A 57,671-nucleotide genomic window follows, 5' to 3' on the forward strand; every position below is an offset into this window, starting at 1 on the left:
ACCTGATGGTTACCTCTACATGGCGGTTGAATCTCCCGGTACGGTTTACAAATTGGTTCCATTAGTTAAATAACAATATGTCCAAATTATTTCTATTCCTTGCTGCTGCGTTCCTTTTTTGCAGCTGTTCAAACAGCAAGCCCACACAGCTGTCTCAGGACAGCGTAAATACCGACACGGCTGTATACTCGATTAAGTCGATTATTGAAAATGACGAAGACTGTGACAGCACATTAAGCAAAGACTGCAGGATTGTAGATATTACTTATCCGGAATTCGAGAACCAACCGGCCTTAAATGACTCCATTAACGAACGGATTCAAAAAATCTATACTACTGAAACGTCATACGGATCAGTGAGCGACATGGTGCAGGGGTTTATGGCCGACTATCGCAACTTTAAGACCGACCTCAATTTCAACAACAGGGTTTATAACTTAATGAGCAAGACCAGGGTCTTGTCAAACGATCAGTTAGTCAGCCTGAAAACAGAGAGCTATATCTATACAGGAGGGGCGCATGGCGGAAGCTTTGTGGCTTTTATCAACTGGGATCCTCAGGCAAGAAAACAGATTTCTATACAGGATGTGCTGAAGCCCGACACGTATGATTCCCTGCAGGTAATCGCCGAAAAAATATTCAGGAAGAACGAAGGAATTTCTTCAACGGACCCTTTGAAACAGTACTTTTTCGAGGACAATACGTTTGTTCTGAACGAGAACTACCTCTTTACTCCGGAAGGTATTAAATATCTCTACAACGAGTACGAGATTAAGCCTTACTCATCGGGAAGAACTGAACTACTCATTCCGTACGATTCGATCCGCAACTTACTAAAGCCAAAATCAGCAATCAGTCATCTGTTTACAGCGAATTAATTATTGGAGAATGATTCCATGGCGACGACACCATTGACTGATCTGGCTCTTCATTTTCGCCGTTATCGGCGTACCGATATTACAGACATTCTGTTCGTCAAAACCACCGGTATGGATGGCGACAAGCTGGTTCATTCCGGTGTAAACCGGTGATCCGCTTGAACCCTCGACCGTAAAGAAATCATAACGCAGAAGATCAGGCGTATAAAAAAAGTTGGTTGTTTTATCTGTCCAAAGCTTGATACCGGTTACAGGGTCCGGGTACCCGCTCAGGAAAAGAGCCTTTGGCGGGCGGGAAGGGATGTAAGGTGTCAGGACAAAGTGCCCGCCCGCGCTTTTATACAATGATGAGTCAGGCAAAATAATAATGCCAAAATCATCTTCATACGTGGGGTTTTCTCTGTAGGATGGCAGCACATAAATGTTCTTGTTCATTTCTGTATATACATCCCGCTGCTTCAAGTAGGAATTATTAGTAGTAAAACCTACAGTAATGCGAATTTTTGAGACGGGATCAAAACGATCTGTCAGGTTATGACCTGCGGTGATGAGTACCCGGGGATGAATAAAAGCAGCCGTCGCATTGTATTTCTCGTTCCAAAGCCAGACCTTCCGGCGGATATCCAGCTGTACAACCTTCAACAGGTCTCCCTTTAATTGGTTAGCATTTACACGGGTTCTGCGGTTTTTGCTGACTTCCTTGTTGCACTCCTGAGAAACAGCAGGCAGAGTCAACGAAACAAGCATGAGTATGGCAATAAATTTGATCTTCTTCATAGTACGGATATACCCTCCCCATAACACCATTTCGGGGAGGCAGTTTTTGAATTAAACTCAATACTTAACAATAGCGTGATGTAAAGGCTGTTAAATTGCGGTAATTTTGCTGGGTCTAAATGTAATTGATATGCTTACTCCCGGCTCCCTTATCCGAAACAAGCCCGTTTTTAAATTGAATCAACCTGACGATAGCGACAAATTCCATAGTCTTCCTGCGCCTTCCGGACCTTACCCCTACAGACTAAGCCTGAGCTCTGTTCTAAAGGAAAGCGCGAACGACAAACTGGTTATGCATATGGTTGGGGATACGGGTTCTGTTCGAAATACGGACTTCCAAAAAGTAGTTGTTGCGAAGATGACCGAGCAGTTTAAGGAGGCAGACAACGGGGAGGAGAAGCCGATGTTTCTTTATCATTTGGGAGACATTGTTTATAACTTTGGCGAGGCGGCCGAATATCCGAGGCAGTTTTTTGAAGCCTATTCTCAATATCCTGCTCCGATATTCGCGATTGCCGGCAATCATGACAGTGACGTTAATCCACTGACTGCAGATCCCTATTCAAGTCTGCAGGCGTTTTGCAGCGTCTTTTGCGATACAGAACCCAGGGAGATAGCTTTTTGCCGGGATCACAAAAGAGTCAGTTCCGTTCAGCCCAATGTATACTGGACGCTCGAATCACCGCTTGTGACCATCATTGGTTTACACAGTAATGTACCCAAATATGGGATTATCACCCAAGAGCAGAGAGAATGGTTCGTTAAGGAGTTGCGGCATGCAGCGGAGTTTCCTGACAAAGCTTTGTTTGTATGTCTGCATCACGCGCCTTACTCGGCAGACATTAATCATGGCTCCAGCTACCCCATGATTGAACTTCTGGAGGGTGCATTCAAGGAGGCGGATGTAATACCAGACATGGTGTTTAGTGGCCATGTTCATAACTACCAACGTTTTATCAAGAGTTATGAGGAAAAGAAGGTCACCTATATCGTGGCGGGTGCAGGAGGTTATGACGAACTTCATCCTATTGCCGACCCTGCTGATAAAGCATTCAGCGACCAAAGTCCCTTTTTCGAGAATATCCTGCTTCAAAATTACTGCTTTAAGCAGCATGGGTTTCTTAAGCTTTCCATAGAAAAAGTAGATATGAAACTACAGGTCCGTGGAAATTACTATACCATACCCCACCATACTTCAACAGAAAGCGACGGAAAGGCCTCTCTTTTTGAGACGTTTGACGTAACTATCGACCGGTAAATTCATATCTTACATTTATTGTCAAGCAGTACTCATGAAGTTTCTCCCTTTGTATTTTTTTGTCTTTATGCTTATACCTTTTGAGGGGGCAGCGCAATTGATGGTTGAAAAAGAAACGTTCAGTCGGGCGGATTCACTGCGGGGAGGATTAACGAAATGGAGATCATGTTATGATGTAACCTACTATCATCTGGACGTTAAGCTGGATATCGGGAAGCGTTATCTCCGTGGCTCCAATGAGTTTAGATTTACAGCAACAGAAGACTTCAGCAGACTGCAAATAGACCTGTTCGCTAACCTGACAATTGAAAAGATTGTATATCAGGACCAGTCACTACGTTTCAACAGGGAATTTAATGCCGTGTTTATTGACTTCCCTGAAGCCATAAAAAAAGGGGCTTCCGGTTCGTTCACCGTTTTTTATTCGGGCCATCCTATTGTTGCTAAAAAGGCTCCATGGGACGGGGGATTTATCTTTTCTACTGATCCGGCCGGCAAGCCCTGGGTAGCTACCGCTGTGCAGGGACTGGGTGCCAGTTCATGGTGGCCTAATAAGGACCACCTTGCTGACGAGCCAGACAGCATGCTGATCAGCATTCATGTACCCCGCGGTTTGAAAAACATTTCCAACGGGCGCCTGAGAAAAATTACGGAGGATCCTGATGGTTATACCCGGTTTGACTGGTTTGTCGGGAATCCGATCAACAACTACAGCGTAGCGATGAACGTGGGTGACTACGTACATTTCAGTGATGCGTATCGCGGTGAAAAGGGGCCGTTGACCCTGGATTATTGGGTGCTACCGGCCAACCTGGAAAAAGCAAAAGCCCACTTTCCTAAGAATGTAAACCCGATGATGAAGAGTTTTGAGTACTGGTTTGGCCCTTACCCTTTCTATGAGGATGGATACAAATTAATCGAAACACCGTATCTGGGGATGGAGCATCAAAGTGCTGTCGCTTACGGCAACGGATACCAGAACGGGTATCTCGGAAAAGATCTCTCAGGTAGTGGTTGGGGAAACAAATGGGATTTCATTATTATTCATGAAACAGGACATGAATGGTTTGGTAATAACATTACTTGTAAGGACATAGCGGATATGTGGATTCATGAAAGCTTTACAAGCTATTCGGAAGGGCTCTATGTGGAAAGCCTGTTCGGGAAAAAAGCGGGACAGGAGTATATCGCCGGCACGCGAACGATCATCGAGAATAAATCGCCTATAATCGGACAGTACGGGGTAAACAAAGAAGGCTCGGGAGACATGTATTCGAAGGGCAGCAATATCCTTCATACGATGCGAACGATTATCAATAACGATGGTAAATGGAGGGCGATTTTGCGTGGTCTGAACAAAGAATTCTATCATCAGACCGTTACGACTGAGCAGGTAGTCAAATACATGAGCGACATGGCGGGGATGGATCTTAGGCCGATATTCAGGCAATATCTTTATTTTGCCAATGTGCCGAAGCTGGAGGTAAAGGCGATTGGAAACAGTGTTGTAGCTCGCTGGAAGAGCGATGTTAAAGACTTCTCGATGCCTGTTAAAATCCGCAGAAAGGGAGGTGAATATCGTTTTGTTACACTCACCTCCCATGCTGATGTTCCGCTGAAAATCAGCGGCCTGACGCTACAGAATATCGAGGTCGACACTGCGAACTTCTATATAGAAGTGGGCGATTAGTCCATGTGAAATACCGGCGTTAATGGTATGCTGACAGGAGAGTTATCTGTGTTGGTATCCATGATATCAGCCATATACGCCCACCAGCGTTTTACCACTTCTGTAGTCCCCAGATCCTGAGAAGATTGCCCGGACTTTTGTTTTTGCACTGCAAAAAGAATGTCGGTCTCCTCGTCCAGAAAGATGGAATAATCATATACCCCGCTATTTCGGAGTAACGCTGTTAGTTCGGGCCATATTGCGTCATGACGTTTCCGGTATTCTTCCTTGAAGCCGGGCTTCAGTTTCATTTTAAATGCGATGGTATGCATATTTGGTTTATTTGGTTATTTATATGGTTTCATTCCTCAAAAGACCTGAACTTTCGTTCATCCGTTCGTAGATCTCTATTTCGACAATACTGATCCTTCCACGAGCATTCTTGTCGTCGCGAACAACCCCGTCATCCAGCTTCTTACCCGTAACTTCGACCATTCCAAAATAGTCCCTGGCCTCTGCTTTCGAATCAAGGAGCTCAATCTTGAGGCTTTTACCTGAAGTGGGCTTAAACTTTGCGGTAAAGTACCCGAGGCTTCTTTGGGTCGAGTCTTTGTATACTTCCTTATCGTCTATAGTGATGCGTATCGGATAGCTTCTTGTGCGGAAGTTGTTCATTTTCAGCGTTACTTCGCTTATTGGAGCCACGCGGTCAAGCTTGTAATTTATCCATGCGGTAGACAAATTCCCATCATTAAACCAGTCCGATAATTCATTGTCATCATAACTCATGGCCGCCTGAGCCTGATTGGAACCGGCCTCGACGCTTACAATTTTCAGTGCTTTTCGTGAAACGATGTACGATGGAGTGGAAGGAGTCGGCCCCCGGTCAAGGTATACAGGCAGGCCTGAGCCTGGCAGTTGTTCGGACAAGCCGTTTCTTTCTTTAACCGGCTTCGAAGAGAAGTGTATGTTGGCCGGTTTCAGGCCTTCCGCCCTTGCTTTTAATTTGATCTTTCCCGCCTGTGTTGTAGAACGGATGAGCACCCTGTTCACACCGCATTCCACGGGCAGCGTCTTTGAAAGAATATAGTTATCCGGTCCCTGAGCTATTCCACCACGCCATTCAGCAGGTCCTTCAAGATCAAAACTGATCATATTGAGAGCAGTAGGGCAGCGGTTACCTTTTTCATCGACGACTTCTACATCTACCCATGAAAGGTCAGCACCATCTGCTTTCAATCCGCCCGGACCCTGCCGGAGCGTCAATCGAACCGAATGAGGCTTTGAAGCGGTACCGATTTCTTGCCTGCATAGTTCCTTTCCCTCTTCATCATACCCAATCGCCATTACCGTGCCGGGAAGCCAGGTGATATCATCAAATGTATACAAGAACCGTTTGCTTTGTTTTCCAAAGCCTTTTGATGTGCCATTAACAAAAAGTTCCACCTTCTCTGCGCCCGATATAACCTGGACATCTTTTTTTGTACCAGGCGCATAGTTCCAGTGCCCGATAATGTGAATGCGTGGGTTTTCTATGTCGACCCAGCCGTCCCACATGACCTGATGTGCAAAGTAACCGTCTTTAGGTAAACGCATGGCGTCGACCTCGCCACTCCGGCGGTAATTTTCTGCGCCCCGGAAATGCGTATTGGAATCGGAGAAGATGATGTTTACCCCACCCGCACTCGAACGTTCTCCCGTTCCCGGACGCTCGAGCCAGTAGTCGAACCAACGGGCGACGTTCTCCATAGCGTGTGAATCCTGGTTGCGATTATAGATACTCGCGTCCTGCCCCTTATGAAGGGGCCCGTCTCCGTCCTTATGGTAGGGAGGAGAATATTCGTCCCAGTACTTGCGCAGGCCTTCATCTCTCGAATATTCCATTGCCCACATGGGAATACGGGCACTTTTATTGATGTATAGCATCTCGCCACCATATTCGGCGACCTTGCTGTCGAGCATTTCCCTGGATCCCGCTGCCCTTCCGCCGTAAGGATCATACTGGTCACGAATATCCTTCATTTCCTGCATATGTGCCTCGCTGATCGATTCATTACCCGATTCGTAGAACAGGATGCTCGGGCTGTTTCTATTGTAGATGACTGCGTCACGCATCAGCGCTGTCCGCTGCGTCCATCGGATACCTTCAACATCCTTTTCTGCATCCCCTGCCTGCATTGCCTGTATCAGGCCTACCCTGTCACAAGATTCAACATCCTGCTTCCAGGGTGTGATATGCATCCATCTCACTAGATTGGCATTGCTTTCCACCATTAGCCGGTTACTAAAATCAGACATCCATGCAGGCACAGACATCCCTATAGCAGGCCATTCATTACTGGTGCGCTGGGCATATCCCTTCATCTGAAGTACCCGGTCGTTCAAGCGAACCATCCCGCCGGAAAAGTCTGTCTTTCTGAACCCGGTGTTGGTACTAACAGCGTCAATAACCTTTCCGTCAGATTTCAGGCGGGTGGTCACGGTATAGAGGTAACCATAGCCCCAACTCCAGAATTCAAGTTGTTCTAACCTTGAAGATGCGCTGACCTTCCTGATGTCGCCAGGTTCAATCTGCGTGGTACCTCCTTGAAAAACTTTAACCGACTTCCCCTGCAGGTCGGTCACTTCAACTTCAAAGTTGAAGCTTTTCGGTATTGAATACTCATTGCGCACCTCTGATTCTGCAGTAACGGTGGCAGACTTGCCTGGTATGTCAAAGTCACGGGCGAAGATATAAACACCTTGTGTCTTCAGATTAGAATATAAGGGAAGCGTCTGATACAGCCTGTCTGTGATATGCAAAAAAACATTTTTGGGAATACCTCCGTAATTAGCATTGAAATTCTTGTCGATCCATTGAAATTTGGTCTGGGTGGCTACTTCTTTGTAGTCCCAGGAGTTATCAATGCGAACGGCCAGAATGTTCTCCCTTCCATTATCGTTTATGTGGTTGGTAATATCAAGGCCAAAAGCCATAGCGCCATTCTCATGTTTACCTATATAGTGACCGTTTAGATAGAAATCGCCTGCCTGGCGTATGCCCTCAAACTCCAGGAACACTTTACGGTCTTTTTGACCGGCAGGTAATCGAAATCGCTTTCTATACCATACGATGCCTGTGCTATGCTTGTCAATAGCCACTTTGAAGGCCTCATCCTCATTAAAAGCATGTGGTAAGGTTACTGCCTTCCATCGCGAGTCGTCGAAGGCAGCACTGGAAGCATCCTGAAGATCAGCGACCATATATTTCCAGCCGGAATTGAAGTTAAATTTACTCCGTTGCGCAAATACAGTTTCACCAAACATGAAAAGGCAAAAGACGAGAACGAGGAAAGGAGTTTTAGTTGTAGCAATCATAGTTTAAATCTGACTTGCAGTTAGGATTTTATTTCAGAAAAGTATGGAGGCCTATCTGTTTTTGTTTCTTTAAGCCCTTCATAACCGATTCAGCATTAATCAGCGCACCTTGTGCATTCGTATGGGTATGGTCGGTAGGAAACAACTGTTTCACCCTGTGCGGACCCATTTTCTCATAGCGGTCTGCCGTTATCTTGTTCAGATCTATGAAGTATGCGTTCTCTTGTTCTGCTACCTGTTTGGCCCATAGACCGAAGTCCTGATCGGCCCGTACAACCTTACCCGCTTTCCAGCTGTTTCTCGGGATCATAGACAAAACAATCGGAATGGCGCCCCTCGATTGAGCATCGCGGATGAACTGACGGATATACCAGCCATAAGTATGCACAGTTTCAGGAGTTCCATCTGGCCAGATAAGTTCTTTAGTTTCTTCGCCAATACCTCTCAAAACCCCTCTATAACCGCCTCTGGTTGTATCAGGATGACTTCCCTCGTTGTGCCCGAACTGCATCATCACATAATCTCCCGCCTTCAGTTGAGACGAGACAGCTGCCCATCTCCCTTCCTTAATGAAGGTTCTGGTGCTTCTTCCTGCCATTGCATGGTTGCGCACCTCGATTCGGGTCGTATCAAACAACGTTTGCATGGCGGTACCCCAACCCATAAATGAGGTGTTCGTATTTTTTACCGTCGAATCGCCTATGATATATAGCGCCGGCTTTTGCGAAAAGGTAAATGCCAGACTCATCAGGACTGCCAAAATAAACAGCCCCCGTCCGTGTAACAATAATCTGCTTCTGTTCAGCTTTCTCATCAATTCTTGAATATGGTTAAGTTTATTTACGAGGGGTTTTTACTGGCTCATGCCGCTTGGTAACTTTTATATCAGGCCGCTTCGGCGCCTTCATATTCGGTCCGACATAAAAACTCGTATGAGGCGGCTGATTGTATGCTACATTTTGCCAGGCTATGCTTTGACGGTATTGCGGGTCGTGCATAAAGGTAAACAGCCTGTTTTTGGCTTGAATAGTGGTAGTAAAGATTCTCAGTTCCTTTCCGTCGCGCGTCCTGAACATCACCTCTTCACGCCAGTCTCCAAACAGATCGGCACTCAATGCGGGTGTAGACTTCGTACCGTTATTACTGACACAATCATATTGCGCAGCATCAAACAAGAGGTTTGATTTTTCGGCAAGATAATCCCACTTGCTAATGGTAGTTGAATTCAGAAGTTCACTTAACAGATCGTCATCCCAGAAGATTCCGAAGTTGACAGAAGGATTCTTCTCCGAAATCTTATTCCCCTTGACGTCAAACATTCCGGTGATTCCTGCTCCCGCCACCCATGATTCGAAACCTTCATAGCGGGGATCCACATCCAGGGATAGACCACGACCGGGACCTTCGCCATCGTCACCTGCCTTAATGGAGGCCTTTTTCCAAATAACTTCGCCGGTTCGTGCATCTCTGAAGCTCGCACCTGCATCGCCAAATCGCTCCTGAATATCGAAGACCTCCAGCCCCGGTCTCGAGGGGTCAAGGTCAGAGACATGCAGGGCATCTCCATGACCGATGCCGGTACTATAAAGGCCCTGTCCGTCATCATCCAGGGTCATGGCTCCATACACGATCTCATCTTTTCCGTCGGCGTCTACATCTGTTATGGTCAGGTTATGGTTTCCCTGACCGCGATATTTTCGATTTTCGGCGGTGGCGTCACTGTCAAAGACCCAGCGGCTTGTAAGTTTTTTGTCTTTAAAATCCCAGGCGGCAATGACTGAGCGAGTATAATATCCTCTCGACATAATCAGACTGGCGTTCTTACCATCCAGATAAGCGATTCCCGCCAGGAATCGATCCATCCGGTTTCCGTTACCATCACCCCAGATCGCCGCCATCTCTTTTTGATCAGGGTCTTCTTTATCCGGATGCCTGCCAGGAAGATACTTCACCGTACTGATCTCAGCACCGGTCAGGCCATCAAACACCGTTAGATACTCAGGTCCTTTCAAGATGTAACCGCGGCTATTTCGCCAATCTTTTGTAGAGTCGCCAATACAATTCCCCAGTCCGTCGATTGTTCCATCTGCAGTCTTGCAGGCGATCTCCGCCCTGCCGTCGCCATCCAGATCATACACCATGAACTGCGTATAATGCGCTCCTTCCCTGATATTCTTACCCAGGTTAATTCTCCACAGGAAAGTCCCGTCCATCCTGTAAGCTTCAAGTATCGGAGCTGAGGTGAAGCCCGCATGCGAATTATCCTTAGCAACCCCTGCCTGATGTATAATTATTTCATATTCCCCATCGCCATCCAGGTCTCCTACTGATGCGTCATTAGGTGTGTAGCCCTCTGGAGTTTGCAGCGGAACAGAAAGATAAGGAATGGCGGGTGGATTTGCTGCAAGCGAGTATGGAGCACTGGTCTCTACCTCTTTTCCGTTGATAACCGTCTTTACGAAATAAGTATTTGGCCTGGAGATGTCGACCTTGGTATCCTGAAAATCAGTGGTCGTCGTTAAGGGTTTACCGTTTAGTTTTACCGCCCTGCTCCCTGCGGTTGAGCGGTAAAGGTTGAAAGCAACATGCTCAGAATCCGTTCCCAATAGGCGCCATCCCACATATACAACGCCGCTACCTTTGTTTATAGCAACCAATCCGCGACCGAGATTCTCCATCAAACGCTGCCCGTTGGAAACGAGGGAAGATGTAATGATTATGACGGTTAATAGTATAGGTTTTATTTTCATATATAGGCTTATAAGCTGATTACTTGTCGGCGGCTATAATTGGCTGATATCTGCCGGCATTTTGGTTTAGTTGGTTCTGATACTGATGGTAATACCGGCAAAGGCTTCAGACCTTCGCCGGTATTACCATCAGTTAACCTGCTCGTCTGTCAGGATATTTTCTTTTGGCATAACGAACTGTTTATTCTCGGTAGCCGGCTTTGGCAAACCAAAATAAAAATACAAAGTCCGTTTTGTAGTTCCATTGACCTTATTAGGCTCACTTTGCGGGCCTAGGGCCGAGGTATTGTAGTTGATATTCAAAGCCAGCTTACTTCCGACAGGCGGAATACCGTCAAGGAAAGAGATATTACCAGCAGGCAATGCAGGAGATGGCTTAGCTCCTGATACTGCGTAGAAGTCAAATAACCGTACAAACAGATCATTATCGCGACTTGCGACCGTAAATTTTCCTTGTACTGTATTCAGTTCCATCCAGGTGATATCGCCATAATATCCCTTGAATTCGGGGTAAATCCACGGTGCACTACCTGTATGGGTGTTATTATACCTGTTCTCCCAGACGTTATGCGTAACGCCTTGCATTCTGTTCTTCCAAACGCGGTAAGGTCCTTTGCCCAGCCATTTGGCGCCCAGCACAAAGTTCTCGGGATAATTGAAGGTTACCCCCATGAAAGGATAAGTTCCGTTCAAGGTATATTCATAAGTCATTTCGAGCCAGCCGCTACCATACATCTTCCAACGCACATATTTCATATCACCGGTATAAGCAGCTTCAACAACGTGACCGTCATCTTCCTTGAAATGTTTGATAGAGGCGAACACGGCATTGCCACTTACCAGTACCGGCCCGTTAGTAAACGATAGCTTAGCGCTATAGTCATTTGCCAGATCAGCCAGTCTGCCGTTGTTTTTGCTTATGGAAACCGATATACCGCTTGCCTTTAATGTTATCAGACTGTCGTTCTCGGATACAGTAACCGGTTCGGACCCTGTAGTAATCAACATACCATCGAGCAGTTGAGTACTTTTTTTCACTTTCCATACCCATTTATACAGTTCGTTTTTTGCTGGATCATAAGCAGACAACGTAAGCGCATCATAGCTCTTCCAGTCTGCCGGCAGCTTCAACTTAAGCGTCCCTTTTGCCACCGGAGCGATAGAAGGAGCTGTTGCCGATCCGTCTTTAACAACTATATAGCCGGCGGTCTGATCATCTCTCTTCTTAAAATTTACCAGTTCCCATTTAAAGCTACATTGATTTATATTGGTGAAGTGGAACCTGTTTTCAACCGGTATTTCACCCTTAAAGTCATCTGAGAGCTCTTTCAATGTAATTTTAACAGGCGAATAGATCTCCCTGATGGCGTTCACACTTCCTTCTTTTTCTCGGTAAGGCCCTACCAACCCGTCGGGTGCGTTTACTCCGTTTACATCGATGATTCCATTCTGATCGGTACGTACGATTCCCTCGTCGGCCAGATCCCATATAAATCCACCGGCGCCCTTCTTAGCATTCCAGTGAAGGTCCCAGAATTCGTTCAGAGCTACTGCTCCTCCACCATCATCCTGCGCATGCAGGAACTCAGTCGGCATATATATATTGGTGTCGGCCAGAATTTTTTGGGTACTATAGTAGTCTTCATAGTGGTTACAGTCAATACCGTTGAAAGCATTTCCCGGTTTGTGGTGACCGTGGATAACGGGCCGGTTGGAAAGATCATACTTCCCATATTCCTGATCCAGATCGAAGTTATGACCACCTTCATTGCCATTGCTCCAGAAGATAATAGAAGGGTGGTTTACATCCCTGATGACCATCTCCCTTACCAGCGGCTTGCCAGCCTTGGTACTATAGGCCTTCTGCCAGCCGGCGAGCTCATCCATGACATACAAGCCCAGGGAATCACAGTATTCAAGAAATGCCTTATCAGGAGGGTAGTGAGAACAACGCACGGCGTTCATATTCATCTCCTTTATCAGCTTAACATCATTAAGATCAATTTCTTTATTGATCGAGCGCCCTGTCTCCGGCCACCAGACATGCCGGTTTACACCCTTCATTTTGATCTTGGTACCATTGACGTAGATACCATCCCCTTTACGTATTTCTATGGTACGGAATCCAAACTTTTCAGACGTGTGGTATATTACTTTGGCTGCGTTGCGGATACTGACTTCCGCGCTGTAAAGATTGGGAGTCTCGGCCGTCCATTGCAGAGGTTTGCTGAGCTTTGTTTTAAGCATAATCACTGAATCGCGCCCCTGTGTTCTGGCGCTTGCAGTCGCTACGATCTTTCCTGTTGCATCTTTTATTTCAGCGACGATATTACGCCCTGCTTCTGCATTCTTCAGAAATACATTCATAGCAAAAGACCCATCCGCCTTTGCGTCGATAGCCGTATAATCGATATGCTCCTTGGGAAGTGCCTCCAGATAAACGGGACGGAAGATCCCGCCAAATATCCAGTAGTCGGCCAGGCGTTCCGCATTATTCACTGAGTTATCAGCAGACATCTTGCTAACCATAACTTCGATCTGATTAGGCTTGCCAAAGCTGAGCTTATCAGAAATATTGTATTTGAAGCGGTAGAAGGAGCCCTGGTGAACCGGCCCTGCCAGCTTCCCGTTGATCTTCACCTCAGTATCTGTCATAGATCCTTCGAAAACGATGAACACGTCTTTTCCCTGCCAGCTTGATGGAACCGTAAACTGGTGTTTATAGATCCCTTTCTCATCAGCGAACCGAAAATTCTTTCCATAGGTAACATAATCCCGTCCGTAATTATACGATCCGAAGCCCTGTTGCTCCCAATGGGACGGAACCTCAATTTTTGACCAGACACCACTTTTCCTACCACCCGTACACCAGAAGTCCCAGGTCACGGTGTTCTTGTTATCAGTACCGGAAATGTATTGTACCTCCTTCTTTTCGCCCATTTGGGCAAGGCCTTGCAGTGCAAGGGATGTGAATAAAAATGCTGTTAGAATGTTCTTTCTAAAACCCATTATCATGATGTTATCGTTTATTTTTTATTTAAGCCATGCTTCCGCTGCATGGATAGCGCAATCCGATGTACCCGCAACAGCCGCATTAATTACCATCAGGCTTAACAGCACTTACCTTTGGGCTTGGTGGCCATTTGAAAGACGAAGCCGGATCGGGAAAGGCACTATTGAACGCTGGCATGTCTACCAGATATTTAGCGATTGGCAAATTTTGTCCCCTGATCTCCTGAGCTACCATCTTTGCGATCTGATAGGCGCCGTACGGGTTGAAATGGGTGTTGTCATTCAGATTCTGCTCCGGATAAATCACAAAAGCACTTTTTGATCCTTCGGGCCCGAGGGCTTCATACATCCGCGTGGTGAGGGCAGTGAGGTCTATCAGCGGAACACCTTCTTCCGCAGCCACCTTTCGCGCAGCATCGGGGTATTCCCCATGTGAATTGACCATCATTCCGGTCGCATCGAAAGACCGGCGGGCAGTAGGTGTTAATATCACGAGATTACCTTTCATAGCTCGTATTTCCTTCGAAAACAACTTTAACCTTTCGGTATACGATTTATAGGGCCCGTCATCCGGTCCTTTCTCCTTCTCATCGTTATGCCCAAACTCGACAAATACATAATCGCCAGGTTTGATAACAGTCAATATCTTTTCCAGGCGCCTGCTGGCAATAAAACTACCTAAAGACAATCCAGATTCAGCGTGGTTAGCAATTGCCAGGCCGGGCTTAAAAAAACGGGGAATCATCTGTCCCCAGGAAGCCCAGGGCTCCTCTTCCTGGTTAACCACCGTGGAATTTCCTGCAAGGTAAACGGTAATCTGGTCATCTGCCTTCTCAATTTCAATTGCATTCAGCGCTGTCTTTGAATCGAATTCCAGGCTAAGCTTATTGTCCCAATCCAGTTTAGTTGTTTCCCTGGGTTTTAAGCCCACTTCCCGGTCAGGGGATATCTTTCTGTCTTTGATGTTAACAATGAAACTCTTCCTTATGTGCTGCCCCGCCTTTGCCTCTACGTTCTCCAGCATTAACCTCCTGGACTCGGCTTTGACGGTTGTTCTGGTAGGTAACTTGCTATCGCCAAGCGTTAGGGTGACTTTGTAGTTGCCCTCAGGAACCCTGACAGAGAAATAAAAGGGCCTATCTGATGTCACAAAATCACTTCTTAACGGGTCTTTCCCTTTTCTGGAAACCAAACGGGGCTTAGAGGAAAAGTCGAATCCATAACCTCTTTCGTCGGAGTAACTATCAGCAGTGCTGACGGCAAGATACCCCGGCGAAACATTTTCCGACCCAAGATCAAACTTCCAAAAGGTACGGCCATTAAGGGCATTTTGCTCCTGAGCGTAACCTTGAAAGAATGTCAAGGAAAGAATAATCAGAAATTTATTGCATTTGTTCATGTAGTGTTAGTTGACAGTTAATTCATAGACATTGCCCTTCCTTGTATCGAACGTTGTGATGTATTGCGGGCTATTCAGTTCATTGGTCAGGCGGGAGTTTGTCTTACCATCCTTCAAAGCCACCTTCTGGTTTGTTCGAAGTCTGCACTGACCGCCCGCTTTGGACGTAATGAAGGCCCTGGATAGTTTTCCGCCTTTCCAGATCATCTCCACCTCGAAAGCACCGCGCGCAACCAGACCTCTAACATGTCCATCTGCCCAGTTTGCGGGCAGAGCAGGTAGCAGCTGAATGTCATTCAGATGGCTTTGTAACAGCATTTCAGTAATACCTGCTGTAGCGCCGAAGTTACCGTCTATCTGAAACGGTGGATGTGTGTCAAAGAGATTATTTAGCGTTGAAACTTTCAGCAGCTCCTGATACATTTTGTAGGCATGATCGCCATCGAGCATTCTTGCCCAGAAATTGATCTTCCATGCCTTGCTCCACCCCGTTCCTTCATCACCTCTGACTTCAAGCGTTTTACGACTGGCCTCAGCAAATTCCCTGTCAATCAGGGGCGATATCTGCCTCCCCGGGTGCAGGCCGAACAAGTGTGATATGTGCCTGTGCTTAGGATCTTCGTCTTCCCAATCACCGAACCATTCGACCAGGTTGCCTTTTTTTCCGATCTTCAAAGGACTTAACCTATCTCTTTTATGCTTTAACATTTCAGCATATTCTTTATCGGTTCCCAGAATCTCGCTGGCTTCAATAACGTTGGTGAAAAGATCCCAGATAATCTCCATATCCATTGCTGAGGCAATGGTAACTGTCCCTTTGGTTCCGTTGGGCATGATATAGACGTTCTCCGGAGAGGTTGAAGGCGCTGTAACCAGAACCCCGTTTCTTTCTACAAGCCAGTCCAGACAGAAGTCCGCAGCACCTTTCATCAGGGGATAGGCGGTCTTTTTAAGGAAATTTTTATCTGCGGTAAACCGGTAATGCTCGAATAGATGCTGGCTAAGCCAGGGGCTGCCCAGGGACCAGTTGGCCCACTTCGGATCTCCTGAACCTTCCCCTACGGGGTTAGTCTGAGCCCAGATATCCGAGTTATGATGTACCGCCCAGCCGCGCATATTATAGTAATTTCTGGCCGTATGGTATCCATTCTTAGCCATCTTCTGTATATGCCCGATCAACGGTTCTGTCAGTTCCGAAAGATTGGTCATTTCTGCGGGCCAGTAGTTCATCTGCAGGTTAATGTTGGTTGTGTAGTTACTTCGCCAGGGAGGACTTATAGAATTATTCCAGATTCCCTGAAGGTTTGCGGCAATACCTCCGGGTCTGGAGCTCGATATCAACAGATATCTCCCGAATTGAAAATAAAGCTCCTCGAGTGCCGGATCGGGTTCTCCTCTCCTGTATCTAAGCAGCCGCTGGTCAATCGGCAGCTCTTTGGCTGGCTGCGATGTTAAAGTGAGTTTCACCCGATTAAAGTAACGTTGATAGTCTGCAATATGTGCTTGTAATAACTGGCTACAATTCTTCTTCAATGCGGCGTTCAAATAACCTAAGGCCAGCTTACGTTCATTTTTTCCTTCTTTGTCGGGATACTTTTCAAACCCATTGAAGCTCGTTGCTGCCGAAACGTATATAGTAACTTCAGATGCATGTGAAATGACCAGCGACGAACCGGTACTGTTGACCTTACCATCCGGAGAAACGGCTTTTACCCTGAATTGATAACGCATGCCGTTCTGCCGGAGACTGTCCTCATATAGGAATTTTCCCGACACCTTCTTGCCATAACTATCTACCCGGGCTTTTCCACTTAAGATCAGATGCTTATCAGCCGAAACAGATGTTTTGAATGGCAACTCATGCTGTGCTTCGATTGAGAAGTTAATTGATTCCTTTTTGTCGGCTTTGATGTGAATAACCAATATCTGGTCGGGAGCAGAGGCGAATATCTCGCGGGAGTAATTGACACCGTCTGCACTAAAACGGGTCGTGGCAGTAGCCGTCGTCATGTTCAGGTCCCTGTAATAATTAGAAGGAGCCGATTTGAAATGATGTTTTAGAAGTATATCGCCAAGTGGCTGATACATTTCTGTGTCGGGCCCCTGCATTTTCATTAACAGCGAAACAGCCTTGTCGATACTGTCACTAAACAGGGCGTTTCTTACCGGCTGCAGGAACTTTGATGCATCTGGATTTGGATTCAGATCAACGGGACCGCCTGTCCACAAAGTTTCTTCATTGAGTTGAATTAGCTCCTCTTCCGCCCGGCCGAAGACCATAGCACCCAGACGTCCATTTCCGACAGGAAGTGCTTCGTTCCAATCTTTCGCAGGTTTATTATACCAAAGAACTAATTCTTTGTCCTGTGCAGAGGCCTCCTGAATCACAATCATCAAGACCAGGAGCATAAAAAACCGCTTCATTGGCTGTTATTTAGTAAACTGGATAGAACTGTCGTTGATCTCGTAAGGATGGTTTTGCAGCAGACGAATTATTTCAGCACCTGCAAGCAAAGCGGGTCCATAACCATGAGCCGCATAATTATTAACAGGACGATAATAATAGAAGGCAGGATCGAAGCCCATACCTGTACCTACGCAGGTATCTTCAACCTGACCTTTGGCATTGACTTTAGAACTAACTGCATTCCATGCCAACAAGGCCATTGGCCCATATGCTTTTACATCTAACCAGCCTTTGTTTACTGCATGAGCGATGCAGTATGCATAGATAGCAGTGGCAGATGTTTCGAGATAGGAGTCATTCTTATCTAACAGTTGATGCCAGAAACCGGTTCCATGCTGTAGGGACGCAAGAGCTTTTATATGGGTTTTGAGCTGGGTCAATATTTCGTCTCTTCCGGGATGTCCTTCAGGAATGGCATCCAGCAATTCAATTTTTGTAAGGAGCGCCCAGCCATTCGCTCTCGCCCAATGAAACTGAGGATGTGGGTCCATATCCTGTACCCAACCATGCATGTAAAGTCCGTTCTGCTTGTTGTACATCCTTCCGGAAAACAATTGAAATTGTTTCAGGGCTTCATCAAAATACTTCGTTTCACTGGTCAGCTTCCCCATCTGTACTAAAGCCGGAAGGCTCATATAAAGATCATCTAACCACAGTGTATTGGGCTGCGGTCTGTTTCGTGCCAGGGTTCCGTCAGCCAGGCGAAACTCCTTGGTCATAATATAGTTGATATAGTTATTGATCAAGGGGCGCACCTCAGATTTTAAAGAGCCAGCCATAGATGTCTTAATAATCGCCGCACACATCGAACCGGCATCATCTAGGGCATGTGGATCAAGAACCGATCTCACCGGTATTTGAGCTTTGGGATTCTTGTTATAAAGTGGCCGATAGTTAGAAGCTACCTCGGAAATAAAGTCGATTCGCTTTGTCGTGTATTCGGTAAACTTTTTGTCGCCGGTGACCTGACCTGCCAGAAGCATTCCTGTATAGGTCACACCCCATTCATAGCTAATCAGACGAAAGTCGCCCTGTTTAAAAATGGAGCTCTCATCTGCTTTTTTGAGGTTTTGCAATACCTCACCTGACTGCTTATTTACTAATTGCATCGGTGTGGCAGCATTCAGATAAGCGTATAGTCTATCTAATACCACCTTGATGTCCTGAGGTTTAGTTTCACCATATTTTACAGGATAGTCGGGTTTTAACAAATGCAAAGGAGTGGTTACATCGTTGCCGGTATGTTGTACCTGGCCGAAAGTCACACTGCTGACTAATAGCAAGCTGCAAACAATAGAAATTAGCTTCATTGGTTTAGTTGGTTTATAACTGTGAAACTAAACTAAAAAGTTTTTAGTTGGTTTCTGTCCTGTAGCATCCTGTCATCGTGATAAAACACAGACCCTACAGCGATTGAAACACAGTTGTTACACTTTAAAAAAACGGGATTAAGCTGATTGCCTCAGACTATTGTCGTCACCTCCGTCGAATCCAGCAACCTTTCCAGCGGAGATTCTTCCAGAATCACACGTTTGTGCTGTCCATCGACCGATTTCCACTCAACGAGTCTGATCATGCCACTTTCCAGTTCTATCCCCGTTATATCACCATCATCAAAACATCCGCAGCCCGTATTGAAGTATGTGTTCTTCGAGTAGTCGAGCCTTGGCGATGCGTCTCCGCTGATTTTTCCAGCCGCAAACATAGCCTCTATCGCTTTTACCTCGACAATGTCCGCCTTTTTTCGCGCCTTTTTTAACCGAATGTACATGCGTTCAAGATGAGTAAGAGAATTAAATACGGGCTGATGGGTATGCCCTGTTATGAGAACAAGATCTTGCTGCATCGCCGTCCAGTCGTACATAATCTGATTATGTTCTGATTTTAGCTTATTGTCGTAGGCTGGCGTATTGGGATTTATTCTGAGGAAAGATTGCAGAGGCCCCCAAATTGTCGAAACAAACCATTTGCTGAACCAATTACCATCGCTTTGAAGATCACCCTGGTGCCCATGAGTAAGAAAGAAAGAGAGTGATCTCCCTTTTACTTCCATTTTAATAATGACACCCTCGTAGATTTTTACCTTTTGTCCGTATGCACGGTATAGGTTTAGAGATGCCAGAGGATCGTTGTCCCAATAAAGGTCATGATTTCCGAAGACCTTAATAAACGCATTCCGCCTGAGAAATTCGCTCTCGGCGCGGAATGTGTCTTTATTGTGCTTTAAAATGCTTTCGACGGTATTTTCCCAAAGTTCTTCACTATCACCAAGATTGCAATACAAGAACTCCTTTTCATTGTAGTATTGCAAGGCCGCAAGATAGTTTTTTTCCGCCAGCAGGAAATCATCTCGAAAATTCCGGCTTCCTTTGTGCTGATCTGAAAACACAATCATCTTTGATGATGCGTGAAAATCTATCACGAGTCCGCGTTTCCCCGGGTCTTCTAAAATCTTCTGGTAGAGAGATGTCAGGGCGGCATGCACCCGAACTTTGTCCGGCCTTGAAGAATATTTGTTGGCCAGTCTGATCACCGGTCCTGACAGAACCCGCTGTAAGAATTTGCGCATAACTCATGAACACGGCAGCACAGATAGTGTTTACGGGACCGGCCAACTTATCCATTTCTATTTTCCCCCTGTAAACACCGCATGGTCCCTGATCCGGAAAACAGAGCGTGAAGAGGCAGAAGATTCTTCTTTCAGCTCATCGGATTTGCCTTCTCTGGTTGACCTGTATGAGGACGACTTTCTACTGGTTTCAGACCAGCTTCGCGAGTCAAAAGAATAGGTGAGGCTTGCTCCCCCAAACAAACGACCTTTAATGGTATTTTGAAACAGCTTGTTGGCCCACTCTCCTCCACCCTCATTATATCCTTCTATTGTTTTAGTGTTATACAATCCTACAGTACCCTTTAAAAGAAATCCGTATTTTTGAATACCTAAATGAACGGCAGCGAAGTTACTTGCTGCATAGGAACCTTTAACATCCCCGTTCAAAATCATTTGCGTTGCAATTTCATGGTTGTACTCCCCGCCTGGATGAGCCCGTTCATAATCTCGTTTCCACTCGCCACTCCCGGTCTGTGCCGCACCGCTCTGCGTGTGCGTACGGTTGGGGGTACCTTCGTTATTGGTTTCACCTGCGAACTCCGCATCCACTATAAAACGTAGTCGCCCGGCCTGGCTTGTCTTACCGAAAGATCCGTTAAATACGTGCAGCAGCAAGCCATACCGGTAATAAGTCATCCCATTTGAGAGATCGAAAAATCGCTCATATGGATCTGTTCTTTCAGGCGTAGATAGGACAGTTGCATCTGCAGACAGAAGAAAGGGACCCACGTTCAGACCGATATGACCTCCCCAGTTCCAGTAATTCGAGCTGAACTGCGGCACCTTTCCATGAGGACCGATAATGGTATTATCATCGTATCCAACCTTTCTGGTACCGAATCCGGCAACAATCCCAAACTGGGGATAGACAAGGGGTTTCACTCCACTCTGAGTAATCTTCCGGAGGTTAGAGAAATAAATATCCGATTCCAGCCTCATTTCCACGCCGTTCAAGGTGATGCGCGAGCCTTCCTGGCCGATACCCTCACCATTGATCACTTCTGGAACGAAGTTAACCGGATCATAGGAGCTTCTGTGTTGAATATGACGACTACCTAACTTGATCCTTGGATTAAAGGACACCGCAAACTTGTTCTCATGAATCTCAATAACCGAATAGTAATTGATAATACTTTCCACTGCAGTCTGCAGACTTAAATATCCGGCCGCAGCAGGAGATGCAGGAGGCTGGGGAGCTGCTACTGCCAATAAGACAAGGTCTGAGCTGGTAATACCCGCCGACTTGTCTTCACCATACCCCAGCGACTTAAGCTTCTCTGTTCCATGGTCCCTTAGCTGTCCGAGACGTTTGGCTGAAAAATCGCCTGTCTGATCCGCCGGAACTGCCCCTTTACCTTCTATCAGGCGCTTGAACAGCTTCACAGCGTCGCGTTCTCCATAATGCAGCGATGTCAGCATCATCAGCTCCATGGCTTTAGATTCCGACTCGCCCTGCATCCTATCTGGATTTATCACTTCGGTTTCGGTCAGCAGAACCGGACCAAGGTTCCCCGGAACGTTACTATCAAAAAAGCTGCTGCCCTTCAGTGCCTGAACTACCCGACTACCGGCTCCTTTACTCAGGTCATTCCGCAACGCGACGAGCAATGCTTTGGATTCTGGATGACGGTTCATATCTGCCTCCTGCAATCGCATTAGCTCAAACAATGCCCGCTTATAATTTTCATTAGCGTTTTCTTTCGACATCCGTTTCCCTGGAAACGTTCTGGACCGGAACTCTGCAACAGCAGCTTTCTCGGCCTTCGCCGGGTCCTTTGTTTTTAGCTGTTCCCTTCTTAATAGTTCTGCCAGGGAAATTGATCCGCCATCGAAATCGATAAGTATCAATTCCGGAGTTTCGCGCATCTCCCTCGTCGCTGAAGTTATCGTTATGGTATTATGCAAACTGGTAGCATAATCCCGGGCCATATAAGCCTGATAAACATGCTCGCGCCATTGTTGGCCATTGCTCTGTTTATTAGCCGGGTTTGCAGCTATCAGCACCTTCAAATCCTTCAGAGAAAGCGGGTTTTCTGCTGATACTATACGTTGTGAATCGGTTCTAAACGCCAAAAATTTACCCTTCGGCAAATTTTTATTGGTAAGTTCAAATAAAGCTATCGTACCATTCATCCCTTGCTGCGCGACATATTCAAGGTCGCTCCCTGAAAATACCGACTCAACCGGCGCACCGTTTTTAACATCATACTTAAGCGTATCGGCGAGAATAGCTGCAGCCTTGACGGCAGCTCCGACAAGTCTGGAATCTGACGTTAGCGTTGCCGATTCCCGGTAAGCATTAAGAGATTCATCAGCGGCACGTCTTATCCTCACAGTGTCCTGCGGAGCGACATATTGGCTTTGAGCATTCAGTCCTTCAATCGCAATCAATACAAACCCACAAACCGCTGATATGGTAAAAATCGAATAATGTCTTAATGTCTTTAGCATCATATGTGAATAATTCATGTAATTTGAGCTGGTAAAACTACCAAAGATTGCACATGATTATCAGCACATTATAAATATGAGAACCATTATGAGAAGACTCGTGAAAGAGTGGGTCAATCAAAATATTTCCATTGCAAGAATGAACACAGGCCATCCAGCTCAGGAAAAATCGTAAATGCATTTACGCCAAGCGTATTTAAATCTGATCGTATGTCCACAAAACTGTTTGTGGAGATCTTAAGCTTTAAAAGCTTCTTATGATAATGCTCCGCTTCGTTCATCGCCTCCTTCTGAGACAGGGACTCATTGGAATGGATAGAAAACATACCCGACTGATTGTTGATGCGTTGCTTGATTATGCGCGGCCTGAAAATCTTCGTTTGTGAAATCTGAAAGGGGCTTTTCTGTAAAGTATCAAGCTCCAAATCGACCTTCTCTGCCATGAGCACCCAAACTATTGCTTGTTCTGACTTCATCGATTCGGCCAGCACGGCATCTGTGGCGAACCAAAGCGCTGTTAATGCATTATTTGACCAATCAAGAAGGCGCGTGGGAAGACCATACTGCTGTCCGAGGGTCAGATAATCCCAATCGTTTAACGCTCCGGTTTTATCGAGTAGCAATGGGTTAATCCGCTTAAATTCCTCCACCAGCCTGCGTTCGACGTCAAACAGATCTCCATGAGGCTTGAGCCGGGCGATCTTGGGAACTAAAGGTAAATCATTCACCTGTCCACGAAATAGGAAGTCTTCCGTGTTCCCTTCCTTAACGTTCCTTTTTTTATGTTCCTTTATAGTGCGAAGGTAATCTTCTACACTTTCTATAACATCATTCATATCGTTCTACGATAGTTCTACTTCTTAAAGGCAAGTTTGCTAACCAGACTACACAACTGCCGGGAAATTCAGGTAACGATCACAAACCACAATCTCCTTCATTCAATAAAAAACTCTTTTTTTGAAACAATCTATCAAATTAATTGTTAACATAAACAAATACAGAAAGTTATGAAAAGCGGATATGAAGCGAGCGATCACCTGATGAAGATGCTGCCAGATCTTAACCAACACAACCAGCCAGAAGCGAGTTATATTTCTCATGGATCATGGTATTGCACTAAAGAACTAATTATTACAGATAAATCTGTAGTTAGTAAGTTAAAACTAAACTTCAGAAAAAAGAGGAAAAAGAGATTATCATAGTCTCTTTTTCTTCTTTTGTTACTGGTGTATCCCCGGCTTAAAATGCAGGACATATTTTTCATCCTCAAGCGCTGGCTGCCACTGCCTGATAAGTTCTTTATAGGCCTGTCCAACTGGCCTTATTTTCCTGTCCAGATCATACAATCCAAGGCTGTTCACTCTGCCGGCATCGTCTCTCAGAGCCGAATCCCAGTCAACCTGATCAGTGAGGCTATACCAGGTAAAACCATATATGGGTATACCATCGCGTTTTAATCGTCTCACATTTGCCCACTGGGTTTGGAGCCACCTCACTGCATTTGGCTCAGCAATGTTAGTTTCCGTATGCATGATCGGCAACTTATACCGGCTATAATACTGGCGTGTAATCACATAATACCCGAAAATTTCCCCGGCAGCAGATGTTGAACCGTCCTCATGCACCATATGTTCATTAGTGACATAATAATCGTTCCCCATCACACAGCTGCCTTTAATCACATTATTTTCAAACCAACGATACTCTTTCTTGGTCATACCGTTTTCGAGCAAATACTCATACATGGACACACTAATGGGATAACCATAACTTAAGTCCAACGAAAGGAAGCGACGTTGATTGAGAAAGGTTGCCAGATGATCGCAGTCTGGGGTCTCCGGGTGGAAATACTCAGATGACTCGCTCTGGACAAAAATCGCCTCCGGTTGAACCGTGAGAATGGCGTTCATCGCCAGCACATTTGCCTGACACAGGTGCTTCAGTGCTGTGACAAAAGTCCGATCAGATGTACCTTTTTCATTCCACCAGCCATACTGCCCTGAAAAAGCAGCGGTGACGAAAATCTCATTCACCGGCGTGTAAAACTGTATGTAGGGATAGCGTTTCGCGAAAGCCAGGGCATATTCTTCAAAATGAACTGGAAAGTCAGGATTTTGGAAATTTTCAAGCCAGTCGGGTAGGCCAAAATGACACAAATCAACTATCGGGGTAATTTTGAGTTCTTCCAGATACCTGAACGTCTCATCAACGAAACTCCAGTCATACTGACCCGGACCTGTATTTACGCTGAAGTATGGCGGACCATAACGCAGAAATTCAATCCCCATCTCTTTTACAAGATGAAAGTCTTGCTTCCAGTGCTTGTAATGACCGCACTTCTCCATTTCATCGACCCGCTTTCTGGTACCATCCGGAAGGGTAATCATAGGATAGCTATTTTCTATCCCGGTAGCAAACATAAACTTATTCTTAACATTCATAGGCAGCTGATTATCGGTACTAACTAACAATCGTTCATACCATTGCGTTTTGATTTTCTCACTAAAACCATTTTTGGGCATTTGCGTTATTTAATTAATCACGAAAACTATGAAAGAAATACCGCCTTATTTGATGTGCTTTTCGCACTTGAGATGGGACTTTGTATACCAACGTCCACAACATCTGTTAAGTCGCTTTGCAAACGACTGTATTGTGTATTTTTTAGAGGAACCTATGTTTACTGAGGAACCTGAATCGACGATTCAATTCAGCAGAAAGCTTCCCAACCTATGGGTAGGGGTTCCCTTAATTTCAAAATCCGAAGAGGCAGATGTCGACTCTGTTTTAACGCAGTTGCTTGACAAGTTCTTTGCGACGAAAACAGTTGAAGACTTTGCCTTTTGGTACTATACCCCAATGGCTTTGAACTTCACATCGAAGTACAATCCTAAAATCACCATATTTGATTGCATGGATGAGCTTTCAGCCTTTAAAAATGCACCTGCTAAGCTAAAAGAACTGGAAAAACAGCTGATGAACAAAGCTGATATCGTGTTCACGGGCGGCCAGGCTCTATACGAAGCGAAGAAAAATCAGCATGCAAATATTTTCCCGTTTCCAAGCAGTATTGACAAGGATCACTTTGCCGCTGCACGGGTACATATTTCTGAGCCCGAGGATCAGGCTAGAATCAAGGGAATTAAATTAGGCTTCTATGGAGTGATCGACGAGCGGTTCGATATTGAACTGATCAGAAGTATGGCTGATGCGCGTCCAGAATGGCAGCTCATCCTTATTGGGCCAGTTGTCAAGATATCTCCCGATATCCTTCCACGAAACAAAAACATCCATTACCTCGGTCAGAAGAGCTATAAAGAGTTACCTGCATATCTTTCAGGATGGGATATCGCATTGATTCCGTTCTTACTGAACGAGTCTACACGATTTATCAGTCCAACTAAGACCCCTGAATACATGAGCGCAGGACGGCCTGTTATATCAACACCTATCCGGGATGTCGTTCATCCATATGGAGTGAACAAGCTCGTGCATATAGGCCGCACCGCTGAAGAGTTTATCGGTTACGCTGAGCAGGAGTTGGCGGTGGGCGACAAGACTTCATGGCTAACAAAATCCGATGAATTTCTTGCTGACAATTGCTGGGACAACACCTACGCATCCATGACGTCCAAGATCCGTAATACATTGAAAAATAAGGGTAAAATTTCGCTCGCCAGCTAACCCTATCCGATTTAGAAGAATCAAGATAACCCTGTCGCACCTGAAAAGGGGCGACATAATTTTTTTAAACATGGAGATTTGGGGAGGAATTGAATGTACGATAAACCGTGTTGGAGACAGATACATGGACCAGTTGGAGTATTCAGGGCACTATGATCGCCTCAGCGATCTTGACCTGCTTGCCGGCTTAGGTATTAAAAAATTAAGGTATCCTGTTCTTTGGGAAAAACATCAGCCTGAAAATGGTCAAGAGATCGACTGGACGAGCACTTCCCAAAGGCTATCCCGGCTACTTGAGCTACATGTAGAGCCCATCGTTGGCTTGGTTCACCACGGTAGCGGACCTGCTTATGTAAGCATTGCCGACGAGTCCTTCGTAAACGGGCTCGCTGACTATGCTGGAAAGGTCGCCACTGAGTTCCCCTGGATTAACTATTACACGCCGGTAAATGAACCATTAACAACGGCGCGGTTTTGCGGCCTTTACGGTATCTGGCATCCACATGGATCAAGCTCCGAAACGTTTCTTCGCATTCTTATAAACGAATGTAAGGCCACGGTACTGGCCATGCAGAGCATCAGAAAGATTAACCCCGGTGCGATGTTGGTACAGACAGAGGATATGGGCAGAACGCATAGCACCCCTGCCCTACGTTACCAGGCCGATTTTGAAAATCACAGGCGCTGGCTTAGCCTGGATCTTCTTTGTGGTAAAGTGGGTTTAAATCACCCGCTCTACAAATATTTGGTCCAGAACGGCATCTCCGAAGCTGACCTGGAATTCTTCCTGGAAAATCCCTGTCCACCCGATATCATCGGCATCAACCACTATCTTACCTCTGAACGATATATTGATGAAAGGTTAGGCATATATCCTCCGCATACACACGGCGGAAACGGGAAACATCAGTACGCGGATGTTGAGGTAGTCAGGGTCGGCTGTAGAAAAGCATACGGTCCCTATCGGATACTAAAGGAGGTATGGAACAGATACAAGCTTCCAATCGCTGTTACGGAAGTTCATCTCCATTGCACACGGGAAGAACAGATGAGGTGGTTTAACCGTGTACTTCAGGATGCGCGCAGGCTCGGGAAAGAACAAGCGGACGTCCGTGCAGTAACCGCATGGGCACTGCTGGGCTCGTTTGGCTGGAACTGTCTGCTCAGGGAAGAATGCGGCGATTATGAAGCGGGAGTTTTTGACGTTTCATCAGGAAGCCCGAGACCTACGGCGATGAGCTCCCTTATCCTTTCTGCTTCAGTAATGGATGTCAAGCCCAGACATCCATTACTGAAGCAGAAAGGATGGTGGGAACGCGATATTCGCATCTTATATCATAAAACCATTCCGTTAAGATCCGCGATATCTAAATCAGTAGGACCGGTTCTACTCATTGTTGCAAAATCAGGTGTGATGGGCGGCACATTCGCACGCTTGTGTGAGCTTAGAAATATACCTTACAAACTGGTTAGTCGTGAAGAACTTCACCTCACTGGAGGATCAAGCCCTAAAGACCTGTTCCCTGAAACGAAGATTTGGGCGATAGTAGACGCGATCGACAGTCAGACATACTCCCGAAGATACACCAGTTCGGGACCGGATTTGAACATCGCGAGAAAATCCGGAGCCCTTGCAGCCTTTGCCAAAAGGCACAACATGAAAATGGCAACATTTTCAGCAGATCTGCTTACCGAACACTATGTCATGTTACAGAACCCTGACACGCTCATGATTCGGACGGGGCTGTTTTCAACATCTGACTTTAACCACAGTCAAAAGCCGCTATCATCTAAGCGGATACAGCGAGTTTCATTCACTTCCACAGACGTAAGGGAACTTGTTAACAACACCCTTGATCTGCTTCTTGACAACGAGAGGGGCATTTGGCACCTGGTTAATGCAAAACAGCACGATCTGTCTTCACCTGCAGGTGCAGATACCAACATACGGGTGTACCATCTTTAGGATTCTCAGCAAGATGAATAACCCGTAACGATTCTTTACGGGTTATTCATCTTGCTGAGAACTATAACAGACTATCGGCTATATTATTAGTGCCGTCTGGCTTCATTTGCTCCATCTGGGCGTATGCCTCAGGAATCGGAGGACTTAATTTGGGTTCAGAACCCAAAGGAACACCGTGAACAAACGTAAACTCGCCCTTGCCATCGATCGATGGCCCCTGGCTCCAGCGGGTGCCGGGATTTTCAGGGTGATCGAGATTTGTAGACACAAAAGCGTAGTTAAACTCGCTTGGCCCTTCAGTCTGCGGGAAACTGTTCGGAATAGGATGAACGCTCTTCAAGCCACCCAACTCTTCGAGGACAGCGAGCCATTGGTTTTGGTGCATGGTGTCACGTGCGATAAGGAAAGATAGCATATCTTTCATTCCTGGATCTTCGGTTGAGTTCCAGAGTCTGGTGGCAAGCACCCGGCCTGTCGATTCCGCCATTACATTTGCGTACATATCCGCTGCAAGATTGCCACTCGCAACCACCCATGAACCGTTAAAAGGTACCCCGTTCGCATCGGCAGCCATCGCGGCAAGACCAGTCGATAAATAATGACGGGGATCCATACCGCCCATAATTTCCTTTACAACAGGGTTCGCCGTAACAATCTGGTCAATCACTCCCCCAGACGCACCTTCCAGGTTTAACGCAACTGCGGTACAAAGCATTTCAATATGGGAAATCTCCTCAGTTCCTGTCTCAAGGAGCATGTCGCGGTACTTCGTCGGGCCGCGATTTCCCCATGCCTGGAAAAGGTATTGCAAACATACTCTGATTTCACCCTCTATTCCGCCAATAGCTTGCTGAAGCAGCCTCGCAAATTGTGGATCCGGTTTGTCGACCCTTACAGTGTACTGGGTCCTTTTGTCGTGAAAAAACATAGTGTAGATTTTAGATGGTAAAAGATAAATTAACTAATCACCTGAACAACAACTACATCACGATCGGGTTTAATGTATAAATACCGTTTTTGAAAGGAAAGTACGTAGTAAAAAACTACCAGTGTGGCGGATTATTCCGCGGTATTTTATAAGCGCAACCTGCAGACAACATCCTTACATTAAGGTCGTGGATGTATATTTTTTCTGTCGATCCATGATCCAGAATGTTCGAATCGGTAATACCGAAACCTTCCACGACGATGACGATACCGCTGCCCACAACTTCTGCATCCTCTCCATTGCGAACAATCACCGCAGTATCCTCCTCAATACCCACTCCTATACATGTAGGATTGCTGGCAATTACCTGAGCCATCCGAACAAACCTGCTACGATCCACAAAGTGGGTATCGATGCATACATCTTTCAGGAATTCCAATCCGGTAGTGACTTTGATCCCACCCGCGATCTGTTGTACTTCCTTATTCCCCGCGTAAATCATAGGTGTAGATAGGGCCATGGCGCCTGCGCTCGTTCCTCCTACAATCAGCTTATCAAAAATATACCGCTCTTTCAGGGTCCTTAGAAATCTGGTTCCCCCGTATATGGAAGTCAACTTCAGCTGATCGCCACCGCTAAAGTAAACCGCATCAGCCTGGCTGGCACGTTGGACGATCTCGCTTTGAAACTCCTCTTGGAGAATATCTGACCTGATATCATGATGTATATGGCCAAGCTCGCTTACCCCAAGCTCACCAAAGGCCCTTTTGTAGTCGGCGAAATAGGCTTCTCCGTCAGAGCTGCCGCTGGTAACCAACTCAATGACTGGGTTTTCCTTTTTTATGAGGCCCACGAAGGCTTTCAATACCTCCAGGGGCTTTGTCGCACCTTTCTTCTCTGGCTCCTGATCTCCCTTGTCTTCGTGTCCGCCAACAATAAATAGAACCCCGTTAGGAACAGGAGCCGAAAATTGATTAGTCTCTTTCATCATGAACAATAGTGCTTATTTGATCTGGTGTTTATGCTGCGCAGAATCAGCCTTATTACTAACTGTAAATTGTCTGACTTCTCCCCGTTCCCAGGCATTGGCTCCTGAGGCTACCGGAGGAGCAACGATATCCTTCCTCTGCTCGCGGATTTTAGCGGTTGAAACGCCAAAACGCTTATCTCTCTCTTCAACAAGATGCGGGTGTATCTGCCCGTCCTTTGTGAAGCCCATCATGATCATCGGAGAACCTACCGGCAGTGATCGCTCCTGATCGGTATGCCAGGTATGGATGGTCTTTCCATAAGTCGATACGAGTTTCTCCATTAGCTCATGCTCCGCAGCCTGCGGAATGCCCGGTGCTATGAGAGTACCCGACTTCACCTCGTATTGATGGCTATGCCATAATTTTTTCTCTTCTTCCGGAAGTTTTTTGAACAGAGCCTCCGAGATGATATATTCAATACCCATGATTTTGGCATCTTTACCGTTGCCGTCGAAAATGATCGCCTGATGCACGTCTTCGTTAAGCTGCTGTACATAGTGGTGAGCTTCCATCTGTGCTTCAGGGTTTCCATTGTAGAAATGAAAACCGTCCAGATAAGTATTAAAATGCCTAAGAGGATTCTTACTCTGTAGCAGGTCAGCGCCGGTCTCTAACAGACGATCTTTAGAGGTCTTTTCGTCGCCCGGGGCCTGCACGTTTGAAGGAGTATTATTTCCTCCGCAGGAGGCAAGGAAAACAGTTGCGCAAAGCAGGGTGAATGTATTCTTCATAGTGAACAAGTAATCATAGGACTAACATATTCGCGTCTTCAATGGTTTATCATAGCAAAGAAAGAGGTATTTATCACCCGGCGATTGCGTAAAACACGTCGCAGAATGAAAGATACCTCTTTCTTTTAATTTGATAAAAACTAAGCCTTGAACCTCAGAAAAGCTGCCATCGAACTTTCTTTTGGCATCTTTTCCTTTGGAAGAACATAAACAGCCCCTCCATTAGATAAGGTATTGATGATGGCTTTGTTGACTAAGCATTCATCACCTTCCTGCTTTTCAGGATGAACAACAAGCTTGTTATCCGCCTCGTTGAATGTACCCCATACGTGGAAATTTTCCATGACGAAGAGGTCAGATATCTGGGCATAGTAGCTCGCCGGAATGATCTTTTCGGGCATAGAAGTAGTGAGGTCTGTCGCTACCTGATTATAATAATTATGCAGCGCCTTCTTCGCCTCCTCCTTTAGCAGTGGCTCCGCGATCTTCTTTGCTCTTTCGTACAGGGCATTTAATCCTTCGTGATCAAAATTGCCCGTGATGTTTTCTTCTGCGATATGTTTGTAGCGTGAGTTCTGCCGGTAGTAGCCAACCATATACTCGACTGAAGAAAGGATCAAGGGTGCCTTTTCGTTGGCCAGCACCTCGGTCCACAACGTTTGATCTACCTCTTTAAGATACTGAGCGATATACTCTTTCTCGTCGGCAAGACCGCTTCCATGGCCATGAAAATTGGCCTCTGCACCTGGGGCGTTCCCGCCACCGCGGAAAAGCTTCCTTTCGTCCTTTTCTTCAAAGTGGATCACATCATCCATTCCCAGAGGCAGACCTTCTACCTCAACTTTCTGCATTCCATACCCGTTCCCCCTATAGAAGTTGCAGGCATCCTTACTAAATACCAGAAGATAGAAATACGCCGTATGGGTAATATATGGAATTAACGGGCTCAGATAAAATGAACTGTTCACGTGAAGTTCTTCCTTAACCTTTATCGGAATACGATACGCCTTGAAAAATCCATCAGCGATAAAAACCGCCAGCCCGTCAGAAAGCTGATACCAGAAAGTTTCATGCTTCAGAAGGTCGTACGCCGGCTGCAGCAACTTGTCGATTTCCAACTTCTCTTTTCCTTTGGCAGCCAGAAGTCTCGCACACTCCTGTAAATTGTTCTTGAATACAATCAAGTCCTGCTTCTCATTGATCTCTGCACCGGATTTGTGAGTTGGCAGATAAATAGATACACACGTAGAAGCCTTATAATTAGTGAGCTCTGTAAATTTTTCTTTTACTAAATCTTCCATCATCATCATCTTTTTTATACAGGGCCCCTGAGGCCCCGCATTTGTTAATCCTTTGAACAGCGATTATTGATCGGGTTCATCCTCGCGCCCCTTATTTACATTTCTGTTGGGGTGCCTTACACTAACGTTGTCTGAAGTCTGGTCGGGACCTTCCATGAAACGCTCTGCAAGCTCTTCATCCGTCTTCAGGTCGGTCACTGCAAAAGCATCTTTAAGCCCTGAACCTTCTCTTCCACTGCCTGATGGCTTTCCTTTTGGCGGCACAAACACGCCATTTTTAGTTTTTCCCATAGTAATAGATGTTTTTCAATAGCAACAAAAATTCCATTGAGCTGCTTTAATTATTTTTATTTTCTTAAAGTATAAACAATCAAGGACAACCGCTGACGTGCTAATTCACAATCGGGCAAACATCATCTGATGTAACGTGTTTTCTCTTCATCTGCTTTACCTAATAAATAACCAAAAGATGAAAAACATTCAATATCTAAAGAAGAAAGGACTTCTATGTTAGCGACAAACTACCGGGGCCCCTTCAGGATCCGTGTTGATCAAAAGCCCTATCCGGAAATATTGCATCCGGACGATGCCATTGTTCGCGTGACCCGGTCCTGCATTTGCGGATCTGACTTACACCTCTATGGCGGACTGGTTCCCGACACACGTGTCGGCATGACTTTTGGCCATGAATTCATTGGTGTTGTAGAGGATATAGGTCCGGGAGTGACGAAACTTAAAGTGGGAGATCATGTCATGGTTCCCTTTAACATTGCCTGTGGGAAATGCGCATTCTGCAAGCAGGAGCTATATGGCAACTGTCATGAATCAAACCCCGAGGCAACCGCGGTGGGTGGTATTTTCGGATACTCCCATACGGCCGGAGGCTACGATGGTGGCCAGGCAGAGTACGTAAGAGTGCCCTATGCGAACGTAGGGCCGACCGTTATTCCTGATGGCATGGATCCTGATGACGCGGTATTACTGACGGATGTAGTGCCTACCGCCTACCAGGCGGCAGAAATGGCTGGCATTCAGAAGGGCGACACCGTAGTTATCTTCGGAGCCGGCCCTATCGGAATTATGGCTGCTAAATGCTCATGGCTCTTTGGTGCCGGACGAGTGATTGTCATTGACCATCTTGAATACAGACTCGAGTTTGTCCGCAACTACGCCGACTGCGAAGCATATAACTTCAGGTCTCTGGAAGATCCAGTGGTATTCATCAAGAAGACGACTGACTGGATGGGAGCCGATGTATGTATCGACGCTGTTGGCGGTGATGCAGCTGGTAACACCATGCAAACAATTACTGGAAGAAAGATGCTGCTTCAGGCCGGGTCTGCCACAGCTCTTCACTGGGCGATAAACTCGGTAAAAAAAGGTGGAATTGTATCTATCGTCGGAGTGTACGGTCCAACTGATAATCTGGTTCCAATTGGCAATGTCGTCAACAAAGGTATTACCATCCGGGCAAACCAGGCTTCAGTCAAACGACTATTACCCAAAATGATTGAACATGTGCAGGCAGGGCGACTTGATCCTAAGGGAATCATCACTCACCGGATTCCTTTGGAAGAAGCCGCTGATGCATACCATATATTCTCAGCGAAGCTCGACAACTGTATTAAGCCCATTCTGATTCCGCCGGCAGCTAGAATTTAAAACATACGACCATGGAAAACTCACTAGAAGAAAAATATAAGGACAAGAACGGCTGGGCAATTGATGCTGATCCGAAGAATGATCCCACGTACCCAATGAAAAAACGCAGTAATGAAGAACATAAAGGCTACACCTGGGAACGCCCAACCCAGCAGTTCGTCGATATTGAGGTACTGCACTCAAACGAGCGTCCTAACGTCACTGCGGTCTTTGGAACGTCAACCCCACCTTCTGGCCTCAGCGGGATGATCAGGAGGAAGGCCTTTCAATACAGCGAAAACCACTACGGACATTGGCTCCCGCTTATCCTGGCCGACCGCATAAACGTAGTTGAAGGAATTGTTGATGATTTAAAGCGAGGACATATTCCGAACATTTTTGCGGAGAGAGGGTGGAACGCTGAATGGAAATATAATCGCAAAGCGGCTGTTACAAAGATTGCTGTAGGCCTGGCACTAACGGCATTACTTGTGCTGAAGATGAGCAAAAAGTCAAAATAAAGTAAGAAGGCGGGGTTATACACCTCGCCTTCTTACTTTTGTCGCCTCCTAAAACGTCCCAAGACGCGGGCACCTAATCCAGGTCTCTCAGTACCTGCTGTATGTATTCAACTATCTTTCTTAGAGTTTCCATAAGTATTTCGCTTTGAAGCAAATATCCCCACGAAACACGTATGGAAAAATGACTGTACTGACTTTTTTGGATGATGCAGGCCCCGGTTCACATTTGCCTCAATTTTTACACATAGTTATACAAGCGTCAAGCATTGTGAGACAGGAAAGGGATGAAGAAGTATTTTTGGGATCGTTCCATGTGTTCAATCTATGAAGAAAATATATTCGTTCGACGTTTTCGATACCCTTCTTACGCGATGCTACTCAGAACCTGTCGATCTGTTTCACTCAATGGCTCATGAGCTGATCAGGAGAAACATCATTAAAATGCCACCCGGAGATTGGGTTCAACTCCGCGTTTCTTCAGAGTTAGAAGCCCGCTCTACTGCCACAACTCAGGAAATCACGCTATCAGAGATATACCAGCTTATTTGTCTTAAACTTAAGTTATCAGAAAATCTTCGGCAGGAAATGGAGCAGATGGAGATCGAACTGGAACTTTCCAGCCTCGCAGGTATCCTGCCTCACGTGAATAAGGTAAAGTCACTGAGGAACGATGGGCATCAGGTGATCTTCATCTCAGACATGTACCTTCCCTCCCGCGTCATCAAAAGGGCATTAAATGCGAATAACATTGAATGTCATAGTGATGAGCTTTTTGTATCTTCTGATTATAGAGAAACCAAATATTCCGGCAAACTTTTTCAAAAAGTATTAAATCATTTTAACATAAGCCCTTCGGAGCTCACGCATACAGGGGATAACCTCATTTCGGACTACCAGGTACCAAAATCACTAGGGATCAATGCCATACATTACTCCCATTTCGGGGTCCGGGGAAGGGAGCATTTGATCAACAGCACTGCAGAGCTGCCCGCTGATTTTCGCTCGCGGATTTCAAGTACCATCCGGCTGAGCCGATTGAACGGCATTCACCAGGATCTCCCGAGCCGTCATATTCATCATATCAGTTCGACCGTGATTGCGCCTATCCTTTTTGGGTTCACGCTGTGGACGTTACTGGAAGCGAAGAAAAAAGGATTAAAAACATTGCACTTCATTTCCCGGGATGGTCAGATCCTGAAGCAGATAGCTGACCGAATCAACCAGGCAATGCAACTTGACCTCGAGTGCAAATATTTTTACGGATCCCGTCAGGCATTTCATCTGCCTGCCGTGACCAGTAAAAGTTGGGACCAGCTTGACTGGCTATATGACGACACTTCCTTTTTCTCAGTAGAACTGATCTTTAACCGCGTGGGCCTGAAACCGGAGCAATTGGAAGACTATCTCTCGGAAAAGGGGTTTAGCCGGCCGTCCTGGCATAACAACTTAAATGCAGAAGAAAGAAAGAGGCTCCGGCACATCTTACACCATTCGTCAGGGTTCAAAACCCTCGTGCTGGAGCGCGCCGAATCGGCCAGAAGGATACTGGTCTCCTACCTGGAGCAGGAGGGCATCCATCCGGAAGCCAGGATAGCATTCGTAGATATAGGCTGGAACGGAAGGCTACAAAGATCTCTCAGTCGGGTTATGGATGTTGCAGGCATCAAGCCTGTAGACGGACTGATCGGGTTTTACTTCGGATTGCGTCAGCGACTAAAAGCTTCCGAAGAAGACAAACTTTTCGCCTGGTACTATGACGAAGAAAACCAGCTGAACAGGTTCAACAATGTGGTCATACTCGAAAAATTCGTCGAAGCAACCCACGGTAGTGTCGTGGGCTATAATAGAAACAACGACCGTATCGATCCTGTATTCAAAGAGGAAAAGAACCGCGAAGCTCTTGACTGGGGACTAGAGGTTCAGCAAGCATCCATCCTGGCATTCACAGATCTTTTCTGCTCGAACCTGAAAAATATGGACAAGCAGCAGCTTACGAACCCAGCCAACTGGACGACCATGACGGAAATACTGCTCGCAGATTTCTGCAACAGGCCTAGTCCTCTCGACGCCAGAATTTTCGGGAGCGTATCGATCAGCGAAGATCAAAACCATGCCCGCTCCTACCCTCTTGCTAAACCGTTAACATTTAAGAATTGTATCAGTCTGCTTTTGAGGAAGCAACCCGATGTATATAACGACTTATGGATCCGAGGGAGTTTACATCTGACACGAGGAGGTAAACTCGTTTCCGGTTGCTTAAAGATACAAGACACATTGATTGGATATATAAAGTCAAGACTTTCCGCATGAACAAAGTAGCCTCGCTATACAACGCCGTTTTTAAGGAACAGAACCGAACATCAGTGGTGATCCGACAAGCATTGTACTCCTTTTTGCTCAAGGGCGTCAGCGTTATCATCTCATTTATCTATGTCCCCCTGCTTCTGAACTATCTGGATAATGAGAAGTACGGCATCTGGCTGACTCTCGTAACCGTGACAAACTGGGTGACACTTTTTGACATCGGCCTGGGAAATGGTCTCCGAAACAAACTTACCGAAGCTCTCGCCGATAAAGACCTGCAACTGGGGCGAACATACATCAGCACAACCTACGCCCTTCTCGGCTTAATCACCCTGGGTTTGCTAATTACCTTCAATGCAGTTAACCAGTTCATTCCCTGGAACAGCTTCCTGAATTCGAAGCTGATCTCTCCACAAGAGCTGCTCGTTGTCACCTCCATTGCTTTTTCAGGCACCATCCTCAGATTCTTCTTCCAACTCATCGGCGTAATCTTCCTGGCGCATCAGCAGTCGTCCATGAACGATCTGATCAATACGGTCAGCAGCCTGGGAAGCTTGATTGGGGTAGGTCTTGTCTCCCTGTTCATGCCTCCTGGAAATCTCATACTCCTTTCCGCAATCATTACCCTTACCCCGGTTCTGGTCTACTTTACTTTTTCAGTCATCTCCTTCAAAACGCGCTTCAAGGAGCTTCAACCCTCCATTTCGCAAGTTCGCCTTTCCTACAGCAAGCCCCTGTTCCTTCTGAGCTCGCAGTTCTTCATCGTACAGGTAACCGCCCTAATCATCTACGCGAGCGCGAATATACTGGTTGCCAACCTCTTCAATCCGGGCGAGGTCATCCTGTATAACATAGCCTTCACCATTTTTAACGCAACCATCATGGTTATGACCTTGTGCCTGTCGCCTATCTGGTCGTCCGTGACGGAGGCTTACGCCCTGGGAGACTTTGACTATCTGAAAAAAATGCTCAGACGCCTCAACTACTTGTCTGTACTTTTCAGTGCGGGCGTGCTGCTTCTTTTAGCCATAAGCAACCCTCTCTACCATATTTGGCTCAAAGGCAAGGTTGAAATCCCCTTTACTATTTCTCTGGCTATGGCTCTTTACGCTATCATTTATATGTTCCAGGCACCCTACTCTGCATTTATCAATGGTATGGGTAAGGTCAGGCTCACCTCTCTTTTAGCCGTGCCAGGTATAATTGTTTACCTGTTAGGGGCTGTATTCATTTCCAGATACCTCAACAGCAGTGCAGGCGTCATCACCGGGATTACACTATCGAGTCTCATCGGACTCGTCATCCAGCGAATCCAGGTAAGCAAACTCCTCAGCGACCGTGCGAGAGGAATCTGGGCGACCTAAAACGATGCGCCCCCGAATCAGGTCCAGGAAAGCTTTCCTGTACCGATCCGGAGGCGCATTGCTATTCAGAGGGCTGGTGCCTAGTTTCCGTTTGCGGATGCACCGCCAAGGTTCACAAAAGCACCCGTTTTTCCACCTGTAGAGATCATTTTATTGTCAAATACGCGGTTGTTTCTCACGGTTGAACCATAGAACATGATCAATCCATGATCTTCACCTATACTTCCGTCAATAACGTTCTGGGTAACCGTATTAGCGGATGAATTATCTTTGAAGTAAAGAACATTGTTACCACCTGAACGGATATCGTTCTTGCTGATGTTTCCATTCTTGCTGCCAATAAACATAATGGCCATACCGTCAACATGAATTTTGTTATTGGATACTGTATAACCGTCGGCATAAGTAAGCTCCATACCTCTGATTTTAGCCATATCACTATTCCCGCTAAGTTCCATGATGTTATCCTTGATCACCCAGTTACTTTTCATCGGTTGTCCTGTAGCTCTTGACTCTTCCTCTGAAGGGCTGGATCCCAGAATTCCGGTAAACCCATGTTTAGACGATTTCATATAATTCCCGATCGTTTCCAGACCCACAGTACCGGCATTTTCAATCCCGTAATAGATATAGTTCGAAGTATGCATCCGCATTTCAGTAATCTTGTTATGGTTTATCTTCCCGTTCAATCCGTAACCGCTTACTGAGATAGACGATGGTGCCGGCCATGCCTGGATGGTGCCAATGTCATGAAAGGTATTATTCGAGATGCTATAATCCCTGAAGCGTGCTTTGACAGGTGATTTAAGATGATTTTGGAATTCAACACCCATTCTGCCTACACTTTCAAACTTATTCTCGATGATCCGGATGTTCTTAACCATCGAATTTTCACCCTCACTTATTAGCTTGATGGCATTTGAATGTGTCTTTGGATTAGTAAATGTACATCCCTTGATTAAAAGGCCGTCAATTAAATCCTGTGAACCGTAGTTGGATACAAAAATCATCCCCTCTGTATCATGATGATTGCTTTCAAGGCTTGATATAAATGAAATCCCTTTGATCTCCAAATTCTTTACATTTCCGGAAATCTGAATAATCTTGTTGTTACGTGTAGTTTTGAAGATCGTTCCTTTTTCTCCCGCCAGCATCACGTTTTTCACGTTAGCGATCTGGAGAACATCGTCGATTATATATGTTCCCTTAGGGAAGAACAGCTTTTTGTCATTCTGGATCAGTGCGTTAATGGCTTTGGCCTGATTCAGAGTGGTACTCGGACGAAGATTAAATTTCTTTTTAACGTTTAAGGCTGCGAGTTCATCCGGCTTTTCTGGGCCAGCTTCTACCGGATCGACAGGAACAACTGCGTTTTCTTGCGGGTCTTTTTTACAACTAAGCAAAGAAAAAGCGATTAAAAATGCAAAGGCATGCTTCATGATATGTATGTAAGATGATTAATTGGGATTTACTCCCTTAATTTCTCACTTATACTCAGCTTATCACAAATGGTTACACTTAATATAGCGCAAAAAAACGCATTTTACACACTGGAAATGAATAAACTAGCCTTGCTAGCCGAACTATAACGCCTCGCAAGAAAAACTTTCGTCAGACAGGCGAACACTATCTAATTACGACATCTTGGTTAAAGAAATTAATTGTAATAATTCACATGTTTGTAAGAATCGTGTGTTGAGATCCGCCTGAAACTTCACTAATAATCACCGATAGTCGGTTTTTCATATCAGGAGTAACCGGAAATTCTCAAAATATCCTGTCTAATACACACATAGTTATACATCATAGCCGAATTCGGAAAAATCATATGCATAAGTGCTACTTTTATATCGTCAAAAGGGGCTCGAGCTACACGTTATGTCAGCTTAGCCCACAACAACAAAGCACTGGCCCACTGTAAGTGAAGTGGCGAAGCTCTGTAATAACCCCGCCATTCTAACTCCTTTCTCATATGCAAAACATCCGTACTTATGCAGTCATGCTGATCGCGATTTTTTTATCTTCATGCAGCAGCTACCAGCAGATCCCATACTATCAAGACCTTAGCCAGTCTGGTGAGGTCAGACAACCGGTTTCGAATGAATCTCCGTTAACAATAAGTCCTTCAGATCTGCTGGCCATCAATGCAACCAGCAAAAATCCGGAAACAGCAACGATCTTCAACTACAACCTGAATACGGTTAGTGGCGCTTATGCCGTGACACCTGACAATCCAGTCATCGGCTACCGGGTAGATGAAGAAGGGCGTATTCATCTACCGCTTATTGGTAAGCTAATGGTTCAGGGACTTACTACCACCCAGCTAAGAGATAACATGACGAAAGCTTTGTCGGCGTATTACAAGGATCCGGTGGTGAATATCCGGATCATCAACTTCAAAGTAGCGATTTATGGAGACGTCCTTAAGCCGGACATGTATACCCTTGAAAACGAACGAACTACAGTAACTCAGGCATTAAGTCTCGCGGGCGACCTCAACATCACCGCTATGCGCAAAAACGTCCTTCTTATCCGTACCGAAAAAGGTGAACGTAAGATGGTAAGACTCGACCTGACCAGCAAAAATATCTTTAACTCGCCTTACTTTTATCTGAAGAACAACGATGAGATATATGTGCAGCCGGACCGCACCAAATTTGCTACCGTTGACCGCGGATACCGCACCGCCTCCCTTGTACTTTCCGGATTATCGATCATAGCAATAGTCCTGTCTAATATATATCGTTAATCACATGAGCACATCGAACGTGTATGCAATAGTTATACCTATTTACAATAGACTTCAGGTGACGAAAGAAGGCCTGAAATACATCATGGCTGCAGTCGCGAATTATACCCGCTCCTCCTCCAGGCCTGCTGCAATAGAGGTCATCGTGGTCGATGATGGCTCCACAGACGGCAGCAAGGAATGGATAGGGCTTCACTACCCGCAGATCCGCATACTTGTTGGCACGGGCGACCTCTGGTGGACAGGTTCAGTGAATATGGGGATCAGCTACGCGCTTAACCGATTTCAGAATCTGAAAGGAATCATTCTTCAAAATGATGATGTTGCACTAGATCCCGACTGGCTGATCAAATACATTGGGGATATCGAAATGCATCCCGGCGCATTAATCGGCTGCGCTACCTCCACCCTGGAAAGCAAAGACCGTATACTCTACGGCGGAAGGCAGATGCATCCCTGGTTCGCCAGGGAAAAGAAAATTAACCATCTACAGCACAGGGACAACCTCAGTAAAGACTATACAACGCCGTCCTTTGATTTGTATGGACGGGGACTCTACATTCCGAAAGCCGCCTTCGAAGAAGTGGGATTATTCGACCAGCAACGATTCAAACATCGGGGCGATATGGACATACCCTTGAGGGCCAAGAAAAAGGGATATAAGCTGCTGGTCAGCTACGGTGCAATCGTATACGAGCTTCCTCAATTCGCTTATAATCTGGACGGAAAACAGCGCCTGACGCTTAAGGAAGCCTATACACTTTTAACAGACTTCAGGTCTTCCTACTCGCTGAAGCATATTTATTTTTACTCGCTTATCGCGACCAGGAACGCAATTCATTTTATACCATTTTTCGCCGGGAACCTGTACTTCCATGTCAGGAACGTTTGCTGGAGAGTCTGCAAAAACTACTTGCTCAGCTCTCCCTTATAAACTCCCAGCCGTAAACCAGGTAATCAACAATGTGCAATATTTTAATAACTGCTCCTTCACTTGATGAGAGCATGAACATCAGCGGAATTTCCAGTCTGACAAAGACCATCATCTCCCGTAATTCAGCAACACATACCTACTTCCATTTCCGCCTGGGAAAAAAAGATTCAGAAAAGAAAGGATGGAAATGGCTATTGACACAGCTCACCATACTTCCCCGGTATATCGCGTTTGTAAGACGGCATCAGATTGATATTATTCATCTCAATACCGATCTGACGGCAATGTCGATCCTCCGCGACACACCCCTGGCTATTACCGGTAAGTATCTCCTGAGAAGAAAGATACTGCTTCACCTTCATGGGGGACATTTCCTCATGCAGCCACCTCCGCGCAGATCGATATTCTACTGGATGATCAAGACCTTGCTAAAAAGTGCAACACAAAGGGTTGTTCTTAGCGAGCTGGAACGCCAACAGGTTGAAGCGGCATACAATACGCATTGCCATATTATGCCGAACGCGGTTGAGATCAACAATACAGCTTCCGCGAAGGACTTTTCCGGCAGACTCTCATTTCTTTTTATGGGGCGCATCGTGAAAGCCAAAGGTATCTTTCTGATCGCCGAATGCTTGTCTTTAATGGGCAAACAACTTCAGGATTTTGAATTTAAAGTTTATGGAAGCGGACCTGATCTTGAGGAATTCCTGACCCGCCTTTCTGCGATTGAGGGACTGAACTATACTTATTGCGGTATCGCGAAGGGAGAGCAAAAAGTACAGGCGTTTGCCGAGTCACATGTTTTCCTGCTACCCTCCCTGTATGGCGAGGGCTTGCCCATTGCCATGCTTGAGAGCATGAATCACGGCTGTGTACCCCTGGTTTCTGATGATGCCTCGATCAGCACCGTCGTTCGCGATTCTCAGAACGGGTTCATCGTCAAAAAAGGAAGCCTTGCTCAGCTCGGAGAAAAAATAGAGCAGCTTTTAAATAACCGCGACAAGCTGCATATACTAAGCAAAAATGCCAAAAACACCATTTACATATCATATAATCTGGACCACTATATCGGTTCGCTGAACAGGTTATATAAAACGATTTAAGCGCATGATGAACGAAGTGAACTTTCTCGGGATCGGGATGAATCCGGTTACTTATCAGGAACTATTCAAGAAAATTGATGGTTGGATAGCCAACAAACAAGGTCGGTCTTACCATATTGCCTGCGTAAATGCCTATAACATCGCCCTCTCACTCAGCAACGAACGCCTGAAGCGAATCTACAACTCAGCTGATATTGTAGGCGCAGACGGCATGCCTTTCGTGAGATGGATAAGACGGTTTAATAAGCAGGCGTGTGACCGCATTGCGGCTCCCGACACCATCCTGCAACTGGCAGAGCATGCTAAGACGACCAACTACACCTTTTACCTGTACGGTGGCGATCCCAAAGTATGCGTAAAAATGAAAGAATATCTTGAAGAAAAGTTTCCGCATATCAACATCGTCGGATACTACTCCCCACCCTTCAGGGATCTGACCCCTGAAGAGGACCAGGCTATTGTTGATGAAATCAATCGCCTGGCGCCCGACATTGTATGTGTCGGTCTGGGCACGCCTAAACAAGATTACTGGATCGACGAACACTTGTTCAAAATCAAGGGTTCCGTCCTGATTGCGTCAGGGGCTACGTTCGACTTCTTTGGCGGAAGAATAAAAATGGCGCCCGATTGGATCCGCAAATCCGGATTCGAGTGGATGTACCGTTTACTCGGAAAGGATTTCAAACGACTCTGGAAACGCTATACCGTTATGTATGCGGTATTCTCTTTCAATTTCATGCTGCAGCAAAGCGGATTGGCTCAATACCCTCTACTTACCAGGAAGCATCCTGACACTCCAAAAGGCCAGGACATCTTTGTTAACTCCTGATCTTCCTCCTGACCCTGTCTATCTACCTCACCATTGAAGAAGTATCGCTCATATGAACACTGAAAATATCCCCTATGCCCCGTTTGTCGACTACGTAAGAGACAGCAAGCCTGCCAACGTACGCGACATGATGGGCAAGCTGCTGTTTCACTGGCCGCTTTTTGTCGTATCTCTGCTCGTTTGCCTGTGTCTGGCATTTGCATATCTGAAGCTGAAGGCTCCCGGCTATACCGTCAAGGCACGCCTCCTGATCAAAGATGAGGAGAAAGGAACCGGAACCGAGCCCGTGTTACAGGAACTGAATATGTTCAAGTCAAGCACTCTGGTCGAGAACGAGCTGGAACTACTCAAGTCGCGATCCATCATGTACAATGTAGTGCGCAATCTCAGCCTGTATATCGATTATCAGGAACAAGGTCCTGTCAGGAAAAAATCGGCCTACACTACTACTCCAATAGAGGTAAAACTACTCACGCCTCCAAGGAATATCTCCGAGCCCCGTAGGTTTGAAATAACAATCCAGGACGAGAAAAGCTTCGTCCTAAAAGATGGCGATATCGAGCAGACCATTCCCTTCAACACGAGGTTGAGGAATAACTTTGGACCATGGGAGGTGGGTACAACAGCAACGCTTGCGGACTATATCGGAAAAACGATCACCGTTACTATCAATAACCCCAATGATGTTACCGATGCCTATGTCGAAAACCTCACAGCAGAGCTCGTCAACAAAGATGCTACAGTAGTAGAGCTGGCAATCAAGGAAACCGTCCCCGAGCGGGGGCAAGACCTGCTCAATGACCTCATCGAGGAATACAGCAATGCAGCGCTTGATGATAAGAACAAAATCCGCAAAAGCACACTTGACTTCATCGATACAAGGCTCGCATCTCTGACCGGCGAACTAACATCCGCAGAAAAAGATGTAGAGGGCTTCAAAAGCAGCAAGGGAATCATGGACATTTCTTCGGAATCGGACTTCTATCTGGAGAATGTCAAAAACAACGACATGAAGCTTAATGAAGTGAATGTACAGCTGGAAGTCGTCAATGGGATAGAGCGTTTCATCAATTCATCAAATTCAAACAATGCACCTGCAACAGCGGGAATAACCGATCCGGGCCTTATAGCTCTGGTTAACCAACTGATCACTCTCAAATTGCAAAGGACACAACTGATGGAGTCGACTCCCGAAGGGAGCCCGGTCTTCGAAAGCATAGACAGACAGATCGACGCAACAAGACAATCGTTGCGCTCCAATATTCGTGGAATCAAATCATCCCTCATCTCTGCGAGGAACCAGCTGCAGAATTTCAACTCCAAATTTGAATCATCTATCAGACAACTGCCCGGACAGGAAAGACAGGTTGTGACCATGAAGCGCCAGCAGGGAGTTAAGGAAGAACTATATATCTATCTCCTGCAAAAACGCGAAGAAGCCGCAGTTAGCTATGCCACAACGATAGCAGAGAGCCGCATGGTAGATGAGGCCTATTTCGGCAGACCCGACAGCCCCGTAAGAGTAATTGTTCTGGGAGTTGCCGGCTTCATGGGTCTGCTGCTGCCAATGGGAATAGTATTTGGTCGCGACCTTCTGAACAATAAAGTCGAAAGCACGGACGAGATCCAGTCCCATAGCCAGGTACCTATTCTGGGAGAGCTCGCCTATCAGGAGTCGGTTACACCGCTCGTCATGCAGGAGAACGCCAGAAGTATGGTTGCCGAGCAGTTCCGGTCCTTACGAACGAACCTGTATTATCTGACAGAGCATACCGGCAGGGGCCGTGTCACATTGCTCACATCCGGTATGTCGGGAGAAGGCAAGAGTTTTGTGACCAGCAACCTGGCCACAGCCCTCGCAGCTTCCGGAAAAAGAACAATCATCCTGGAGCTCGATATGAGAAATCCGATGATCTTCCGGTACTTCAACATCGCTCCAGGTCTCGGCATCAGCAACTACCTCAGTGGCGAAGTCAACAAAGAAGCGATTATACAGGCGTCTTCCGTTCAGGAAAACCTTTACGTCGCCGGCTCAGGAACCATGCCAACCTTCCCTTCCGAACTCCTGGAGAAACCGAGGATGAAGGAACTGATCGACTGGCTCACCCTGAACTTTGACGAAGTACTGATCGATACACCGCCTATTCAGCTCGTGACCGATGCAATGATTCTCTCCCGCCTGAGCGACGTGAACTTGTATGTTATCAGACATCGTTATACCTACAAGTCACATTTGAAATATATTAATCAGCTGTACACGGAAAAGAAGATGAAGAACCTCAATATCATCTTCAACGGAGTGGACACTACCAAGGCGGGCTATGGCTACAATAACGGCTATAAATACTACGATAAACAGGATAATAAACAGGGATATACACATAATAAAAAAGGCAGTTCGTTTAAAGACTTCCTGAAAAGATTTTGAGATCCATGAATTCAATAATCATGCAAGACGGTCTCAGCTACCGCAAACCGGCATGGTTCGACAAGGCTTACCAGATCCTGCTGGTCTCCCTGATCATTCTATCGTCAGGGTTTCCGCTCTTTGTCAACAACTCACGGTTTGAAATGGTGATCCTGGCGATAACAGCATTAGGACTGGCCTATTACCGGCCAAACCTACGCCTGGCCCTGATCTATACCGCCTGCTTTTCAATGATCATGTTTGTCCAGGGTGCCTGGTACGGTGTCTTCTATTTCAAAACGGCTATTTATCAGGTGCTACTATTCTTTACGGCGGCAGCCAGCGTATCCGTCCTCGGTATCAATCTCATCTACACCTACAACAAGATCCTGCTGTTCATTGCCGCCATCGCTGTGGTGCTGTTCATTCCGATCCTGATTAACCCGGCGTTTGTTGACAAGCTGATCGCCCTGTCGCCCTTCCATACTGTCACTACAACGGAAGTCTACGGATGGAAGACGCAGTCGCACAATATCCTGCTGATGCACTTTCCGCCCGACTTTTTTGCAGGACTCATCCGTAACAGCGGACCCTTCTGGGAACCGGGAGCCTTCGGGGGCTACCTGATGCTTGCACTGATATTCAATACACTGCTTCATCATACCCTCTTCAGAAAAGAAAACCTGATATATCTGGCGGCGATCCTGACAACGTTCTCCACCACAACATACCTTGCATTGCTCTTCTTCACGATGGCGTACTTTTTTATAGGTATCAAAAACCCCATCATCAAATGGGGTTCGATAATCATCTTTATACTGATCGCCTTCACCGCATTCCAGAAAATCGATTTTCTCGGCGAGAAGATTAACAAAGAGCTAAAGGAAACCAGATACCAGGCCTTAAAAAAAGGCGGTGATACGCGAATGGCCAGTGCTTACCTCGATCTAAAAGAGATCAAGGAAAATGCTGTAACCCTGTTCTTTGGCCGCGGTTCACATCCTGACACCAGGATCCAGGGTTCAGACAAAGAAGTACTCCGCACAAACGGAATAACAGACCTGCTTTCCAGGTTCGGACTGATATTTTTCCTTTTCAGCATTATTGCTCTTTACCTGTCCTATCGGCATCTGGCTTCTGCCGGGAAGGAAAAGAACCAGCTGGCATTGGCAGCCCTGGCTACCACCTTATTACTGTCTTTCAGCGAGATATACTTTATCTACCTGATGTTCAAGACCGTTACACTCTTTCATATTGCTACGTTGCATCTGAAAAGAAAACAAATACCCCTTAAAATCACAGAAAGACAACCGGGGCATTCACATATAAAAACAATAACAAACAAAGTAATAATTTCTTAATCAAACAGTATGAGCAACAAAAAGACAGCCATCGTATGTGGCGCAGGCGGATTTATCGGAGGACATCTCGTCACCCGTCTAAAGCGCGAAGGTTACTGGGTCAGAGGCGTAGACATCAAAGCACACGAATATGGAAATCGAAACGCTGACGACTTTGTAGTTGGAGACCTTCGCGACTTTGAAGTTTGCAAGGCACTCTTCGATAGACCCATTGATGAAGTTTACCAGCTTGCCGCAGATATGGGCGGTGCCGGGTACCTCTTTACAGGCGACAACGACGCCGCAGTGATGCACAACTCAGCACTGATTAACCTGAATATGTTGGAAATAAGCAGGCTGAATGATGTTAAGAAGATTTTTTACTCTTCATCTGCATGCGTATATCCCGAGCACAACCAGATGGATCCTGATAATCCAAAATGTTCAGAAGATACGGTATATCCTGCCTCTCCGGACAGCGAATACGGATGGGAGAAACTTTTCAGCGAAAGACTGTTCTTAACTTACCACAAGAACTATCAGATGGAGGTCCGAATCGCCCGTTTCCATAATATCTTTGGACCTGAAGGCACCTGGGATGGCGGTAAGGAAAAAGTTCCTGCAGCCGTTTGCCGTAAGGTAGCAACAGCCGAAGATGGTGGAGAGATTGAAATCTGGGGCGACGGAAAGCAGACCCGATCATTCCTGTTTGTTGACGAATGCGTGGAAGCTGTCAGAAGATTGATGGAAGACGACTTCATCGGGCCAGTAAATATCGGATCAGAAGAAATGCTGCCCATCAACGAGCTGGTAGAAATGGTCGCTAAGGTAGCAGGCAAGACCATCCGTATCAAACATATTCCTGGACCGTTGGGCGTAAGGGGACGTAATTCAGATAACGCATTGATCAGAGAGAAGTTAGGATGGGCACCTTCCAGGCCTCTGGTCGAAGGTATCACGACAACCTACCAATGGATTTCACAACAGGTAGCCAACGCAAAAGAACAAGAAGAATCAAAGGCAGAGGAAATGGTATAAAATCATACGCTAAACCAACAAAAAAAGGGAACATCTTCATGTTCCCTTTTTTTTGTTGGCGCTCCGGCTAATCCACTTCATTATCAGCACCTTCCAGGTTTACGTACTTTCCTGACCGCCCCCCGGTCCTGATCAGCTCATTATCAAAAGCTTTATTACTTCTTACAGAAGTACCGTAAAACATCACGACTCCATGATCCGGACCCTGACTACAGTCCAGCGTGTTCATCCTCATGACGTTACCGGTAGACCTCCCCTTGAAATAAAGAGCATTTCCCGCCTTCACTCTTGCCGTATTCGAGAAAATTTTACCATTGCGACAATCAATAAGCATCGCGGCGTATCCATCTGTGCGAATGACATTACCCGACATCGTATAGCCGTTCAGATGCGCCAGCTCCATCCCTCTAATCTTATCCTGATCTTTCGCCCTTCCGCTCAACTCGATAATATTATCCTGTATGATCCATCCACTTTTTTCCGGCTGTCCGGTACGGCGTGTCAGCTCTGCGCTGGGACCTGACCCCAGTATTCCCGTAAAACCATACTTCGATGCACGCATCCTGTTTCCTATCGTTTCCAGTCCTATCGTCCCCGCATTCTCAATGCCGTAGTAAATGTACGGCGACGTGTCCATACGCATTTCATGGATCCGATTATAATTGATCTTTCCGTTCACTGAATTGCCGCTCACAGAGATACAGGAAGGCGCCGGAAAAAGCTGTATTGTACCTACATCGGAAAAGGTATTATGAGAAATCTCGAAATCCCTGAACCGCGGACGCTGCATGCCATTCTCATGGTTCTGAAACTCCACTCCCATGCGGCCTATTCCCTTAAACGAATTATACACAACCGCAATATTCCTGGCCTCCGCATAGAGGCCTTCACTCACCAGCTTAATGGCATTCGAATGGGTTTGCGGGTTAGAAAAAGCACACTGCGTAATCCGGATGCAGTCCATCACGTCATTCCTGCCATAATTGGCAATAAAGATCAGTCCTTCGGCATCGTCCAATTCACTGACCCGGTCTGAAATAAAGGAAATACCACGAATCTCCAGGTTACTGATCCCGCCGCTAACCTTAAGAATCACATTCTGCCCTGTCCTGAACACCGTACCCGGCTCACCTTTCAGCAACAAGTTGCGTAGATCACTTATCCGAATCTGGCTATTAATCTGATACATCCCTTTAGGAAAAAAGAGGTTCGTATTACTTTTGATCAGGCGCTGAATCGCATGACTGTCGTCATGTATCCCGTCACCCCGCACCTGATAGTCTTTCACATTCACAAATTCATGTGCTGTGCCCGGAGGCCGCATATGCAGCAATGTAAACAAGTATACAGCAAAGAGTAGTTTTAAGTTCAAATCGTTGTATTTTGCTGGTGTGAATTACTAGCGTTATAGGGGATGAAGGATTTCCAAAAAACCGGATCGTACTTCTCCCAGGCATGGCAACCGAACGGCAACTCATTGTTGTTCAACTTTAGCAGCACCTCAGGCATCACCTCAAAGCTAAACTTTAAAGCCTCCTCCGGTTTCGCGACTTTAAACCATCTGAAGAACCTCGGAACGACAAGCCCCCAGAACTCGTCCTCATAGCCGATGTTCGACCGAAGGTAGGCCATCAGATAGTCAATGCCGGAATATTTCCGTACCGCCTTGTAATGATGACCATGCAGGAAAGTATAGACCCTGGTAAATATGAAGTACTTCAATATAAACGGTCTGTTTGCTGTTACTTTTAAAAACGAACTGATTCGTCTCAGTGAGAAACCACCGTTCCCCACCCCTACAAACTTAAGCGGCATCACGGGATCTTTTTTCCCTTCAAACCAGGGGGCACCGATATAGTCAAGATCCTGACCGCACCAGTAATCAAGCTGGTCAGAAAACACGTAAGCATCCGTATGGTGGAGTAGCATATAATCAAACGCAGCGAAGTGCCTGTAAAAGGAATGACTGACCAGCATCCTGTTGTTCCGCTCCAGATTACCGAAGAACTTCGAAGGGACCTTCACTGCGCGGGCGACGAGCGGTTCCAGGAACCGGATGTACTCCGCCGGGTCAATCGTGGGCGGGTAAATAAAGAAGATCTCGCGACCATGTAAAACCTTAGCGATCTGTCTGAGCGCGTCTGCTTCATTTGCAGAGAGCTCCGTAAACTTCCGGTAGATAGGCACTACTACGGCAACTTGATAATTTTTTCCATTCCTATTCATTAGCCTCAGCTCCTTTCAGTTTAAGAACATGGTAGGTTTGTATAGATGTCATTACGGATCCAGGCAGAAGACTGATTATGTTTGCCAGGCAAACAGCCGTAAGGCCAAGGTTCGTATGTCTGATCAGTAGTATAGTCAGTGGAATATTAATAACAGCACCAATGACCCCTGAAACCAACTGTAAATTTAGAATTCCTGTACTGTTCAGGAACATAGAGAATACATTATTAAAAATAAGCTGCGCATTGTAAACGATCATCGCCAGGGCTAAATGATCCGTAATGACAAGCTCCCGGCCCAGCCAAACCTGCGTCAGTGGCCTGAAGAAGAAGAACAAAACGACATTCATACAGATGAAGCCGATATTGATGAAATGCATCTTCCTGATTATTCCGTGGATCCAGGCAAAATCGCGCTGAAACCATGCACTGGAAAAGGCACTCCATAAAGATGCCATAACCATGTTTGCCAATAAGAATGATATCCCGAAATAGCGCGAAGTAATATTAAAAACCGTAACAGACTGCAGGTCCATTAATCGAGCCACCAGGATCTCAGACGTAGAAAAAATGATCAATCCGCAAATCTGGAGCAGGAAAAAACGGTATCCGAGCGACAGCAGTTCATTTCGCAAGGTATGGTCCACCTGACTGATCGAAGGGCGCAACTTCCGATAACGACCCCTGAAAAAGTAGACATTGAAGAATATCAGCACCAGCAACGGCGTGCAACTGATGGCGAGCATCACACTTTCAAAGTTCGCCCTGCCGCTGGCATAAAAAGCAAAAATCAGCCCCAGGCTGAGAACATTCGACAAAGGCATGATCGAATCGTGCAGATAAACTTTTTGATCAGCCAGCAGCACCACACCAATCAGCTGTAGAACAAACCGGATGGTAAACACAGCAATTACAATATACACGCATGAAGAAAGGTTCGTCACATCCTGGGTCTGAATGCCCAGCAACGAGTACCAGTTGAGGTAGGGGTGCAAGAGGCTATAAGCCAGCAAGAGTACAGAAAAGATAATCGTGATATAATAAAAGGCCGTGCTGACGTATTTCCTGCCCAGTACATCGTTTCCTTCTGCCATAGCCTGACTAAGCTTATTGCGTAATCCATTCCCAATCCCGATGTCCAGAAAAGCAATCCAGTTTACTATAGACGTAATGGTCAGCACCAGGCCATACTCCCTTTCACTCACCGCCCGCAGGCAGAGAGGCACCATAACAAAGTTCGTCAGGATAGAAAATCCTTTCAGCGCTAATGAAGAAACAGAGTTTACCAAAAGCTTGCCGGTCCGACTATTTCTTAACGTGTGAGAGTCGAAAATAGTCCTATATAGCCATAGAATAGCTTGCATAGAGTAGAGCGATTATATGTCGAAAGTAGATAAAATTGCCTTGTAATGTCCATAAATGCTTCATGTTGTATAATGATGTGAGCATTTTGAGAACGCGCAAACGGTGCAGTGTTACCGATGCCCGGGCTAAGTAGGCTTGTGGCAAACCGATATCCTCCTGCAGATGGGAAAATGCTTTTACACATAGCTTCCTAATTCTTTACACACAGTTATACAAGCTCTCCGGATTCGCTCTCAGAAAACATAAGTGTCTTAATTTTACCTCTCTATGTAATGACATATAGTATATCTCAATTACACATATAGCACAGTTTATGAAAGTTCTTTGGTTAACGCATACCGCTTCAGGCGCAAGTAAGGCTTTGAATGTAGACGATCCCGGCCGTGGCTGGATTGGCTCACTGGAAGCGCATGTCAAGAAGATCGCGAACGTCGACCTGGCCATTGCTTTCTTCAACAATCAGCCTGAGTTTAAGTTTGCGCTGGATAATGTTACTTACTACCCCATCCCCTTTAAGTACACCTCCCTGAGGGGTAAGATCGTGCAGCGTCTGTTCTCCAATCTGTACGATTCCAACGTCGAGGCACTTAAAAAAGTAATCGCTGACTTCCAGCCTGACGTCATTCACCTGTTCGGCACCGAATCAGGAATCGGTGAAGTGGTAAAATTCACCAAAATACCCGTGGTGGTACACCTGCAAGGACTTGTAAACCCTTATCTGTACTCCTGGCTACCCAAGGGTGTTTCCCAACGTGACATCTGGAAGCACTCCTCCCTGCGGGCCGTGTTGCTCAGAAGAGGAACCTATTTCGAATATAAGCTCTTTCAAAAGCGCGCCGTTCGGGAACAGGAAATGATCAGGTATGCCAAATATTACTTTGGAAGAACAGAATGGGACAGAAATTTCATCAAGTTGCATCAGCCCGAATGCGTATATATTCATTGTGAGGAAGTACTGCGGCCGGTTTTTTATCGCAGTGCATGGACCGCGCCTCAAAAAGGGCTCTTTAAAATGGTCACCATCATTAATCCCCAAATCTATAAAGGAATAGAGATCATTCTGGAAACAGCCTCTATTTTAAAGCGGATAAGCGGTCTGGCTTTTCAGTGGTCTGTTATCGGCCTTGCACCCGATAACGAGATCGTTAAGCTGATAGAAGGCATTACTCGCAAGAAGTTCAGCGACAATCATGTGTCCTTTAAAGGATCCAAAGTAGAAGACGCATTACTGGAAGAGATATCCACGGCTAATGTATTCGTACATCCTTCACATATTGATAACAGTCCCAACAGCATCTGCGAGGCTATGCTGCTGGGCATGCCGGTGATAGCGGGCTACGTCGGCGGGATCCCATCGCTGATCAGCGACAAGGTGAATGGCATCCTCTACAATTCCAATGACCCGTATGATCTCGCCGGCAAGATCATAAACCTGCAAGAACAGCCAGCCCTCCTGGAAAAGCTCGGCTCTGAAGCACGGAAAGTCGGCATGAAGAGACATGATGTAGAAACAATCGTATCCACGGTATTTGCCACTTACCAATCCATGATCGAAAACGAAACACCTGTATCCAGGGATTTTATAAAACAAGTATAATGCAAAAAACTATTGTTATCACAGGCGGATCGGGCTTTGTTGGTTCCAACCTTATCAGGAAGCTGAACACTCAGGGCCAGTCCAATATCATTATCATAGACAATTACGACGAGCGCAAGTTTCTAAACATCAAGGATTGTCAGTTTCTTGACTATATCACCTATAAAAAGGGACTTCCCCATATCGAAGAAGCATTGAGCAAACACAAAGTCGGTGCTATTCTGCATATCGGCGCCAATGCAGACGTGCTCGTGAAAGATGCGGAGGTCATGTTTAATGCCAATTACGAGCACAGCAAGTTCTATCTGGATTACTGTACCGAAAGAAATATCCCCCTGATTTATGCCTCCAGTTCAGCCGTTTACGGTAATTCAAATAACTGCATCATCGACAACAATTTTGAGCATCCCCATAACGTCTATTCCTGGTCAAAGTGGATGTTCGACAAGTATGTGCTGGCCAACATGCATGCATTCGAAAACCGGGTGATCGGACTCAGGTTCTTCAACATCTTCGGCATGGGCGAGTTCCACAAAGACAAAAATGCAAGCCTGCCACACCGTTTCTATTCCTTTATACGCGATAAGGGCTTTATAGACCTGTTCGACAAAGAAATCCAGCGAGACTATGTATGGGTGGAAGATGTATGTGATGTTATTGTGGAAATACTGAATGACAGCTCTATCGGGAATGGAATTTATAATCTTGGAAGCGGAAACCCGATCTCACACCGCGACATGGCCGAACTGGTCGTTGAAGAATGTGTCAAACGCAACGTCAGTACAGCAGACAGCAGCAGCCTGATCAAATCCATACCGATGCCCGAAGAGCTGGTAGACAGCTTCCAGTTCCACACCAAAGCAGAAGAACTGCCCGACATCGTCAGCAAGCATACTTCCGGGAACAAAGAAAAGGTCCGCAAATATATCAACCAACTCATTGATCGAAATACAGCATGATGAAGGTATACTATCTATCCAGCTCGGCCTTCGCAGACAATCAGATCAATCTGCTGCATCATTTTCCCAAAGAGATATCCGTCACCTACAACGTGATTATTCCTGTAAAGAATTCCAACTATTCAGAAGCGGAGATCAGCGCCTACTGCCGGGAGAAGGGCATAGACTTTATTCCTACCCGGCTGAAATACCGGTTCAGAGACCCCCGGCTGCTCATCACCTATTACGGCATCCTCGAAAACATCCGCCGGGTAGATCCAGACGTGATCTTCGTAGCTAACTTCGACCAGATCTATCTCAATGCGATCCTGCTGGCACTCGATAAGAAGAAGACAGTGATTGCCATGCACGATGTTGTCAACCACAGCCATACGGCCTTTGACAAGCTCACTACAATCGGAAAGAAACTGCTGATCGGCAAGTTCGACACCTTCCTTACTTATTCGGCTCCCCAGGCAAGCATCCTCCGAAGCAAATACGGAAAAAAGAAGGTTTACTCCATTCCCTTGCCGCTGATCGGCTTCGGCGATATGCCGGTGGTCGAGAAAGCCGTCGGTAAGAAAACATTCCTGTTCTTCGGCTTTATCCTGCACTATAAGGGTCTCGACCTCCTGTTGCATGCGATAAACAAGCTTGCGGAAAAGCGTCAGGATTTCCAGCTGATCATTGCCGGCAGGAGCTCCGAATGGCAAGAGAAGTATGCGCCGCTTATACAACACCCTGAGCTCGTATCAGCCCATATCGGCTTCATCGAAAACCACGATATCCCCGCCTACTTTGCGCAGGCCGACTATCTGGTACTACCCTATCGCGACACCACACAAAGCGGTCCCCTTATGATCGCCTACAACTATAATATCCCGGTGCTTGCCAGCAATGCAGAAGGCTTCCACGAATTTTTTCAAAACGGAACGACCGGCTATATGTTCGACCTCGCCAGAGAAACCGACCTGGTACGGGTGCTCGACGAGGCGATCGACCGCCCCGAAGAAGAGTACCTGGAACTCAAGCAAAAGCTTGCCAGCCATACTGAAGATAATTTCGCGATCAGTAAGCTCGTGACAGCCTATACAGACATGTTTAAAAACACAACATCATGATTATACGTTCCAGAGCACCACTCAGATTAGGCCTCGCAGGAGGAGGCACCGACGTCAGCCCCTACAGTGATATGTTCGGTGGAGCCATTCTGAACGCCACCATCAACAAGTTCGCTTATGCCACCCTGATGCCTTTGGACATCCCACAGATCGTCATCAAATGCCACGACATCAACGAGCATCGCGTTTTTAACAATGTCGACGAATTCGACATGAAGGATTCAAAACTCCGCCTGATCCAGGGCATTCATAACCGTATCCGCAGGGAGTTCAACATCACCAAGCCGATGTTCTATCAACTGGAGACATATGTTGATGCCCCTCCCGGATCCGGACTGGGCTCATCCTCTACGCTGGTCGTAGCCATAGTGGCGGCCTTCGCCGAATGGCTCGGCCTCCCTCTAGGAGAATACGATCTCGCCCAGCTTGCCTATAGCATCGAGCGGGAAGATCTCGGCCTTTCAGGAGGCAAGCAGGACCAGTACGCAGCAACGTTCGGGGGCTTCAACTTTATGGAGTTCTATGCAGACCGCGTGGTCGTCAACCCCCTTCGCATCAAACAGGAATACATCCATGAGCTGGAGTTCTCCCTGATCCAGTACTATACCGGCACCTCCCGTCTCTCATCCCGCATCATCGACGCACAGGTGAAGAACGTAGCAGACCATTCAACAAAATCCATAGATGGCATGCACTCCCTGAAGAGTCTGGCCTACAACATGAAAGAAGCTCTTTTACGCGGAAAGCTAAACCAGATCGGAAACCTCCTCAATGACGGTTGGCAGTCCAAGAAAGAAACAGCCGATGAAATCAGTAACCCCATGATCGATGAGATCTATGAAAATGCCGTCCGGAACGGTGCCCTCGGCGGAAAAATGTCCGGAGCAGGCGGTGGCGGATACATGATGTTTTACGTGAAGAACTGTTACGTATACCATATTACCAACGTTTTGAAAGAATACGGCGGACTCGTAGAACGCGTCAGCTTCTACGACAAAGGCGTACTCACCTGGAAAACAAACGAATAAACGAACATGCCAGACACATTAATTACGCAAAGAATAAGCGAAAGCATCGCGGTGAAGACCGCCATCGCCAGAGATCCGGAGCTTATCCGCACGATCAGCGAAGTTTCTGAACACCTAATCCATACCTTCGAAGCAGAGGGAAAAGTCCTGTTCTGCGGGAACGGTGGCAGTGCAGCCGACGCGCAGCACCTGGCAGCCGAGTTCTCCGGAAGGTTCTATTTTGACAGGGATCCGCTGTTCGCCGAAGCACTACACGTCAACTCATCTTACGTAACCGCCGTAGCAAACGACTATTCCTATGATGAGATCTACGCCCGACTGATCAAAGCTAAAGGAAGGCAAGGTGACATCCTGATCGGAATTTCCACTTCCGGAAATTCAGAAAACATCATTCGTGCGTTCCGTGAGGCGAGAACAAGAGGGATGCTTACCATCGCGCTAACCGGCGAGACAGGCGGCAAAATGAAAGGCGAGGCCGACATATTGCTCAATGTACCCTCTGGCGATACCCCAAGAATCCAGGAAGCACATATTCTCATCGGACATATTATTTGCGAAATTGTAGAAGCAAACCTGTTTAAAGCGCAACAGCATGACTAAAGAAGCCATCATCCTTGCAGGCGGACTGGGGACACGACTGCAATCAGTAGTAAAAGACGTGCCCAAGCCCATGGCCGAAGTAGCCGGAAGGCCCTTTCTTGATTATATCATGTACTTCCTCGCGAAAAACAACATCACAAAAGCCGTGCTCGCTGTTGGCCATAAATATGAAATCATTCAGGAACATCTTGATAAGGAAGAAAACCGTTACGGGATGGAGATTTCCTACAGTATAGAGAAAGAATTGCTTGGAACGGGCGGAGCCATCTGTCAGGCGTTCAGCCAGATCACGGGCGA

Annotated in this window: 45 protein-coding genes (2 of these 45 running past the window's edge); 23 read left to right on the forward strand and 22 right to left on the reverse strand. The window is 46.3% G+C overall.

What is annotated here, in order from left to right; all coding sequences use genetic code 11:
• Positions 1-73, forward strand: partial view of a PQQ-dependent sugar dehydrogenase gene (locus tag ACKI5J_RS15380; protein WP_407430369.1) — the end only. Its footprint begins 1,385 nt before the window's first position; the window shows 73 of its 1,458 coding nt (coding positions 1,386-1,458); its start codon lies off the left edge, out of view; its stop codon occupies positions 71-73.
• 4 nt (positions 74-77) lie between these two features.
• Entirely contained in the window at positions 78-878 is an 801-nt protein-coding gene (locus ACKI5J_RS15385) for a DUF3298 domain-containing protein (protein ID WP_407430370.1), read from the forward strand.
• Here ACKI5J_RS15385 and ACKI5J_RS15390 read toward each other — a convergent pair whose 3' ends face one another.
• A complete protein-coding gene (locus ACKI5J_RS15390; protein WP_407430371.1) occupies positions 879-1,655 on the reverse strand; it encodes a trypsin-like serine peptidase in 777 nt (258 codons plus the stop codon).
• A gap of 106 nt (positions 1,656-1,761) precedes the next feature.
• On the opposite strand from ACKI5J_RS15390, the gene ACKI5J_RS15395 reads away from it, so the two are divergent.
• Complete coding sequence (locus ACKI5J_RS15395) at positions 1,762-2,913, forward strand: metallophosphoesterase family protein (RefSeq protein ID WP_407430372.1); 1,152 nt, start codon at positions 1,762-1,764, stop codon at positions 2,911-2,913.
• Between the two features lie 67 nt (positions 2,914-2,980).
• Positions 2,981-4,603: a M1 family metallopeptidase gene (locus tag ACKI5J_RS15400; protein WP_407430373.1), complete on the forward strand. Its 1,623-nt coding sequence runs from the start codon at positions 2,981-2,983 to the stop codon at positions 4,601-4,603.
• On the opposite strand, the gene rhaM is transcribed toward ACKI5J_RS15400, so the two are convergent.
• The 12 genes from rhaM to ACKI5J_RS15460 all read right to left on the reverse strand — a co-directional run bounded on the left by rhaM (position 4,600) and on the right by ACKI5J_RS15460 (position 25,070).
• Complete coding sequence (rhaM, locus tag ACKI5J_RS15405) at positions 4,600-4,914, reverse strand: L-rhamnose mutarotase (protein WP_407430374.1); 315 nt, start codon at positions 4,912-4,914, stop codon at positions 4,600-4,602. The two genes, ACKI5J_RS15400 and rhaM, sit on opposite strands and share 4 nt — an antisense overlap.
• Before the next feature lie 19 nt (positions 4,915-4,933).
• The gene (locus tag ACKI5J_RS15410) at positions 4,934-7,939 is read right to left on the reverse strand and encodes a sugar-binding domain-containing protein (protein ID WP_407430375.1); all 3,006 of its coding nucleotides are present in this window, start codon (positions 7,937-7,939) and stop codon (positions 4,934-4,936) included.
• A gap of 28 nt (positions 7,940-7,967) precedes the next feature.
• The gene (locus ACKI5J_RS15415) at positions 7,968-8,753 is read right to left on the reverse strand and encodes a rhamnogalacturonan acetylesterase (RefSeq protein WP_407430376.1); all 786 of its coding nucleotides are present in this window, start codon (positions 8,751-8,753) and stop codon (positions 7,968-7,970) included.
• 22 nt (positions 8,754-8,775) lie between these two features.
• Positions 8,776-10,689, reverse strand: coding sequence for a rhamnogalacturonan lyase (locus ACKI5J_RS15420; RefSeq protein WP_407430377.1), 1,914 nt, complete (start codon positions 10,687-10,689; stop codon positions 8,776-8,778).
• A 129-nt stretch (positions 10,690-10,818) separates the two neighbouring features.
• The gene (locus ACKI5J_RS15425; RefSeq protein ID WP_407430378.1) at positions 10,819-13,698 is read right to left on the reverse strand and encodes a glycoside hydrolase family 2 protein; all 2,880 of its coding nucleotides are present in this window, start codon (positions 13,696-13,698) and stop codon (positions 10,819-10,821) included.
• 85 nt (positions 13,699-13,783) lie between these two features.
• The gene (locus tag ACKI5J_RS15430; RefSeq protein ID WP_407430379.1) at positions 13,784-15,100 is read right to left on the reverse strand and encodes a rhamnogalacturonan acetylesterase; all 1,317 of its coding nucleotides are present in this window, start codon (positions 15,098-15,100) and stop codon (positions 13,784-13,786) included.
• 6 nt (positions 15,101-15,106) lie between these two features.
• Positions 15,107-17,524 (reverse strand): glycosyl hydrolase family 95 catalytic domain-containing protein, encoded by a 2,418-nt coding sequence (locus ACKI5J_RS15435; RefSeq protein ID WP_407430380.1) that lies wholly within the window; start codon positions 17,522-17,524, stop codon positions 15,107-15,109.
• A gap of 6 nt (positions 17,525-17,530) precedes the next feature.
• The gene (locus tag ACKI5J_RS15440; protein ID WP_407430381.1) at positions 17,531-18,877 is read right to left on the reverse strand and encodes a glycoside hydrolase family 105 protein; all 1,347 of its coding nucleotides are present in this window, start codon (positions 18,875-18,877) and stop codon (positions 17,531-17,533) included.
• A gap of 152 nt (positions 18,878-19,029) precedes the next feature.
• Entirely contained in the window at positions 19,030-20,136 is a 1,107-nt protein-coding gene (locus ACKI5J_RS15445) for a metallophosphoesterase (RefSeq protein ID WP_407430382.1), read from the reverse strand.
• A 57-nt stretch (positions 20,137-20,193) separates the two neighbouring features.
• Positions 20,194-22,647 (reverse strand): hypothetical protein, encoded by a 2,454-nt coding sequence (locus tag ACKI5J_RS15450; RefSeq protein ID WP_407430383.1) that lies wholly within the window; start codon positions 22,645-22,647, stop codon positions 20,194-20,196.
• A 95-nt stretch (positions 22,648-22,742) separates the two neighbouring features.
• Positions 22,743-23,465 (reverse strand): FRG domain-containing protein, encoded by a 723-nt coding sequence (locus ACKI5J_RS15455; protein ID WP_407430384.1) that lies wholly within the window; start codon positions 23,463-23,465, stop codon positions 22,743-22,745.
• Between the two features lie 384 nt (positions 23,466-23,849).
• Positions 23,850-25,070: a family 1 glycosylhydrolase gene (locus ACKI5J_RS15460; RefSeq protein ID WP_407430385.1), complete on the reverse strand. Its 1,221-nt coding sequence runs from the start codon at positions 25,068-25,070 to the stop codon at positions 23,850-23,852.
• Between the two features lie 109 nt (positions 25,071-25,179).
• On the opposite strand from ACKI5J_RS15460, the gene ACKI5J_RS15465 reads away from it, so the two are divergent.
• On the forward strand, positions 25,180-26,313 hold the full coding sequence (locus ACKI5J_RS15465; protein WP_407430386.1) for a glycosyltransferase family 1 protein: 1,134 nt from the start codon (positions 25,180-25,182) through the stop codon (positions 26,311-26,313).
• A 70-nt stretch (positions 26,314-26,383) separates the two neighbouring features.
• Positions 26,384-28,279: a family 1 glycosylhydrolase gene (locus ACKI5J_RS15470; protein WP_407430387.1), complete on the forward strand. Its 1,896-nt coding sequence runs from the start codon at positions 26,384-26,386 to the stop codon at positions 28,277-28,279.
• Positions 28,280-28,340: 61 nt separating this feature from the next.
• Here the strand turns inward: ACKI5J_RS15470 and ACKI5J_RS15475 are convergent, their stop codons facing one another.
• From ACKI5J_RS15475 to ACKI5J_RS15495, 5 genes are all read right to left on the reverse strand, one after another.
• On the reverse strand, positions 28,341-29,207 hold the full coding sequence (locus ACKI5J_RS15475; protein ID WP_407430388.1) for a manganese catalase family protein: 867 nt from the start codon (positions 29,205-29,207) through the stop codon (positions 28,341-28,343).
• A gap of 115 nt (positions 29,208-29,322) precedes the next feature.
• Positions 29,323-30,198: a cyanophycinase gene (locus ACKI5J_RS15480; protein WP_407430389.1), complete on the reverse strand. Its 876-nt coding sequence runs from the start codon at positions 30,196-30,198 to the stop codon at positions 29,323-29,325.
• A gap of 12 nt (positions 30,199-30,210) precedes the next feature.
• Positions 30,211-30,969 carry an OBAP family protein gene (locus tag ACKI5J_RS15485; RefSeq protein ID WP_407430390.1) on the reverse strand — a complete coding sequence of 253 codons (759 nt, stop codon included), beginning with the start codon at positions 30,967-30,969 and terminating at the stop codon, positions 30,211-30,213.
• 140 nt (positions 30,970-31,109) lie between these two features.
• A complete protein-coding gene (locus ACKI5J_RS15490; RefSeq protein WP_407430391.1) occupies positions 31,110-32,270 on the reverse strand; it encodes a hypothetical protein in 1,161 nt (386 codons plus the stop codon).
• A gap of 63 nt (positions 32,271-32,333) precedes the next feature.
• Positions 32,334-32,561 carry a hypothetical protein gene (locus ACKI5J_RS15495; protein WP_407430392.1) on the reverse strand — a complete coding sequence of 76 codons (228 nt, stop codon included), beginning with the start codon at positions 32,559-32,561 and terminating at the stop codon, positions 32,334-32,336.
• A gap of 216 nt (positions 32,562-32,777) precedes the next feature.
• On the opposite strand from ACKI5J_RS15495, the gene ACKI5J_RS15500 reads away from it, so the two are divergent.
• The 4 genes from ACKI5J_RS15500 (at position 32,778) to ACKI5J_RS15515 (ending at position 38,100) form a co-directional block, all read left to right on the forward strand.
• The gene (locus tag ACKI5J_RS15500) at positions 32,778-33,932 is read left to right on the forward strand and encodes a zinc-dependent alcohol dehydrogenase (RefSeq protein ID WP_407430393.1); all 1,155 of its coding nucleotides are present in this window, start codon (positions 32,778-32,780) and stop codon (positions 33,930-33,932) included.
• A gap of 11 nt (positions 33,933-33,943) precedes the next feature.
• A complete protein-coding gene (locus tag ACKI5J_RS15505; RefSeq protein ID WP_407430394.1) occupies positions 33,944-34,432 on the forward strand; it encodes a hypothetical protein in 489 nt (162 codons plus the stop codon).
• Positions 34,433-34,756: 324 nt separating this feature from the next.
• A complete protein-coding gene (locus tag ACKI5J_RS15510; protein ID WP_407430395.1) occupies positions 34,757-36,742 on the forward strand; it encodes an HAD family hydrolase in 1,986 nt (661 codons plus the stop codon).
• Positions 36,739-38,100 (forward strand): lipopolysaccharide biosynthesis protein, encoded by a 1,362-nt coding sequence (locus tag ACKI5J_RS15515; protein ID WP_407430396.1) that lies wholly within the window; start codon positions 36,739-36,741, stop codon positions 38,098-38,100. The genes ACKI5J_RS15510 and ACKI5J_RS15515 overlap by 4 nt, the downstream gene beginning before the upstream one ends.
• 80 nt (positions 38,101-38,180) lie before the next feature.
• Here ACKI5J_RS15515 and ACKI5J_RS15520 read toward each other — a convergent pair whose 3' ends face one another.
• Positions 38,181-39,539 carry a right-handed parallel beta-helix repeat-containing protein gene (locus ACKI5J_RS15520; RefSeq protein WP_407430397.1) on the reverse strand — a complete coding sequence of 453 codons (1,359 nt, stop codon included), beginning with the start codon at positions 39,537-39,539 and terminating at the stop codon, positions 38,181-38,183.
• Between the two features lie 533 nt (positions 39,540-40,072).
• On the opposite strand from ACKI5J_RS15520, the gene ACKI5J_RS15525 reads away from it, so the two are divergent.
• From ACKI5J_RS15525 to ACKI5J_RS15555, 7 genes are read left to right on the forward strand one after another with little or no spacing between them, the layout of a single operon-like run.
• A complete protein-coding gene (locus ACKI5J_RS15525; protein ID WP_407430398.1) occupies positions 40,073-40,849 on the forward strand; it encodes a polysaccharide biosynthesis/export family protein in 777 nt (258 codons plus the stop codon).
• Between the two features lie 4 nt (positions 40,850-40,853).
• Positions 40,854-41,783 (forward strand): glycosyltransferase family 2 protein, encoded by a 930-nt coding sequence (locus ACKI5J_RS15530; protein ID WP_407430399.1) that lies wholly within the window; start codon positions 40,854-40,856, stop codon positions 41,781-41,783.
• A 29-nt stretch (positions 41,784-41,812) separates the two neighbouring features.
• Complete coding sequence (locus ACKI5J_RS15535) at positions 41,813-42,886, forward strand: glycosyltransferase family 4 protein (protein WP_407430400.1); 1,074 nt, start codon at positions 41,813-41,815, stop codon at positions 42,884-42,886.
• Between the two features lie 4 nt (positions 42,887-42,890).
• The gene (locus ACKI5J_RS15540) at positions 42,891-43,715 is read left to right on the forward strand and encodes a WecB/TagA/CpsF family glycosyltransferase (RefSeq protein ID WP_407430401.1); all 825 of its coding nucleotides are present in this window, start codon (positions 42,891-42,893) and stop codon (positions 43,713-43,715) included.
• Between the two features lie 52 nt (positions 43,716-43,767).
• Positions 43,768-46,143 (forward strand): GumC family protein, encoded by a 2,376-nt coding sequence (locus tag ACKI5J_RS15545; RefSeq protein ID WP_407430402.1) that lies wholly within the window; start codon positions 43,768-43,770, stop codon positions 46,141-46,143.
• Between the two features lie 5 nt (positions 46,144-46,148).
• Positions 46,149-47,483, forward strand: coding sequence for a hypothetical protein (locus ACKI5J_RS15550; protein ID WP_407430403.1), 1,335 nt, complete (start codon positions 46,149-46,151; stop codon positions 47,481-47,483).
• Positions 47,484-47,492: 9 nt separating this feature from the next.
• A complete protein-coding gene (locus ACKI5J_RS15555; RefSeq protein ID WP_407430404.1) occupies positions 47,493-48,500 on the forward strand; it encodes an NAD-dependent epimerase/dehydratase family protein in 1,008 nt (335 codons plus the stop codon).
• A gap of 67 nt (positions 48,501-48,567) precedes the next feature.
• Here ACKI5J_RS15555 and ACKI5J_RS15560 read toward each other — a convergent pair whose 3' ends face one another.
• From ACKI5J_RS15560 to ACKI5J_RS15570, 3 genes are read right to left on the reverse strand one after another with little or no spacing between them, the layout of a single operon-like run.
• Positions 48,568-49,872 (reverse strand): glycosyl hydrolase family 28-related protein, encoded by a 1,305-nt coding sequence (locus ACKI5J_RS15560; RefSeq protein WP_407430405.1) that lies wholly within the window; start codon positions 49,870-49,872, stop codon positions 48,568-48,570.
• Positions 49,869-50,726, reverse strand: coding sequence for a DUF5672 family protein (locus ACKI5J_RS15565; protein WP_407430406.1), 858 nt, complete (start codon positions 50,724-50,726; stop codon positions 49,869-49,871). Before ACKI5J_RS15565 ends, ACKI5J_RS15560 begins: the two co-directional genes overlap by 4 nt.
• A complete protein-coding gene (locus ACKI5J_RS15570; RefSeq protein ID WP_407430407.1) occupies positions 50,719-52,089 on the reverse strand; it encodes a lipopolysaccharide biosynthesis protein in 1,371 nt (456 codons plus the stop codon). Before ACKI5J_RS15570 ends, ACKI5J_RS15565 begins: the two co-directional genes overlap by 8 nt.
• Positions 52,090-52,403: 314 nt before the next feature.
• On the opposite strand from ACKI5J_RS15570, the gene ACKI5J_RS15575 reads away from it, so the two are divergent.
• The 6 genes in view from ACKI5J_RS15575 to ACKI5J_RS15600 are tightly spaced (at most 6 nt apart) and all read left to right on the forward strand, a layout consistent with a single transcriptional unit that may run on beyond the window.
• A complete protein-coding gene (locus tag ACKI5J_RS15575) occupies positions 52,404-53,687 on the forward strand; it encodes a glycosyltransferase family 4 protein (protein ID WP_407430408.1) in 1,284 nt (427 codons plus the stop codon).
• Entirely contained in the window at positions 53,687-54,646 is a 960-nt protein-coding gene (locus ACKI5J_RS15580) for an NAD-dependent epimerase/dehydratase family protein (RefSeq protein ID WP_407430409.1), read from the forward strand. Before ACKI5J_RS15575 ends, ACKI5J_RS15580 begins: the two co-directional genes overlap by 1 nt.
• Positions 54,643-55,746: a glycosyltransferase family 4 protein gene (locus ACKI5J_RS15585; protein WP_407430410.1), complete on the forward strand. Its 1,104-nt coding sequence runs from the start codon at positions 54,643-54,645 to the stop codon at positions 55,744-55,746. Before ACKI5J_RS15580 ends, ACKI5J_RS15585 begins: the two co-directional genes overlap by 4 nt.
• Entirely contained in the window at positions 55,743-56,774 is a 1,032-nt protein-coding gene (locus ACKI5J_RS15590) for a hypothetical protein (protein ID WP_407430411.1), read from the forward strand. The genes ACKI5J_RS15585 and ACKI5J_RS15590 overlap by 4 nt, the downstream gene beginning before the upstream one ends.
• Positions 56,775-56,780: 6 nt before the next feature.
• Positions 56,781-57,374: an SIS domain-containing protein gene (locus ACKI5J_RS15595; RefSeq protein WP_407430412.1), complete on the forward strand. Its 594-nt coding sequence runs from the start codon at positions 56,781-56,783 to the stop codon at positions 57,372-57,374.
• On the forward strand, positions 57,367-57,671 hold the start of the coding sequence (locus tag ACKI5J_RS15600) for a nucleotidyltransferase family protein (RefSeq protein WP_407430413.1). 415 nt of this gene lie beyond the right edge of the window; 305 of the gene's 720 nt are visible here — the first part of the coding sequence; its start codon is at positions 57,367-57,369; the stop codon falls past the right edge of the window. The genes ACKI5J_RS15595 and ACKI5J_RS15600 overlap by 8 nt, the downstream gene beginning before the upstream one ends.

This window comes from Arcticibacter sp. (assembly GCF_045629565.1).
In the GTDB taxonomy this organism is placed as follows: domain Bacteria; phylum Bacteroidota; class Bacteroidia; order Sphingobacteriales; family Sphingobacteriaceae; genus Arcticibacter.

What these genes read in the sequence shown, in the direction of transcription:
- ACKI5J_RS15385 (WP_407430370.1), top strand. Translation starts at nt 78, where the DNA reads ATGTCCAAATTATTTCTATTCCTTGCTGCTGCGTTCCTTTTTTGCAGC.
- ACKI5J_RS15390 (WP_407430371.1), bottom strand. Translation starts at nt 1,655, where the DNA reads ATGAAGAAGATCAAATTTATTGCCATACTCATGCTTGTTTCGTTGACT.
- ACKI5J_RS15400 (WP_407430373.1), top strand. Translation starts at nt 2,981, where the DNA reads ATGCTTATACCTTTTGAGGGGGCAGCGCAATTGATGGTTGAAAAAGAA.
- rhaM (WP_407430374.1), bottom strand. Translation starts at nt 4,914, where the DNA reads ATGCATACCATCGCATTTAAAATGAAACTGAAGCCCGGCTTCAAGGAA.
- ACKI5J_RS15410 (WP_407430375.1), bottom strand. Translation starts at nt 7,939, where the DNA reads ATGATTGCTACAACTAAAACTCCTTTCCTCGTTCTCGTCTTTTGCCTT.
- ACKI5J_RS15415 (WP_407430376.1), bottom strand. Translation starts at nt 8,753, where the DNA reads ATGAGAAAGCTGAACAGAAGCAGATTATTGTTACACGGACGGGGGCTG.
- ACKI5J_RS15420 (WP_407430377.1), bottom strand. Translation starts at nt 10,689, where the DNA reads ATGAAAATAAAACCTATACTATTAACCGTCATAATCATTACATCTTCC.
- ACKI5J_RS15425 (WP_407430378.1), bottom strand. Translation starts at nt 13,698, where the DNA reads ATGGGTTTTAGAAAGAACATTCTAACAGCATTTTTATTCACATCCCTT.
- ACKI5J_RS15430 (WP_407430379.1), bottom strand. Translation starts at nt 15,100, where the DNA reads ATGAACAAATGCAATAAATTTCTGATTATTCTTTCCTTGACATTCTTT.
- ACKI5J_RS15435 (WP_407430380.1), bottom strand. Translation starts at nt 17,524, where the DNA reads ATGAAGCGGTTTTTTATGCTCCTGGTCTTGATGATTGTGATTCAGGAG.
- ACKI5J_RS15440 (WP_407430381.1), bottom strand. Translation starts at nt 18,877, where the DNA reads ATGAAGCTAATTTCTATTGTTTGCAGCTTGCTATTAGTCAGCAGTGTG.
- ACKI5J_RS15445 (WP_407430382.1), bottom strand. Translation starts at nt 20,136, where the DNA reads ATGCGCAAATTCTTACAGCGGGTTCTGTCAGGACCGGTGATCAGACTG.
- ACKI5J_RS15450 (WP_407430383.1), bottom strand. Translation starts at nt 22,647, where the DNA reads ATGAATTATTCACATATGATGCTAAAGACATTAAGACATTATTCGATT.
- ACKI5J_RS15455 (WP_407430384.1), bottom strand. Translation starts at nt 23,465, where the DNA reads ATGAATGATGTTATAGAAAGTGTAGAAGATTACCTTCGCACTATAAAG.
- ACKI5J_RS15460 (WP_407430385.1), bottom strand. Translation starts at nt 25,070, where the DNA reads ATGAATGTTAAGAATAAGTTTATGTTTGCTACCGGGATAGAAAATAGC.
- ACKI5J_RS15465 (WP_407430386.1), top strand. Translation starts at nt 25,180, where the DNA reads ATGAAAGAAATACCGCCTTATTTGATGTGCTTTTCGCACTTGAGATGG.
- ACKI5J_RS15470 (WP_407430387.1), top strand. Translation starts at nt 26,384, where the DNA reads ATGGAGATTTGGGGAGGAATTGAATGTACGATAAACCGTGTTGGAGAC.
- ACKI5J_RS15475 (WP_407430388.1), bottom strand. Translation starts at nt 29,207, where the DNA reads ATGTTTTTTCACGACAAAAGGACCCAGTACACTGTAAGGGTCGACAAA.
- ACKI5J_RS15480 (WP_407430389.1), bottom strand. Translation starts at nt 30,198, where the DNA reads ATGATGAAAGAGACTAATCAATTTTCGGCTCCTGTTCCTAACGGGGTT.
- ACKI5J_RS15485 (WP_407430390.1), bottom strand. Translation starts at nt 30,969, where the DNA reads ATGAAGAATACATTCACCCTGCTTTGCGCAACTGTTTTCCTTGCCTCC.
- ACKI5J_RS15490 (WP_407430391.1), bottom strand. Translation starts at nt 32,270, where the DNA reads ATGGAAGATTTAGTAAAAGAAAAATTTACAGAGCTCACTAATTATAAG.
- ACKI5J_RS15495 (WP_407430392.1), bottom strand. Translation starts at nt 32,561, where the DNA reads ATGGGAAAAACTAAAAATGGCGTGTTTGTGCCGCCAAAAGGAAAGCCA.
- ACKI5J_RS15500 (WP_407430393.1), top strand. Translation starts at nt 32,778, where the DNA reads ATGTTAGCGACAAACTACCGGGGCCCCTTCAGGATCCGTGTTGATCAA.
- ACKI5J_RS15505 (WP_407430394.1), top strand. Translation starts at nt 33,944, where the DNA reads ATGGAAAACTCACTAGAAGAAAAATATAAGGACAAGAACGGCTGGGCA.
- ACKI5J_RS15510 (WP_407430395.1), top strand. Translation starts at nt 34,757, where the DNA reads ATGAAGAAAATATATTCGTTCGACGTTTTCGATACCCTTCTTACGCGA.
- ACKI5J_RS15515 (WP_407430396.1), top strand. Translation starts at nt 36,739, where the DNA reads ATGAACAAAGTAGCCTCGCTATACAACGCCGTTTTTAAGGAACAGAAC.
- ACKI5J_RS15520 (WP_407430397.1), bottom strand. Translation starts at nt 39,539, where the DNA reads ATGAAGCATGCCTTTGCATTTTTAATCGCTTTTTCTTTGCTTAGTTGT.
- ACKI5J_RS15525 (WP_407430398.1), top strand. Translation starts at nt 40,073, where the DNA reads ATGCAAAACATCCGTACTTATGCAGTCATGCTGATCGCGATTTTTTTA.
- ACKI5J_RS15530 (WP_407430399.1), top strand. Translation starts at nt 40,854, where the DNA reads ATGAGCACATCGAACGTGTATGCAATAGTTATACCTATTTACAATAGA.
- ACKI5J_RS15535 (WP_407430400.1), top strand. Translation starts at nt 41,813, where the DNA reads ATGTGCAATATTTTAATAACTGCTCCTTCACTTGATGAGAGCATGAAC.
- ACKI5J_RS15540 (WP_407430401.1), top strand. Translation starts at nt 42,891, where the DNA reads ATGATGAACGAAGTGAACTTTCTCGGGATCGGGATGAATCCGGTTACT.
- ACKI5J_RS15545 (WP_407430402.1), top strand. Translation starts at nt 43,768, where the DNA reads ATGAACACTGAAAATATCCCCTATGCCCCGTTTGTCGACTACGTAAGA.
- ACKI5J_RS15550 (WP_407430403.1), top strand. Translation starts at nt 46,149, where the DNA reads ATGAATTCAATAATCATGCAAGACGGTCTCAGCTACCGCAAACCGGCA.
- ACKI5J_RS15555 (WP_407430404.1), top strand. Translation starts at nt 47,493, where the DNA reads ATGAGCAACAAAAAGACAGCCATCGTATGTGGCGCAGGCGGATTTATC.
- ACKI5J_RS15565 (WP_407430406.1), bottom strand. Translation starts at nt 50,726, where the DNA reads ATGAATAGGAATGGAAAAAATTATCAAGTTGCCGTAGTAGTGCCTATC.
- ACKI5J_RS15570 (WP_407430407.1), bottom strand. Translation starts at nt 52,089, where the DNA reads ATGCAAGCTATTCTATGGCTATATAGGACTATTTTCGACTCTCACACG.
- ACKI5J_RS15575 (WP_407430408.1), top strand. Translation starts at nt 52,404, where the DNA reads ATGAAAGTTCTTTGGTTAACGCATACCGCTTCAGGCGCAAGTAAGGCT.
- ACKI5J_RS15580 (WP_407430409.1), top strand. Translation starts at nt 53,687, where the DNA reads ATGCAAAAAACTATTGTTATCACAGGCGGATCGGGCTTTGTTGGTTCC.
- ACKI5J_RS15585 (WP_407430410.1), top strand. Translation starts at nt 54,643, where the DNA reads ATGATGAAGGTATACTATCTATCCAGCTCGGCCTTCGCAGACAATCAG.
- ACKI5J_RS15590 (WP_407430411.1), top strand. Translation starts at nt 55,743, where the DNA reads ATGATTATACGTTCCAGAGCACCACTCAGATTAGGCCTCGCAGGAGGA.
- ACKI5J_RS15595 (WP_407430412.1), top strand. Translation starts at nt 56,781, where the DNA reads ATGCCAGACACATTAATTACGCAAAGAATAAGCGAAAGCATCGCGGTG.